Below are 57,425 nucleotides of genomic sequence, written 5' to 3' on the forward strand. Positions count from 1 at the left end.
CTCGGCGGCGCTGGTTTGTTCCTGCTGTACTTCGGCACCGTGTGGCTGAACTGGGGCGGGCACCAGGCGGTTTGGTGGAACTTGCCGGAGCGTAAATTCTTCATTTTTGGCGCGACTTTCTGGCCGCAGGATTTCATTCTGCTGTCGGGCATTCTGATCGTGGCCGCCTTTGGCCTGTTCTTTATCACCGTGTACGCCGGTCGCGTGTGGTGTGGCTATACCTGCCCGCAAAGCGTGTGGACCTGGATCTTCATGTGGTGTGAAAAGGTCACCGAAGGCGACCGCAACCAGCGCATCAAGCTCGACAAAGCGCCGATGGGCGCCAACAAGTTCCTGCGCAAATTCAGCAAGCACACGCTGTGGCTGTTGATCGGCTTTGTCACCGGCATGACTTTTGTTGGCTATTTCTCGCCGATCCGCGAACTGGTGTTCGACTTCTTTACCGGCCAGGCCGATGGCTGGTCGTATTTCTGGGTCGGCTTTTTCACCCTGGCCACCTATGGCAATGCCGGCTGGCTGCGCGAACAGGTGTGCATCTACATGTGCCCGTACGCGCGCTTTCAAAGCGTGATGTTCGACAAGGACACCCTGATCGTTTCCTACGATCCACGCCGTGGCGAAGTGCGTGGCCCGCGCAAAAAAGGCACCGACTACAAGGCCCAGGGCCTGGGCGACTGCATCGATTGCACGATGTGCGTGCAGGTGTGCCCCACCGGCATCGACATCCGCGACGGCCTGCAAATCGAGTGCATCGGCTGCGCTGCGTGTATCGACGCCTGCGACAACATCATGGACAAAATGGAGTACCCGCGCGGCCTGATCAGCTACACCACCGAGCACAACCTGTCGGGACAGAAAACCCATAAATTGCGCCCGCGCCTGATCGGTTACGCGCTGGTATTGCTGGCAATGATCAGCCTGTTGGTCGGTGCATTTTTCATGCGCTCGCTGGTCGGTTTCGACGTCAGCAAAGACCGTGTGCTGTTCCGTGAAAACGCCGAAGGCCGCATCGAAAACGTCTACAGCCTGAAGATCATGAACAAGGACCAGCGCGACCACACCTACGTGCTCGACGCTTCGGGCCTGCCGGACCTCAAGCTGCAGGGTCGACGCGAGATCAAAGTGGCGGCCGGGGAAATCCTCAGCCTGCCGGTCGAGCTGTCCAGCGCACCAGAGCAACTGCCGTCGAGCACCAACGAGGTGACCTTCACCCTCAAGGATGCCGATGACGACAGCGTCCACATTGAAGCCAAGAGCCGATTCATCGGCCCACAAGTTCGTTAACTAGAGAGCACGACAATGCCCGCAGCTACTGCCGCAAGCCCTTGGTACAAGCACCTCTGGCCGTGGATCATCATTGGGATCCTGACCTGTTCGGTGACCTTGACCTTGTCCATGGTGACCATTGCGGTGAAGAACCCGGACAACCTGGTCAACGACAACTACTACGAGGCCGGCAAAGGCATCAACCGCTCCCTGGACCGCGAACTGCTGGCCCAGACTCTGCAACTGCGCGCCGCGGTGCACCTGGACGAACTGACCGGTGAAGTCGACCTGCACCTGACCGGTAACAGCAACCCGACCACGCTGGAGCTGAACCTGATTTCTCCGACCCAGCCGGAGAAGGACCGCAAGATCAATCTGGCCCGCAGCGACAGTGAGCCGGGCCGCTACATTGGCCAGGTCACCGACAAGGTCGAAGGCCGGCGCTTTGTGGAATTGCTCGGTGTCGAAGGCGACAGGACCTGGCGCCTGTTCGAAGAGGAACAGGTCAGCCACGACAAGGACTTGCTGCTCGGTGATGAGCCGTTGCAGGGCGCTGAAGACCTGAAGAAGTAATAAGCCTGCGCTTCGCGCATCGCGGGCAAGCCGCTCCCCCACTGGATCGCGATTCCTTGTGGGGGCCGGGCTTGCCCACGATGAGGCCCTCTCAGCCGACTAAGATCTAAACCCATGAGCACCCCAACCCCCTGCTACCACTGCGCCCTGCCCGTCCCGGCCGGCAGCCGGTTCACCGCCGTGATCCTCGGCGAGCGCCGCGAACTGTGCTGCCCGGGCTGCCAGGCGGTGGCCGAAGCCATTGTGGCCGGCGGGCTGGAAAGCTATTACCAGCACCGCAGCGAAGCCTCGGCCAACCCCGAAGCGCTGCCGGTGCAACTGGTGGACGAGTTGGCCCTGTACGACCGCGCCGACGTGCAAAAACCCTTTGTGCGCCATGACGGTGACCTCGCCGAAACCACCTTGTTGATGGAAGGCATCAGCTGCGCGGCCTGTGGCTGGCTGATCGAAAAACACCTGCGCAGCCTGCCCGCGGTGGCCGAAGCTCGGCTGAACCTGTCCAACCACCGCCTGCACGTGCGCTGGGCCGACGCGCAATTGCCGCTGAGCCAGCTGCTCAGCGAGCTGCGCCACATCGGCTACGCCGCCCACCCTTATCAGGCTGACCGCGCCGCCGAGCAGTTGGCCGGCGAAAACCGTCTGGCCTTGCGCCAATTGGGGGTCGCGGGGTTGCTGTGGTTCCAGGCGATGATGGCGACCATGGCCACTTGGCCCGAATTCAATATCGACCTGAGCCCGGAGCTGCACGTGATCCTGCGCTGGGTGGCGATGTTTCTGACCACGCCCATCGTGTTCTACAGCTGCGCGCCCTTCTTCAAAGGTGCGCTGCGCGACCTGCGCACGCGCCACCTGACGATGGACGTGTCGGTGTCCCTGGCGATAGGCGGCGCGTATCTGGCTGGCATTTGGACCGCCATCACCGGCGCCGGCGAGCTGTATTTCGACGCGGTGGGCATGTTCGCGCTGTTCCTGCTGGCCGGCCGCTACCTGGAGCGCCGAGCGCGGGAACGTACGGCCGCCGCCACCGCTCAACTGGTCAACCTGTTGCCCGCCTCGTGCCTGCGCCTGAAAGCTGACGGCCAGAGCGAACGCATTCTGCTCAGCGAATTGGCCGTGGGTGACCGCGTGCTGGTACACCCCGGCGCGGTGCTGCCGGCAGACGGCGTCATCCTCGACGGCCAGTCAAGCATCGATGAAGCCCTGCTCACCGGCGAATACCTGCCGCAGCCACGCCACGTGGGCGATGTGGTGACTGCCGGCACACTCAACGTCGAAGGAGCGCTGAGCGTTGAGGTCCGCGCCCTGGGCCATGACACGCGCCTGTCCGCCATCGTGCGCCTGCTGGAGCGCGCCCAGGCCGAGAAACCGCGCCTGGCACAAATCGCCGACCGTGCCGCGCAATGGTTTCTGCTGTGCTCGCTGATCGCCGCGGCGTTGATCGGCCTGCTGTGGTGGCAATTGGATCCCTCGCGGGCGTTCTGGATTGTGTTGGCGATGCTGGTAGCGACCTGCCCGTGCGCGCTCTCTTTGGCCACGCCAACCGCCCTTACCGCCGCCACGGGTACGCTGCATAAACTCGGGCTGTTACTGACCCGCGGGCATGTGCTGGAAGGCTTGAACCAGATCGACACGGTGATTTTCGACAAGACCGGCACCCTGACCGAAGGCCGCCTGGCGTTGCGTGCGACCCACCCTTTGAGCGCGCTGAGCAGCGATGATTGCCTGAGCCTCGCCGCAGCCCTGGAAAACCGCTCCGAACACCCGATTGCACGGGCTTTTGGCCGTGCGCCGCTGGCCGCCGAAGAAGTCCTGAGTTTCCCCGGCCTGGGCCTGGAAGGCCGTGTGGGTGAGCGCCAACTGCGTATCGGCCAACCGGGGTTTGTCTGCGAATTGAGCGGCTGCCCGACTCCCGCCTCGCCGGGCGACGCGGGCCAGTGGCTGCTGCTGGGCGATCGTGACGGCGCGCTCGCCTGGTTCGTGCTGGATGACCGTCTGCGCAGCGACGCGCCAGCCCTGTTGGCGGCATGCAAAGCGCGCGGCTGGCGCACGTTGCTGCTGTCAGGTGACAGCTCGCCGATGGTGACCAGCGTTGCCTGTGACCTGGGCATCGACGAAGCCCATGGCGGCCTGCGCCCCGACGACAAACTGCAGATACTGCAACAGCTGCACAAGGAAGGCCGCAAGGTGCTGATGCTCGGCGATGGTGTCAACGATGTGCCGGTGCTCGCTGCGGCCGATATCAGTGTGGCAATGGGCTCGGCCACGGACCTGGCAAAAACCAGCGCCGATGCCGTGCTGTTGTCCAATCGACTCGACGCGTTGGTGCAGGCCTTTACCCTCGCGCGGCGCACCCGTCGGGTAATCCTCGAAAACCTGCTGTGGGCCGGGCTGTACAATGGCCTTATGCTGCCGTTTGCCGCGCTCGGCTGGATCACGCCGATCTGGGCGGCGATCGGCATGTCCCTCAGCTCGTTGACTGTGGTGCTCAACGCCTTGCGCCTGACTCGCCTGCCGAGCGCGCCGACTGCCAGCGCCCCCTTAGTAACCCGCCCGCTGCCGGCTTGAGCCGCGTGGGCATGGAGTGCAGATGCCAGCTCTATACGTGATGATTCCAGCGGCGCTGCTGTTAGTCGGCGTCGCTATCTACATCTTCTTCTGGGCGGTGGACAGCGGCCAGTACGACGACCTCGACGGCCCGGCCCACAGCGTGCTGTTCGATGACCAGGACCCAAACCACCTGGCGGCTGTCGACGAAGCCAACGGGCCCGAGCAACCGCCCAAAGACCCGCCCCATGCTTGAACTGGCGCCGCTGCTGGTCTCCGCGCTCATCCTTGGCCTGCTCGGCGGCGGCCATTGCCTGGGCATGTGCGGCGGGTTGATGGGCGCACTGACGCTGGCGATCCCCAAAGCGCAACGCAGCCGGCGCTTTCGCCTGCTGCTGGCGTACAACCTGGGGCGCATCCTCAGCTATGCCGCCGCCGGCTTATTGATAGGCCTGGCCGGCTGGGCGGTGGCCAACAGCCCGGCGGCGATGTTCATGCGTGTGCTGGCAGGCTTGTTGCTGATCAGCATGGGCCTGTACCTGGCCGGTTGGTGGAGCGGCCTTACGCGCATCGAAAGCCTCGGTCGCGGCCTGTGGCGCTACCTACAGCCCGTCGCCAACCGTTTGCTGCCGGTGTCCAGCCTGCCGCGCGCGTTGCTGTTGGGCGCGCTGTGGGGCTGGCTGCCGTGCGGCTTGGTCTACAGCACGCTGCTGTGGGCGGCGAGCCAGGGCAATGCGGCGGACAGCGCGTTGCTGATGCTGGCGTTCGGGCTCGGCACCTGGCCGGTGTTGCTGGCGACCGGGCTGGCCGCTGAACGCGTCACCGCCGTGCTGCGCAAACGCAGTGTGCGTGTCGCTGGAGGCCTGCTGGTGATTCTATTCGGCCTGTGGACCTTGCCCGGTCCGCATCAGCACTGGCTAATGGGCCATTAAATCGCCATGTGGCATAGCGCCGCTCCCCGTTGATGCAAATCAACATGCCCTGCCCGGCGCGCCCCTAGACTCGGCCCACTAGCCAATCCGGGGGACCGCCCGCATGCTCGACGCCATTCGTTGGGACACAGATCTGATTCACCGTTACGACTTGGCGGGGCCGCGCTACACGTCCTACCCCACCGCCGTACAATTCGACAGCCAGGTCGGCACTTTCGACCTGCTCCACGCCCTGCGCGACAGCCGCAAGGCCGTGCGCCCCTTGTCGCTGTATGTGCATGTGCCGTTCTGCGCGAACATTTGCTACTACTGCGCCTGCAACAAGGTCATCACCAAGGACCGTGGCCGCGCCCAGGCTTACCTGCAACGCCTGGAGCAGGAAATCCAGCTGGTGGCCTGCCACCTCGACCCGAAGCAGCCGGTCGAGCAGTTGCACTTCGGCGGCGGCACACCGACGTTTCTGAGCCACGACGAACTGCGCCAGGTCATGGCACGCCTGCGCCAGCACTTCAATGTGCTCGACGATGATTCTGGCGACTACGGCATTGAAATCGACCCGCGTGAAGCCGACTGGGCAACCATGGGCCTGCTGCGTGAACTGGGTTTCAACCGTGTGAGCATCGGCCTGCAAGACCTCGACCCCGAGGTGCAGCGTGCGGTCAACCGCCTGCAGAGCCTGGAAGAAACCCGCGCTGTGATCGATGCGGCGCGCACCCTGCAATTTCGCTCGATCAATATCGACCTGATCTACGGGCTGCCCAAGCAAACGCCGATCAACTTCGCGCGTACCGTGGAGGAAGTGATCAGCCTGCAACCGGATCGCCTGTCGGTGTTCAACTACGCGCATTTGCCGGAGCGTTTCATGCCGCAACGGAGGATCAACACTGACGAGCTGCCCTCCCCGGCGGAAAAACTGCTGATGCTGCAAACCACCATCGAACAGTTGACCCGCGCGGGCTATCGCTACATCGGCATGGACCACTTCGCCCTGCCGGATGACGAACTGGCCGTCGCCCAGGAAGAAGGGACGTTGCAGCGTAACTTTCAGGGCTACACCACCCATGGGCATTGCGACCTGATCGGGCTGGGCGTATCGGCGATCAGCCAGATCGGCGACCTGTACTGCCAGAACAGCAGTGACCTCAATCACTACCAGAACGCCCTGGCCGGTGCGCAACTGGCTACCAGCCGTGGCTTGGTGTGCACCACGGATGATCGGTTGCGGCGCGAGGTGATTCAGCAGTTGATCTGCACCTTCAGCCTGAAATTCGAGCAGATCGAACAGGCTTTCAACATCGATTTTCGCGGCTATTTCGACGAGCTATGGCCGCAGCTGCAGACGATGGCCGCCGATGGCCTGATCGAGCTTGATGCTCAGGGCATTCGCGTATTGCCCGCCGGGCGCTTGCTGGTGCGCTCGGTGTGCATGGTGTTCGATGCCTATCTGGAGCACCAGAACAGGCAACGATTCTCGCGGGTCATCTAGGCCTGAATTATTTCGACAGCAGCGTCATTGCTTCCATTTGAGCCTCAGGCGATTCATCTTTCAGCGACTTGGCCAGCTGCCCTTGAGCGGTCATCAACCCGGACTGAATTGAAGCAATATCCCCCTGCAAACCGGCGACTTTCGCCTGGCGTGCCTCCGGGCTCAGGGCCGTATCATTCATGGCTGCTGAAAGCTGAGCCATCTTCTCGGCAAGCTGCTTCCTGAGTTCGCGGATCATTTTCAGCAGCTGTTTGATGTTGTCTTTCAGGTTGCTGTCGTCGATGTCCTTATTGGGGTTGCTACCGGCTTGAGAAGCCTTCATCCCTGCCCCGGATATCGTGACCACCACACCTTCACCGGGCGTGGGTGGCGGCGCAGGTTTGTCATCGACCTTTTTGCCCGCAAGCGCATCAGCGGCCGTCAGCACCTGAGGGGCTTTCGTAGTAATGACAGGGTTATTGAAAGGGATTACCGACATGACCTGAGCTCCAGCTCATAGGGATTCACCTGTGTATCGGCATCGATACAAAAACCTTTATCCACGTGCCGCTTTTTTGTACACGCTGGCCTGATCCACCCTCGGTGCGTTACCCTTACGTCTTATGTGTGTTTTCCCACAAGGATTTAAGAAATGTCCGAGCCAGTCAAACTGCGCGCTCACAGCCAGGCTCACTGCAAGGATTGCAGCCTGGCCCCCCTCTGCCTGCCACTTTCGTTGAATCTGGAAGACATGGAAGCGCTGGACGAAATCGTTAAACGCGGCCGCCCGCTGAAAAAGGGCGAGTTTCTGTTTCGCCAAGGCGACAAATTCGATTCCGTTTATGCAGTACGTTCAGGCGCGCTGAAGACGTTCAGCCTCAGCGACAGCGGCGAAGAGCAGATCACCGGCTTCCACCTGCCCAGCGAACTGGTCGGGTTGTCCGGCATGGACACCGAGATTCACCCGGTGTCGGCCCAGGCGCTGGAGACCACATCGGTGTGCGAAATCCCCTTCGAACGCCTGGATGAACTGGCCCTGCAATTGCCGCAGCTGCGTCGCCAATTGATGCGTGTGATGAGCCGCGAGATTCGCGACGACCAGCAGATGATGCTGTTGCTGTCGAAGAAAACCGCCGACGAGCGGATCGCCACGTTCCTGGTCAACCTGTCGGCGCGTTTCCGTGCCCGTGGGTTCTCGGCCAATCAGTTCCGCCTGAGCATGTCTCGCAATGAAATCGGCAACTACCTGGGCCTGGCGGTGGAAACCGTGTCCCGCGTGTTCACGCGCTTCCAGCAAAACGAGCTGATTGCCGCTGAAGGCAAGGAAGTGCATATCCTCGACCCGATCCAGCTGTGCGCGCTGGCCGGCGGCTCCCTGGAAGGTTGATCCAGCCGCTTGCGGCCGCGCCAATCGGCGAGGCCGCAGGTATACTTCGAGTCCGTTTTCCGCTCCCAGGACTCTTCGACGATGACCTTCGATTCGTTCGACATCAAATCCCTGATCCGCCCTGTCATCGACTTCCCCAAGCCTGGGGTTATCTTTCGTGACATCACCCCGCTGTTCCAATCGCCCCGTGCCCTGCGCCTGGTTGCCGACAGCTTTGCCCAGCGTTATGTCGAGGCCGATTTCACCCACATCGGTGCGATGGATGCGCGGGGCTTTCTGATCGGTTCGATCATCGCCTACCAACTGAACAAACCGCTGATTCTGTTCCGCAAACAGGGCAAGCTGCCGGCTGACGTGCTGGCCGAGGGTTATCAAACCGAGTACGGCGAAGCTTTTCTTGAAGTGCACGCAGACAGCCTGTGCGAAGGCGACTCGGTGCTGATGTTCGATGACCTGATCGCCACCGGCGGCACCCTGATCGCGGCGGCCAACCTGGTGCGGCGCATGGGCGCGAGGATTTTCGAAGCGGCGGCGATTATCGACCTGCCGGAACTGGGCGGCTCGCAACGCCTGCAAGACATGGGCATTCCGACATTTTGCCTGACGCAGTTTGGGCTGACGGAGCGTTAAGAGGCGTCTGTTAGGGCCTCATCGCGGGCAAGCCCGGCTCCCACAAGTGACCGCGTTCCAATGTGGGAGCTGGCTTGCCTGCGATGGCGTGCGAAAGACCACCACCAATCAAAGCCCCATTTGCTTGCTGATGATTTCATTCATCACCTCGCGCGTCCCCCCGCCAATCGACAGAATGCGATTGTCGCGGTACAGCCGCTCCACCAAATTGCCACGCATGTAACCCTGGCCGCCCAGGATCTGCACCGCGTCATAAGTCACGCGGTCGGCGGTGTCGGTGGCCAGGTTCTTGGCCATGGAAATCTCCTTGATCACACTTTTGCCGGCCGCCATCTTCGCCGCCTGGCGGTAGGTGAATTCCCGCGAAACCTCCACCGCCGTGGCCATTTCCGCCAGCCGGTGCTTGAGCACCTGGAATTTGCCGATGGGTTTGCCGAACGCTTCGCGCTGGGTGGCCCATTTGAGGCTCTCCTCCAATGCAAGCTGCGCGGTCATATTGGCCATCAGCGCCAGGGCCAGGCGCTCACTTTGAAAGTTGCCCATGATGCAGGCAAACCCCATGTTCTCGACGCCAATCAGGTTGCCCACCGGCACACGGCAATCGTCGAAGAACAACTCAGCCGTGTCTGACGCCCACCAACCCATTTTCTTCAGCGGCTGGCCGACCGTGAAACCGGGCGTGTCTTTCTCGATAAGCAATAAGCTGATGCCGCCAAAGCCGGGCCCACCGGTGCGCACCGCGACCGTGTAAAAGTCGGCACGCACGCCACTGGTGATAAAGGTTTTGCTGCCGCTCACGCGGTAATGCTCGCCATCGCGGATGGCGCGCGTTTGCAGGCTGGCGACATCGGAGCCGCCACCCGGCTCGGTGACCGCCAGCGCGCTAATCTTCTCGCCGGCAAGCACCTGAGGCGCAACACGCTCGCGGACTTCGGGCCGCGCCCATTTGACGACCGGTGGCAGGCCGATATCCAGCGAACCCAGGCCGGCCACCACGCCGCCGGAGCCGCAGCGCATCAGCTCTTCGCTGGCGGCGACCTTGGCGAACAGGTCACCTTCGTGACTGCCGCCCAGGCTTTCGGGGTAACCGATGCCCAGGATTCCTGCCGCGCCGGCCTTGAGGTACAGCTCACGAGGAAAGCTCTGTGCTTCCTCCCATTGCTCAATGCCCGGCAACATCTCGCGCTCGACAAAACGGCGCACGCTGTCGCGGACCAATTGGTGGCTGGGGTCGAAGTAGTCCAGATAGGCAGGCATCGGCAAGCTCCACGGTGGGGTGGAGCGAACTTACCAAGCGCTTGCTTGGTTTTCAAGATCCCACTTACACCACAAAACCACTGTGGGAGCTGGCTTGCCTGCGATGGTGGAGTATCAGGCGACATCAATGTCTCTGATCCACCGCCATCGCAGGCAAGCCAGCTCCCACATTTTGAACGCCGGTTTGGCTTAGAGGGCGATCGGCTTGCGGCCTGCAAACGAATGCGCCAGCGTCCCGCCGTCCACCAATTCCAGCTCACCGCCCAACGGCACGCCATGGGCGATGCGCGAGGTGATCAAGCCTTTATTGGTCAGCAGCTGGGCGATGTAATGCGCGGTGGCTTCGCCTTCCACCGTCGGGTTGGTCGCCAGGATCACCTCGGTGAACGTACCCTGCTCTTCAATGCGCGCCACCAACTGCGGAATGCCGATGGCTTCCGGCCCCAGGCCATCGAGCGGCGACAAATGGCCCTTGAGCACGAAGTAGCGACCGCGATAACCGGTCTGTTCCACCGCGTACACATCCATCGGCCCTTCCACCACGCACAGCAGCGTGTCGTCGCGACGCAGGTCGGCGCATTGCGGGCACAGGTCTTCTTCGGTGAGGGTGCGGCACTGGCGACAATGGCCCACACCGGTCATGGCCTGGCTCAAGGCCTGGGCCAACCGGGTGCCACCGCTGCGATCACGCTCCAGCAGTTGCAGCGCCATACGCTGGGCGGTTTTCTGACCGACACCCGGCAAGGTGCGCAGGGCGTCGATCAGTTGGCGAATCAGGGGGCTGAAGCTCATGAGCGAATGGTCCGACAAAACAACGAGACGCGGTTTATACCCGCGCCCCGGATTAGCGTCAAATGGTCAATCCTGCGCGACGCGTACCACCAACTTGCCGAAGTTGCGTCCCTCAAGCAAACCGATAAAGGCTTCGGGCGCCTGCTCCAGGCCCTCCACCACATCTTCGCGGAACTTGATCTTGCCGTCCCGCACCCACGGTGCCATGGCGCTGAGGAATTCGGGCTGGCGATCGCCATAGTCGTCGAACACGATAAAACCCTGGATGCGCACGCGTTTGGTCAGCAAAGTGCGTTGCAACGCGGGCAGGCGGTCGGGGCCGCTTGGGGCTTCATGGGCGTTGTAGCCGGCAATCAGGCCGCACAAGGGAATGCGCGCCTTGGGATTGAGCAGCGGCAACACCGCGTCGAAGACCTTGCCACCGACGTTTTCATAATAGATGTCCACGCCGTTGAAGCACGCCAGCGCCAGCTCATGGGCAAAGTTGGCGCTCTTGTGATCGATGCAGGCGTCAAAACCCAACTCGTCCACTACGTAGCGACACTTGTCCGCGCCACCGGCGATGCCCACCACGCGCAAGCCCTTGAGCTTGGCCACCTGGCCCACCACTGAGCCGACTGCGCCGGATGCCGCCGCGACGACCAGGGTTTCGCCGGCCTGGGGCTGACCGATATCCATCAACCCCATGTACGCCGTCATGCCCGGCATCCCCAGCACACCCAGTGCCATCGACGGGCTGGCCAGGCCATTGGGCACCGGCATCAGGTTGCTCCCGTCGCAGATGCTGTGGCTCTGCCAGCCCGTGGAACCGACGACCAGGTCGCCCACTTCAAATTTCGGATTACGCGACTGCTCGATACGGCTGACAGCGCCACCGGTCATTACCTCGTCGATTTCCACCGGCGCGGCGTAGGACGGTGCGTCGCTCATGCGGCCGCGCATGTACGGGTCGAGCGACAGGTACAGCGTTTTCAAGAGCACCTGGCCGTCTGCCAGCTCCGGCAGGTTCACGCGCTCCAGGCGAAAGTTTTCCGGGGTTGGCGCACCTTGCGGGCGCGAGACCAGAACGATGCGCTGGTTAAGAATGGGTTCTTGAGGCATGAGGGGGGTCCTTTATCGAATGCGTCGGTATAGGGTGCAGACCATGCTTGCCACGCCAGGGTTCGATTGGATCGGCACAAACAAAAATGCCAGGCACTGGGCCTGGCATTTGATGCTAGCCAAGGCTAGACCATCAGAACGGCATCTTCATGCCCGGTGGCAGCTGCATGCCAGCGGTCACGCCGGACATTTTGTCCTGGCTGTTGGCTTCGATCTTGCGCACGGCGTCGTTGACGGCCGCTGCAAACAGCGCTTCAAGCATTTCCAGATCATCTTCGCTGGTGCCTGGCAATACGCTTGGGTCGATGCTCACGCGCTTGATGTCGTGACGACCGGTCATCACCACGCTAACCATATCGCCACCGGCTTTACCGGTGACTTCGGCGTTGGCCAGTTCTTCCTGCATCTTGGCCATCTTTTCTTGCATCTGCTGTGCCTGCTTCATCAGGCCGGCCATGCCACCTTTCATCATGGGAATCACCTCAAAAGTACGTGGATCAATTAATAGCCCGGTGTCATGACGCTTGGGGCACCGGGGCTTCGACAGGTTCAATAGTATCGTGACGCACGACCGCACCGAACTGTTGCATCATTTGCTGGATGAGCGGATCAGCCTGGATCGAGTGCTCGGCATCACGCTGACGGTTGATGCGTCGGCGTGTCGCGGCCTGGGCCGGGGTTTCCTGCTCGGGCTTGATCAACTCGATGGTGATGGTCAGCGTGCGCTCATGGTACTGGTTCAATGCATCGTTGAGCCGGCGTTGCTGGGTCGCGTTGAACAGCGCGCTGTGCGCCGGGTCCAGGTGCAACAGCCAGTGATCGCCATCGATGGCAATCAAGGTGCAGTTGGCGGCGATGCTGCCGGTCATGCCGGAGATCGGCAACTTCGGAAACAACTCCAGCCATTGCAGCGCCAGGCCGGTGGCCGGGGCCGCAGCGGGTTCCGCCTCGGGCTCGGGTGCAGGCTCAGCGGTGTGTTCGCTGGCCAGGTCATCGAGGTAGCTGTAGGCCGAATCCATGTCCGGCTCGATGTAATCTTCGTCCAGCGGCGGTTCGTCATCGAGGTCGATGCCGGGTGTCGCGGCCTCAACCTGGGCGACGGTCGGCTCTGGAACCGGGGCAGACACCCACTCGGGTGCGTCCGGCACCGCGCTGTCGGGGGTCGGCGTCGGCATCGGCGTCAGTTCGGGCTGCTCACCGCTGGTTTCCAGCACGGGCTCCACGGCAGGTTGCAATTCGACGTCGGGTTCGGCGTCTACCGGGTCATTCCACGGCAGGTCGACCACGGGCTCGGTCACCGGCGCGATGGCCGGCTCAGCCATCACCGGCTCGGGCGCAGCCACTACGGGCTCAGGCGCGGGAGCCACGGGCGCAGGCGCAGCAACTACTGGCGCGACCACTGCCGCGCCAGCCACTGGTTTGGCGGAATCAACTGTGGCCTGGCTGATCCCCACTGGCTTTAGCGGCTGTCTCGGCGCGTCGGCCGAATCCGCCGGTCGGAACGCCAGCATCCGCAGCAGGACCATTTCAAAGCCACCGCGCGGGTCCGGCGCCAGCGGCAGGTCGCGGCGCCCGATCAGGCCCATCTGGTAGTAGAACTGCACATCTTCGGCCGGCAATGCCTGGGCCAGCGCCAATACGCGGTCGCGGTCGCCATGGCCGTTGTCGACACCTTCAGGCAGCGCCTGGGCGATCGCAACGCGGTGCAAGACATTAAGGATTTCCGACAGCACGCCGTTCCAGTCCGGACCTTGTTCCGACAAGTGGCGCACCGCTTCAAGCAACGCCTTGGCGTCGCCCTCGATCAGCGCGTGCAGCACGTCGAACACCTGGCCATGGTCGAGGGTACCGAGCATGGCGCGCACGTCGGCGGCCATCACCTTGCCTTCGCCAAAGGCGATGGCCTGGTCGGTGAGGCTCATGGCATCGCGCATCGAACCATCGGCCGCGCGGCCAAGCAGCCACAGCGCGTCGTCTTCGAACGGTACTTTCTCGACACCCAGCACGTGGGTCAAATGCTCGACCACACGCTCGGGGGTCATGTTTTTCAGGGAAAACTGCAGGCACCGCGACAGGATCGTTGCAGGAAGTTTCTGCGGGTCGGTGGTGGCCAGGATGAATTTGACGTAAGGCGGCGGCTCTTCCAGGGTTTTCAACAGCGCGTTGAAGGAATGGCTGGAAAGCATGTGCACTTCGTCGATCAGGTAGACCTTGAAGCGGCCACGGCTCGGCGCGTACTGCACGTTATCGAGCAACTCGCGGGTGTCTTCGACCTTGGTGCGGCTGGCGGCGTCGATCTCGATCAGGTCGACAAAACGCCCTTCATCGATCTCGCGGCACACCGAACACGTGCCGCAAGGCGTCGAAGTGATACCGGTTTCACAGTTCAGGCATTTGGCGATAATGCGCGCAATGGTGGTCTTGCCCACCCCTCGCGTGCCGGTGAACAGGTAGGCGTGGTGCAGCCGTTGGCTGTCCAAGGCATTGATCAGAGCCTTGAGCACATGGGTCTGGCCGACCATTTCGCGGAACGAGCGCGGACGCCATTTACGTGCAAGAACCTGATAACTCATCGAAAACCGTCGCAACTGGGAAGCGGAATCCGGTAATGCTAGCGGAGCAAGGGGGAAATTGCATCCGGCACGCTCGTCTAATCTGACTAAGCTCTGCTCAATGGCCCCGCAAAGGCCTGAACCCGGAGAGTGTATGCGCGTAGTCCTGGGCGCCTTATGGATGATTTCCCTGGCCAGCCTCGCGGCACCTGCGCCGTTGCGTTTCTCGGTTTCCGACAGCTGGGCGATGCCCATGGCCCAAGTGGAGGACAGCCAGCCCACCCAGGGTATTTTGTATGACTTGATGGTAAGCCTGGCCACCCAGGTCGGGCGCCCGGCCGAGTTTCACGTGCTGGCGCGGGCACGCATCGCCAACGCCATGGCCCATGGCGACATCGATGTGCGCTGTTATGTCGCCCAGACCTGGGTCGACAGCCTGTCCGGCGACTACACCTGGAGCGTGCCGCTGATGGTGCAACGCAATGTGCTGGTAGGCCGCCACACGGCGCCGCAGCCTGCAGACGTGGACACGCTGACGCCTCAGCCGATCGGCACGGTGCTCAACTACCGCTACGCTGTCCTCGACCCACTGTTTGCCACAGGCCAGCTCACCCGTGATGACTCGCGCAGCGAAGCCTTGGTGCTGCAAAAGCTGGTCGCCGGGCGTTTTGAATACGCCGTCATTAACGAATGGATACTCGAGCGTTTCAATTTGAACCTGGCGCCGAACGAGCGGCTGCAAAAGGTCGCAATCATCGACGAGCAAAGCCTGGGTTGCATCGTGCGCAACGACCCGAACGTGCCGGTACAGCGGATCTTGCGTACGCTGCTGCGGATGAAGATGTCGGGGGAAATCGACGACATCATCAGCCTGTACACCGGTGAAGGTGCGCGATCACCGCTCACTCCTGACAAGAACTGACAGGGCATCCCCTTAGACTGGGCGCACTTGACCGCCCATTTCCAAGGAGCCTGCATGCCCACCGTCGCCCATTACTTCCTGCTCTACGTCGACAGCCCGGCCACCAGTGCCAACTTTTATAGCCGCCTGCTGGATAGCCCGCCGCTTGAACTGAACCCCACCTTTGCCCTGTTCATGCTCGACAACGGCGTAAAGCTGGGGCTGTGGTCGCGGCACACGGTGGAGCCAGCGGCCCGGATGACCGGCGGCGGCGGCGAAGTGGGCTTTTGCCTGCCAGACCAGGCCGCCGTAGAGGCCCTGCACGCTCAGTGGGTGGCGCGTGGCGCAACCATCATTCAGTCACCGACCCCTTTGGATTTCGGCTACACCTTTGTCGCTCAGGACCTCGACGGCCACCGGCTGCGCGCGTTCTGCCTGAGCGACTGACCGCCAGCGGCCCTCCAGGCCGATGGCCGCCACGCTGGCCAGTACCATCACACCGCCCAGCATCACCTGCACGGCAATGTGCTCGCCCAGCAGCGTCGCGGCCATCATCATGGCGACCGGCGGGATCAGGTACATCGCCACCGACGCTCGGCTGACCTCGACGTGTTTCAACACATAGGCCCAGGCAAGGTACGCCAGGGCGCTGGGGAAAATGCCAAGTATCAGCACCGCGAGGTTTTCCGGCGCCGGTGCCTGCTGCACGGCATCAGCCAGGCCTGGCAAGTTCACGCACAGCATCAGAGTGCCCGCCCACACCATGTAACACGCCATGGTCAGCGGGCTGTAGCGATGGGCATAGTGCTTCTGGATGGCGAAATACACGCTCCATGACACCGCCGCCAGCACAATCAGCAAACCGCGCGGGTCAATATCGCCCACGCCATGATCGCCCCAGATCACCACCAGCACGCCAAGCAGGCCCAGCAACACACAACCCCAGCGCCAGGCACTGACGCGTTCTTTCAAACACAAACTCGCGATCAGCACGCTGAACAGTGGCGCCGACTGCGCCAGCACGCTCGACGCCGCCGCCGTCACCCATTGCTGCCCATAATTGAGGCTGGTGTGGTGCAAAAACACGCCGAAGAACCCCAGCACCAGTAACCACGGCAGATCGTGCAGACGCGGCCGGCCAATGCCCACCACCCATGCCACACCGCCCATGAACACCGACGCAATCAGAAAGCGCAGCAACGCCAGTTGGCCGGGGCTGTAACTGCGCAACCCCATGTGCACGCCAATCGGCGAATAGGCCCAACAGAGGATGACGCCGGCGATGACTAGCGTAAGCTTTGCGGGTGACGGGGTATTCATCGGCGACGTCCGGCAACTGAGTAGGATGCCGTCAGTCTTGGCCCAGGCAAGGCGCAGGACAATTAAGCGTTTCTGACTTCTGAAATCACTGGAACTGAGCAATGGAACTGGCCCAACTGAAAATGATGCGAGCCGTGGCGCAAACCGGCAGCGTGGCCCAGGCCGCCCTGCAATTGCATTGCGTGCCGTCCAACATCACTACGCGGATCAAGCAGTTGGAAAGCGAGTTGGGCACGCCCTTGTTTATCCGTGCCGGGCGCGGGCTGGCGATCAGTGCCGCCGGGGAAATCTTCCTGGACTACTGCGAACGCATTCTGGCGCTGGTAGACGAATCCAAACGTGCGGTGGATGCCGACGCCATCCCCCGCGGCACCTTGCGCATCGGCGCAGTGGAATCCAGCGCCAGCGGCCGCCTGCCGCCCTTGCTGGCGGAATACCATCGGCGCTACCCGGACGTCTCGCTCGAACTGGTCACCGGCGCCTGGGCGCAGTTGCTGGACGACCTGCAACACCATCGCCTCGACGTGGCGCTGGTGGCCTGTGGTGGCAAACGCGCCAAGCTTGAACACAGCGTGGTCTACAGCGAACGCCTGGTGCTGATCGCCAGCGCGTCCAGCGCCCCGATCACCAGCGCCGAAGACCTGGCCGGTCGTACGCTGCTGGTATGGCCAGCGGGTTGCCCGTATCGGGCGGCGCTGGAGAACTGGGTCAAACCGCATGCTTTCAAACCGAGCATCGCCAGCTATGCCAGCTGGGGCACGATCATCGGCTGTGTCAGTGCGGGAATTGGCGTGGCATTGGCGCCGGAAGGCATCCTGGCCCGTTATGAGCAGGCCAATCAGTTGGCCTCCTACCGGTTTGAAGAGCTGCAGGCCGTGGACAACCTGCTGTTTTGGCACAAGGACACCCAGCGGCACTTGGCGCGGGACGCGTTTGCCGGGCTGCTGCGGGAGACTTTTGGCTGACCCGAGCAGCGAATTTCAGTATTCTTCCGCGAAATTAATTCAAAATGTAAGGGACTACCATGAATTACTTCCGCGTGCTGATGGCGGCGGCTGCGCTGAGCCTGTCTGCCCTACCTGCCTTTGCTGCCCCTGCGCCCACGCCCGCCGAAGCCAGCGCGCCGGCTGAAACGGCTGAACACTTCCTCGCCTCACTCAAGCAGAAGACCGGCACGGTCACGCTGCCCAGTGGCATTGCCACGCTCAAGCTCAACGACGAGTTCTACTACCTCGACCCCGCCGATACCGAGCGCCTGTTGACCGATGGCTGGGGCAACCCACCCGGCTTCAAGACCCTGGGCATGATCGTGCCAAAAGCAGTCAGCCCCTTGTCGGAACGCGGCTGGGGCGTGATCGTCAGCTACAAGGCTGATGGGCACGTTTCCGACGAGGATGCGGCGAAAATCGACTACGCCGAACTCCTCAAGCAGATGCAGGAAGAAGATGAGGAAGACAACCAGCAACGCCAGAAACAAGGCTACGCCGGCCTGCACCTGCTGGGCTGGGCCGAACCGCCGCGCTACGACGATACCACTCACAAAATGTACTGGGCCCGCGAGCTGAAAGCCGACGACGCCCAGCAGACCACCCTCAACTACAGCATCCGCGTGCTGGGCCGTGAAGGCGTACTGGAACTCAACGCCGTCGCCGCCATGGCCGACCTGCCCACCATCAAGCAGGAAATGCCCAAGGTGTTGGCCTTTACCAACTTTACCGACGGCAACCTGTACACCGACTTCAACCCCAAGACCGACAAGCTGGCCACTTACGGCCTGGCGGCCCTGGTGGCCGGCGGGATAGCGGCCAAGGCCGGGTTGTTTGCCAAGATCGGCATCTTCCTGCTGGCGGCGAAGAAGTTCCTGGTGGTCGGCGTTGTGGCGCTGTTCGCTGTGATCCGCAAGCTGTTCAACCGCAACAAGGCCTGAACCCCGGGCATAAAAATGCCGCAACGTGCATGACACGTTGCGGCGCAGGGGTTGGCTCAGTGCTGCGCAGCAGGCTCTGGCTGCTGCGCGCCCGAGCAAGGGTTGACGATCGCAAACTCATCCACAGCCGCCATCCCTGGTTTGTAGCCCGGCACCGTTACATAACGCAGCGCCCTGGATACCGGTGAACACCTTCTGCTGATGGCTCAACAGGTAATCGAATACCTTGCCTTTCATCGGGACGTTGAGTGCGCCACGCGGCGTGATCGGGGCAAGCATGAAGGCATCATCGTGGGTAAACACGTAGAAGGTTTCGGGTTTGCCGCGGCCCTGCGTCACTTTTGCGCACATCACCTCATCGACGCGCAGGGTTCTGACCGGCAGGTAGGACTTTCCCTGGTAGAGGGTCGCGGTTCAGCTTTTGGGCGCAGTCAGGCGGCTGTATTGATCCTGGCGGATCCAGCCGGTGAACGAGCGGTCCTTGGCATTGGTGAATTCAACCTGGGCCCAGCCATCCTTGTAAGCCAGTACGCCGACCACATCGTCCTTGACGATATACGGATGCTTGCCCGCGTTGTCGCCAGGGGTTTTGAGCAGGTAAGCCTTGTCGGCAGTGACCGTCACCAGGCCGATCCACTGTTTGCGGGCGGTTTGGGTCAGGTCCAGCCCGGTGGCGATTTCCGGCATCAGCACGCTGAGACAACCGGGGTGCTGGCGGCCTTGTTCCACGGTCAGCGTCACGCCGTCGGACGAGGCCGTCACGCTGCCAGGGTAGGCGTCATCGACCCAGGTCGTCAGCGCGTCGGGCGCGCCTTGCAGGTAAAACGTACAGGTGCGGGTTACGCCCTCACCCAACTCCTCCGAGTAGAAACCTTCGACTTGATGCTCAGGGGTGACCGCCAGCATCAGCCCTTCGTACTTGCCTGAGTGCAAGGCTGTTTCGTCTGCACATGCAGGCGCGATAGCGCACAACGACAAAACACCCACTGCCAGAAAACGCATCATCTTATTTCTTCCCTTCCAGTGCTTCGTAGGCCTTCTTGATACGGCGGTCATAGTCGCCGTAATCCTCGCCGTTATAGTTGCGCGCCATGGCCACGTAGTCTTTGTCTTTCATGGCTTTGATCAACGCCGGGCTTTTGCTGCAAAAACCGAGGAACGCCTTTAATTGGTTGCCGGCATTGATCTTTAATGCCGCGGCGAATTCAAACACGGTCTTGTAACCACAGGAGGCATAGTTGAACCCCATGATCTGGAACATGCCCCAGGACGCCGACATCAAGGCCGCTTCCTGATCCAACGCAAAGGCGGTGGCCATGGTTTCCCAGGCCTTGGCCTGGTCCTTGTTGTTGACTTGCCACTGTGGCCCGGCCTTCCTCACGTAGATATACGACAGCAGTGGGTGTGCCTGGTCATAGATGTGCTTGGTGTACTTGCGAAACAGGTGCCCTTCAAAAGCGATCACCGGCAACTTGGCCGGCCCGAAACCGGAACGCCCGCCGGACTCCACAGTGGCGAACGCCTTGATGATATTCACCGAAATACCGCTGCCCAACTGCGTGGCGGCGTTCTGGAAGTCGGTTTCGGTGAGCGTCATGCCGCCGTCGCACGTGGGCTGGAGCATCAATTGCCGGTTGCGGCGCTCGGCCTCGACCATCGCACGCATGCGGTCCAGGTAGACATTGACGGTGGCCTGCACCGCATCGGCGTTGTTATTGCCGAACGCGTTGAGAAAGCTTGGAATGCGCATCGTCGGAGACGCCTTCACCGGCACTTTCACCGCTTCTTCGATCAGGCTGTTGAACGTACGGCCGGTGGGGTCGATCACCCCATCAGGATGCGCGTATTTAAGGTGGCGAAACTGATACTGACTGATGCACTGCACCAACTGGCCGTCACACTTGCCGTTTTCGGCCAGCGGAAAACCCATCTTGGGAATGATCAAATTGAATAAATACTGGATGCACTGAACATCGGCAGGCAAGTTGCGCGCTTTACCCGGCGCGCCCACCGAAGCACTGATAAGACGGGGCAACCCTTGCAGGCTTTTCATCACTGACATCCTTGTAAGTTAAAGAAGTGGTGGCACTTCAATATCAATGCAGCGCTCTTGTTACACCTTGAAACAAGCGGCTGGCGGAAACTAACAAGATGGTTTTGGGTTGTCCAGTGGGCGCTTTGCACGTTGTGAAACAACCGTCATGCACGGCTACTTTTTCCTCTCCAGCGCCTCAAAGGCCTTCTGGATTCGCTTGTCGTAATCGCCATAATCCGCCCCATTGTATTGGGCGGCCATGCCCGCGAAGTCCTTGTTCTTCATGGCCTTGAACAACGTCGGGTTCTTGCGGCAAAAGCCGACGAACGCCATCAGTTGCTGGCCGGCGTTGAGTTTCATCGCGCTGACAAAATCGAAGACGCTCTTGTAACCGCAGGCGGCGAAGTTGAAGCCCATGATCTGAAACATGCCGTACGACGCCGACATCAACGCCGCCTCCTGATTTAACTTGAACGCATCGGCCAGGGTCTGCCACGCCACCGCCTGGGTTTTGTTGTTGGCTTTCCATTGCGGGCCGGCTTTCTCCCGGTAGGCGTATGACAGCAGGGGATAGGCCTTGTCGTACTTCTGCTGGGTGTATTTGCGAAAGATGTGGCCTTCATACGCGATCACCGGCATCTGGGCCGGGCCGAAGCCGGATCGCCCACCCGATTCCACAGTGGCGAAGGCCTTGATGATGTTCACCGAAATACCGCTGCCCAGTGCTGTCGCGGCGCTTTGAAAGTCAGCGTCGGTCAGCGTCACACGTCCATCACAGCTGGCTTTTGTAACCAACTGCAGTGTGTCTGCTGGGGCGGGAGCAGGCGCCGGAGGGCGTGGCGGGGTTGGGGCGGCAGCGGCACCGGCCGAGTCGTTGGCCGGGGTCACGGGAGTTGCCTTGCGCGCGTCTTCGAGCAGGGTGCTGAACGTTCGGCCTGCCGGGTCAATCACGCCGTCGGGGGTGGCGACCTTCAGACGACTGGATTGGTAGTCCTTGATGCGCTGGACCAGCAGCGGGCCGCACTTGCCATCCACCAGCAAAGGCGACGTGGGTTTGGGGATGATCAGGTTGAATAGATTCTGAATGGATCGAACATCATCAGAATCATTGCGGGCCTTGCCGGGGGTGCCGACGGAACCGCTGATACGACTGGGTAAACCTTGGAGGCTGTGCATGGCAATCATCCTTTCTGATTGAAGGAGTGCCATCACTTCTTTACTACTCCAGCACCACGGTCATTTTTTGAAAAAAACGCATGATTGACGCTAGCAGACGGTCGAAGGTTGTCCAGCAAAAAGCCGTCATCGCTGCACACTACAGATGGGCAGATGACTGAAGAGACATTTTTTGATTTGAAACAGAGGGCGTTGCGGGAGAGCGTTATGGAGGCAACCCCACCAGCCACACCCCGGCACACAATGTTCCCGCTGTGGCTGCTGCCTTCCGGCTCTGACCAGATGGCATGCAAGCATGCTCGGGTATCGTTGAAAGCCATATGGGATAAGGGTGTCAGGCATTTGAGGTTGTCTCTAATCTTCCGTGCCAACACCCGGTACGGACAGTCAGAAATCGGGGTGTAGCCAGCACTGTCACACACAGCTGTCACACATCGGTGTCACACATATGGCCTACATAATCCGTCGCGGAGCTTTCTACTATCTGAATCTGCGACTGCCTAAGCATCTCTTCCCGAGCTGTCACACATTGCGCTTAAGCTTGAATATCAGCACCCGACAACCGGCAACCTTCCTTGCGTCCTCGCTGGCCCAACGAGTCCATCACTACCTGACAGAACATCCCACAGCCGACCTTGAGATGCTTCGCTTGCTCTGTTCTCAGTGGCGTGACACTAGCCCTACACCTTCAATTCCTGAGCGCCCAAGCGGCTCCACAGAGCCTCAAAAGCTTCGCAGAAAAGGTGGGCCGACTCTCGCTGAGCTCGCGAAGAAGTACATCAAGGAAGGCAAGGCTGGGGGGACATGGCGAGAGGTCAGCACTCACGAAGTTGAGCGCGCATTGCGGGACCTGTTCGAGCTGATGGGCGACATGTCCGTTTCCGCGTTCGACGCGCAGCAAGCTCGCCTACTGAAAGATCGTCTAAGCCTTTGCCCTCAGTATTTCGCCCTCCTCCCTCAGTTCAAGGGCAAGACGTTAGCTGAAGTCATTGAAGCAGGCGGCACGTACAAAACCATCACCGCCGTGACCGTGAATAACCGTCTACGCAAGCTCTCGGCATTCATGAATTGGTGCAAGTCGAATGGTTACGTTACCGAGAATCCATTGATGGGACTCAAGGTGATGACGGGATCAGCCAAGGAAGCACGTCTGTCTTTTGAACAACATGACCTAAGAACCCTGCTCAATCTGGAAGCACTCAAGACTGAAGCCCTCAAACATCCTTGGCGGTACTGGTTGCCGCTCCTCGGAAGGTTCACAGGTGCCAGATTGGAAGAACTCTGTCAGTTACACGTTGCTGACTTCATCAAGTTGCATGGAGTCGATTGCATTCGGATCGATGATGGTCACGAGTCTCAGAAGCTAAAGAACAGTAGCAGTCGGCGAACCCTACCAATCCACCCCGCATTGATTCAACTCGGACTGCTCGACTACGTGGACAATCAGCGAAATCAAAACTCAGATCGTTTATTCCCAGAGCTGGAACCTGTACGTGGAAAACTGGGGCACGCACCGTCAAAATGGTTTAGCCGGTATCGGGCCAAAATGGGGATCATCGACCCCAAGAAAACCTTTCACAGTTTCCGTCACACAATGATTGATGACCTACGTGATGCGGGCGTACAAGACTCACTGATCAAGCGCATCGCTGGTCACGAAGACGCCGCCGTAACATTCGGTGTCTATGGCAGCCGCACTCCTATCAAAGCGATGGTCGAAGCAATCAAAAACCTCAATTTTTAGTTAAGAAATAATTTAAGAAAGTGCTTGACTAACCGACCAACAGTATTGACAAAAAGCACTAATTAGTGTATGATTATAAAACTTAGGAGAAAAACTAATTCTGCGCATGCTCAGTATTCTCGAATGTCCTTTGCCCCCCCACTGACGATAGATTTTTCTTCTAGATATCAGTGGCTGTATTAGTTTTTATCCACCAAATTCAAAAGGTCTTACTTCACGGCTAGACCTTTTTTATTGTCTAAAAAATGATTTAACAACCGCAAAAATTTATTACCACCAACTCAATGGAGGATTAACTATGCCTGAAACAAAGAAATGTTCCAGTTGTGGAACCAGCTTAGCTAACAAAAGAAGTCACACACGAACTTGTTCAAATACTTGCCGCTGGCGAGTGTGGCAAGCTAAGCAATCATTTAGAGTGCAAGTTAAGCTGATGTTTAGCAAAGCCAGCTATGAGCTTATTAGAGGTAGCGCCGAAGCTGTTGGCGAGTCTGTCACTGACTATCTACAGGCTCAAACAATTGCAGGCTTTAAATAATGCGAATTCAATTGAATGATGAGGCAATCAATCAGCTTGGCTTTATTATGGATCGTGCTGGTTATTCAAATCAGCAACACTGTCTTCAGGTTATGATCAGTTCGGTGGCGAACAACTTAAGGCGTGCCGAATGCAAGAAAAAAAACAAGAGGATTCAACGCAATGAGTAATATAGATTACTTTATGGCGGGTCTATCACGAGCTGTCGTGCGAGTAAATGAGCGGAGAGATAAAAAGGCGCAACATACGCAGAAAATAGAGAGCAAAGGCGAGTTTAGTGGTGACGCCGCCTTTAGTAAGACTAAGATAAAGCCATCTGTCTTCAAACTGACTGACGAGCAATACAAAACAATCATTACCTCAAAAATGATTTCACATATTAAAAAGAAAGGAGCTATGAATGACTATTCGTATCACGGGCGCCCCTCGCCAATTTAATCAAGCCGAGCTTGAACAGCGCCAAGCTGGATACCACCATGCATACAAGGCCACTAATCAGTGTTGTGAGTCTGTGCGTGACGATATCGCGCTTGGGTTCATCAACAAAATCATTGAGTTAAATTCGCAGGGTTATGTGCTTTCAATTAAGTACCCGATCACGACAGATCCTCTGTCATACCATGCTGCAATGATCAAGCCTGAACACGTACAAGCTCTAGACCTTGAGGTAATAAATGAACGTGTAAAGCAAGAATACATCGCTGAACTGCAAGCTGAGCATGCCCAATATAAAGAGCTCTTAGAACGACAGCTGCTTGAGAAGGCAGAGAAGGCAGAGCAAAAGAAAGTAGCAGACAAGCAAGCCAAGTTGATTGAGTCGATCCGGAAAGAGGTTAATGAAGCCTACGGAGGAGAATTGATCATTCCCTAATGATGATTGTTAATCCTTAAGGCGCTGAAAGCCTCTGTGAGCGATTTAAAATGACGAGCAATACCGCATGGCCTCGGCAGCGTATCAACGCTGTGCGGGGCTTTTATGCGCTCTCAAGAAAGGCATGAGGTCGGCACGAGCAACATCTCGTTCTTAGTTGGTTGCTCATTGTTTAATGACTAAGCAACCAACGCGCAAGTCGAGAAAGCAAACAAGAAACTTCTCGACAAATGCGAATCATTCGCGTATAAAGCCACCCTTACAGATAGCACGCAAAAGTATCAAATCAAGCCTCATGCACTCGTTTGGCTCATCCCAGACTAGGATCGCATGGGTTTTTGTGCGTCTGTGATTTACCAAAACCAATGGCAGCTACCCCGAGAGGAATGCCTATGAACTAAACAAAGGAGACTAATCCATGCATCATGCCGTCCCGTGCCAGCACCACAACGCTGCTTCGCCACTTACGTTGGCAGAGCTTCGTCAAGTCCGCGATGAAAACCAATCTATTCGCTGCGGCGATTCGATAATTGATAAGAGAACGGGCGAGATTATTGGTTGCTATACCCGCAAAAAGCTACTACACGAGCCACACATTCACCCCACTAAAATAGGGAAGAAGGTTGCTCAAGGGTCACGCTATACGATCAGTGATGACGGCACGCCAGTTAGGGTTGACTCGACGCCAGAGATTGCACCACAAGGCTCAGCAGAAATTATCGAGTTTCCCTCACAATCGACCTCAAAAAAATCCAATGCTGGGGCGAAGCCAAGTGTACTTACAAATCCTATTTCGGGATTCTTGCAGTTTTTCAGATTTGACGGCCATGCCACCCATTGGATTGATGATTACATCACAGGGGCGTGCGGCTCACAGGTAGAGCATGAAGGTAGTGACTCGCTGACTACTGGTCGATTCAACGTGGCTCCTAGTGATGTCAGAAGAGTTCTATACCTACCCAAAATTTCCACCGAAGCGGCTGCCGAGGTTCTTTGCAATCATAACTTAATGCCTATGGGTGTCCGTCAGGTTGAACGTGTCGTACAGGCTGCAAGAATAGCACTTGGAGGTTTAATGTTTCACCTCGACAGACATCCGAGCCTGCTAGAGCAGTTTGACTGCAAGATCGATTTTGACCAGTTCTGGTTTGAGCGCAAGGCGCAACTCTCGGGTATATCCATTGAGCAGATCGAGGCAATGAGCCTGTTCAAGCAAAACAAAACCATGTCGATCCAAGATGTGGCTAGGCGGTTTGGAGTGAATAGAAATACGGCAAGCAGATGGAAGAAGGTTGCGATGCACAATTAACGACAGATTATATAAGAGAGCAAAGCGAACGATGCTTTGACTCTCGGGAGATTGTCCCGATGAATGCTCAGTTTTCAGGGAGGTCATCCCCGAAGCTGTGTCCTTGAGAAAGTTAAAAGAAAGATGGGATAAAACCCATCAAAATAAAAAGGAGGATGACCATGTCGTTACCACGACATAGATGTATATTTCTTAGTATATAATCACTATCGTAGTTACGATAGAAGTAAAATTCTGAGTAAACTCAGGAGAAAATCAAGAGCCGAGAGGGCTTGCGCTCACCCTCTCCTCTGAAAGCATTCGCCTTCGGCTCACTTGCTGACACTTATTGTATTGGAAAGTTAAAACTCTATAAGCAATTTCTGATTTGCAATCAGACATGTAAGCAATCACCTCTGTGTACACACAGAACAATTAGATATCACTGTGCATTGCACAGAAGAAGATCAAGAGCTAAGAGGGCTACGCTCATCCTTTCCTCTAAAAGCATTCGCTTCGCTCACCTGCTAACACTGGTTGTATTGACGACCTACAAATCTCTAGAGCTCACTTCTGATTGTCAACCAGAATATGTAAGCAATCTCCTCTATGTACACACAGACAATTAGATGTTGCTGTGCGTCGCACAGAAGACGAAACTACGGATTCCTAGCTTTTAAACAAGTCTTAATAGCTAAGCATCGAGCTCCAATTTACTACCACAATGCTTGCACTTAATCGCCTCCGCTCTTACAGGCTCAGCACAGAACTGGCACTTCTTCATGCCTCCGAAGCTTCCAATATCAGCAGCCATTTGCTCTTTGTTTTTAGCCATTATTGCCCAAAAAAAACCAACAACTGGGCAGAGGAAAGCAACAACCCACATTGCAAATGGCTTAGCTTCCATGTTATTTCCTAGAGAAAATGAAGCTATCATCATCAGCGGCACCGCAGGGGCAACCATAGAGAAAAATAGAAGTAAACCAGAGCGTCCTTTTTTGTTTGCAATAAACGAGATAAGAACGCATAGAATGATAAATACAATAAGCCAGTGTATAGGTTCCATTTGAATTTCCCTAAATCTAAAAATATTCTGTTTGTCGCGTTACGCTTTGTTTTACTGAACTAAGAATCCCTATGTTTGCTGAGGGCTTATTTTCGCTTTTTAATAGTGTGCTGCCTGCATCATTTTATTTCGCCTATGTATGACTGTAGGGAGCGTCCCGCACATCACCATCTGCGATTGACCCTTACTTGCCATCAAGTATGCAGATACTGGGCAACGGTGAACAACGTGATCATCCAAGGCTTTATCAGGTGCTTTATCAGGGGTAATAACTGAGCCAATACACCGATATTCTTGAGACAGAGCGGCTGTGCACCTGATTGTACGCAGCCTTTAGCCAATCCTGACTAAGCAGCGGTCATGTCCTCTACGAAATCTTAAAATTTAAACAACTCAGCACAGGCTTTCAAAGTTTTGAAGCATTTTCGTTTACTTTTCCACGCTCACCTCTCAAAGCTTCTACAGCGACAGATTTATTTATTACTGATATGGAGCTAGTATCAATATTATCGCTATACTTTCTCAGGATAATTTGTACTTTCTTACCTTCCCAATATGATTTTTCATTTTGGAACGTGGCACCAACCTTCGTCTTCACCATCTCCGTCTTTTGACTTTGTGGACCCCCGTATTTTTGAGTGAGTAAAACGACCACCGCATCGTAATCATCTATCTTCGTGTTGAGTACAATTTCTCGGATCAAGGAGTCATACGTCAACACGCCAGCTGTATAGCCATGCAAACCTAGAGAAGGCACGGCAAACAGAGGGTAGTAACCTTGAAATGGACGTTGATAACAAATTTCGGCAGGAACACTGTAGTCCGCTGGGCACTGCTTCATCTGATAAATCAGTTTCTCATCAAACTTAATGCCTAAAAATGTGGTGGGCTCTTGAACCCATGGCGTAGGTTCAGCATTTTTCTTAGCCCCATACGCCGAAGCTGCCAAACAAAGAATTGCCAATGCCGTTGATAGCTTTGCGTTCATTACAAACGTCCCCTTGCAAGCCTTCATAAACTGCCCTCATGTATCATTTAGTGTGTCAACATTTGGTGTGTTCACGATTAGAGCACAGACGCCCATCATTCGGGAATGCAGACAAACCAAAATCTCAGAAAGACCTTCGGGCAACGTGTGCGTGAGCTACGCAGCAGTCAGGGCTTCAGCCAAGAAGCATTTGCTGATAGGTGCGGCTTTGTACGAACGTACATGTCGCGAATCGAGACAGGCACAGCGAACCCCAGCCTTGAGGCCGCCAAAGTGCTTGCCGACGGTCTGGGTCTCTCCCTCTCGGAGCTGCTACAAGGGCTCTGACGCCCATCTCCCATGGTTCACGGATGACAAACATGCAAGACAACATAGCCACAGCAGATGTACTAACCCTTCTGTGGGAAGGGCAACTGGCCTGTGCGGCAGCCATTGAAGAATTGGCATTGTGGGCGAGGACGACAGGCTCACCTGATGCTCATGAAAAAGCACTACACGCACTCGAAACTCTAGATGCGAACGCTTCCGCCATTTGCGCCGGTATTCTCAAGCTTCGGGCATAGAAAATAGCCGAAGAATAAATATTACAAACCTAGAACGACCTATCACGATATGTTATATTCAATGCCAGAGATATCCTCAAGAGCCAATTCATGACCAGCCACGCAGCCAACACAATCAAAGTAGTGAGCTACTACCGTGTGTCGAGCTCATCACAAGGGGAGAGTGGATTAGGTCTTGAGGCTCAACGTGAGTACATCCAACGTGCTGCCCAGCAAAACGGCTGGAACATTGTCGGTGAGTTTGTTGACGTGGCGTCGGGCAAGCTGGCAATCGAGGATCGTCCCGAAGGTGCCAAGGCTCTGATCCTGTGCAAACAGGCGAAGGCTCAGTTGGCAGTAGCCAAGTTGGATCGTCTATCTCGCTCCGTCCATCACATCGCCCGTCTGATGGAACAGACAGAGTTCAAAGTGGCAACCATGCCTCACGCTAAACCTTTTGAACTTCACTTGTTTGCAGCACTGGCTGAGCAGGAGCGATCCTTCATCGCCAGTCGTACGAAAGAAGCTCTAGCTGCCCTACAGGCTCGTGCTGATAATGGTGACCCACAGTCGGTTGAGAAGATTGCACGCCGTACTGCGGCACTGGAGAAAGGTCGTACCGCTACTAACCGGGCTAAGGCTAGCGAGGCAATTCAAGAGCGCGTGATCCACTGGCAAGAATCTGTGCGTGATCCGATTGATCTGTGCATCCGCAAGGGCGGTCGTACACTTCAACAGGTTGCTGATTGCTTGAATGGTAAAGGGATAACCACTAGCCGGGGCGGTGAATGGTCTTCGATCCAAGTAAGTCGAGTAATGAAGAACCTTGAACTTCAATTCTAGCCGAAGTAAATCACCTACCCCTCCTAAGACAAAGATAAGCGCTTAGAGCGCATGACACTAGCATTCATCTAACACCTCCTAAACGCGATCCTGCGCGGGCTCACAGCTATTTACTTCACCCCCACCCACTCTCGGATTCTGATATTCATGAGGCGCCCCCCACCGTATATGCCAGCTATGGTCGAACACTATCCCCCAATATCCATCGGATTCCAGCACCACTATTGAGCAGTCGCAGTTCGGGTTGCCGACTCTGATTTTCAGGGGGGTTTAACGAGCAGGTCGGTGAGTTTGAACGATATTTGGAAGATAATTGAAGGAGTGGCTATCGCCACTGGCTGAAGCTGGGCTTTCGTAGCGTGCACTACTGAAAAATACGTGCCATTTGCACTCAAGAAAAACCACTTTGCTCGAGCCTTCTAAGCAACAGTGAAGCAAACGCAAGATGATCCAAGCAGGTGTCAGGATCGTCACTGAGGTTTATCTCGTGACCTCGGGGGTTCCGAATGGCCATGACCGCCCCACTGAAAAGGAAGCTGTAACCTTTCTGCTCGTCTCGGCCGCTAGTGGTTGATAAGTCAGCAAGAGTGAGCATCGGTTTGGTTTCGTTGAAGGCATTCATCATAAGCTTAAAACCCGACTCATCCACTTGGCATAGCCGCTGCACAAGCTTGTCAATTAGCTTAAATGCTTCGAAGGTAGATTCTGCACAGTGACCGTTGTCAAAAAGTTTTTTGACCTTACCATAAAAACTTTGATGAATATTTCTTAGCTCAAATGGATGCAGGGCAATGTTTTTGGCATCACTTCCGCCATCAACTACCTCTTTTGTCCTGCGGACTATCTCTTCGAAGAGATTAAGAGACATTGCCATTCAGGAGGTTCTCTCTGATGCTCTTAAAGATACGGTCGTAAGTCTCTTGATCGCCACCAGCAGGTAGGTTGATCTCTACCCTAACAGTGAGCGCCATAGCAGAAGATTGAGATGCAGGCTGAGCCGAATAAATAGGCAATATAGCTTCGACTTTCGGTTGCTGCGGAGTAGCTTTGGAACGTGAAGCGCGCGGAGGAGCGGATGTATCTGTTGCCTTAGACTTGAGTGAAGGCGATCGCACTGTACCGTCTACTTTTCCAGAAAGCATGCCAAGCGCTTGAAAAGTCGCGGCCTGCTTCTTACCTACGACGTCGCTCGTATTGTCGGTATGCCTGAAGTAAGCAATGAGTTTAGTTGTCGGAAGCGTCCAAGCATCTTCCCCATACAACCCAAAGAGCTCGCTATATGCTGAAGAAACTATGTCAGCAAAGCCTCGCTGGAACTCGTTATCATCATGCTGGCTAAAGACTGAACCGACTTTTTGACCTTTTTTACCATCTTCACCTAACACGCCAAGAAATCGCAGCGTGCTCAACACATAGCTTTCGTTATTAGGTGCTATTCCGAGCTTTTTCATCGTGTCCGCCCCGAACTGAGGAGGGAAAGACTTTCGAAGCTGAGAAACGGTCTGTGTTAGCCCTGAAATTCCGGAGTACGGGTGCTTATCTGCCATGATTTTGTCCCTATCATTTAGACCCAGCGTCTGAAGCTACCGTTAACTACAGCGGGTGTCTAGTGGATTCAAGAGACCGCTCCATCAGCCCAGCCTGATCGATACCCCCCCAGGCCGCCAGTTAAGCGAAAGGAGTTCGACTAGTTGTAAATGACCTACCTACCAAGCACATTCTGGTTGAAGCCAAAGAACCAATCAGATCGATCATAGATGAGACCAACAACATCTCGACACCTCTCAAAATTAGAAGCTAACTCACCCGCCCTAAATCAGTGTGGAACTCACCTAAGTCACATTCGAGCGAACGAAGTGACTGATTAGGTCACTTCTGAGCTACACTCCCTTCTTCAAGTCTGTCGAGTGTGGACTCATCATTGCCAGGCTCATCACCCTCCTCCCAGTCTTTGTATTCCCCTTTTTGAATCGCTCGAAGCTGCACAAGCATGGAATCCCCAAAAGGTGTAAGACTCCAATAAGTTCGAGTATCCTTTACACTACGAGCTTTTTTGCTCTGCTCAATAATCCCAAGGGCACGAAGTTGAATTTTTATAGTTTGCACATCACGCGGCTCTACCACAAAATTTCGAAAATTTTTGTACTCCGCCAAATCCTCATGAAGATTAAGATTCTCAAGGAGCTGAGACTTCACAAGTTGACAAACCTCCACCCGAAATTGGTCATCATCAATCTCGTCCAGCATAAACGGGCCAAGCCCTTCTAGCAGTTCGTTCCAAGATAAAACGGTTTGACGGTTAAAACTCCACACTTCCCCATCAGCATCGCGCGCTTCAAACTTGAAATCAATTGGATATACTTCCTCCCCCTGGGCCAACCCCTCACTTCCTTTAGGTGCAGAAAAACGGCTTTCAGCAAGTTTGGCTTGAAGATCTTCAATAGTTTTACGAAGTCGCAGAACTTCAGTCGCTGCTACAGCATCCGCTGCCTTATCAGCTCTTATCCATCCAGGCATTGGATGAGTGCCAATCAACCGAACCAAGCTACGACTCACAGCAGAGCCAAGATCAGATGGACTCTCCCAGTACTTACAGACCTTCTTTTGAGCTAACTCTCTGAAGCTCTTCAGCAACTCAACAGATGCTGGAATTGACTCAGACTTACCAACCGAAATATTTACTGGCGCCTTATGCAAAAATGCGATCACCGGCTTTCCAGACTCGACTGCATATCGATATTCTTGCTCAGTGTAACTGATCCCCTTAGGGCCAATTGAACCGTATCGCCCAGCAATTATGACAATATAGTAATCACACTCATCGATCACTCGCTTTATAAGCGTCCATTGATCATCATCAGTCGCAGGAAACAACTCCATTCCAGCAGGAATACAATCCAACTCCAAAAGAGCTTGCATTATTTCCTGCCGTTCCTCTCTAAGATCCTCATAAGTCGAACTGACAAAAACTTGATAACGGCGATCATTAGACATAAATACTTCCGTGTTGATTTTTTGCATTCATTGGGGTAACTGAGCAGAAGCATAAAACCGCAAAACAATTATGAGCACTCACTCCAAGCACTCTGACTATTCACTCCTGATCGCCTGTATTCCCGCAAGGAGCATATCATCAACAGACGTGTAAATAAAAAATGGTTTCTTCTATCATTACAGCAAACTATTTTGGTGAGTCAATGGCTTGTTACTTTGCTCATCAGCTTTATCCTCTTCTGAGCTTTTATCATCCCTACCGGAAGGAGCCACATTATCGATATCGAGAATCTCCGAATCTTTAGTTTGCGCCCCGTGCCCCACTTCCACTGGCGGCGTTACCGTTTTATTCGAGGAAGTTTCTAGCGAGCCCAACAATGGCTGCAAAAGCATGCTTGGATAATCATTTTTCGTACGCAACACTATTATATTATTCAAATGCTCTCGCTTGCACTTCAGCAAGTTAGCCTTATCAACCCACTCACCTTCAGCAATGAGTAAATTTGCCATAATTTTTGACTCTTTGTTGTTCCTGTCAATAGATGTCGGCAGTGGGATGGCGAGCCAACGCTCATAATCAAGAGCAGCACGCGAAGCATGCAAACTACCTCCCTTTACATCAGACTGGATCATCACTACACCTTGAGCCATTCCAGCCTGAGTTCGATCACGCTTTACATACTGTTGTGAAAAAACTTTTCGGCCAAAAGGATACTCCGAAATCAACGCCCCTCCACCTTCAAGAATATCTTCGGCAAGCTTTCTATGTTGACTTGGAGCAATCATTTGCAGGCCATGCGCCAATACGGCAACGGTATGGCCACCAGAATCGAGAGCGGCCTTATGCGCTAAGCCATCACATCCTAGAGCCAAGCCACTTACTACACTCCATTGATTCTCAACAAAATATTCCGTTACTCGTCGTGTAATTACCTCGCCATGAGGCGTAGGCTCTCTTGTACCTATGATAGCAACTGACCGCAGAGGGCAAGCATAAAGCTCCCCGCGAACATATATAATAAACGGATCATCTTTAGTTGCCGCAAGCAAATGTGGATAATCATCATCTAGAGCACTTATAATCTTAGATTCGTACTTGCTTGCCAAACTAACCTGAGCATCAGCCTGCTCATACGCAAGCTCCCAAGCCTCAGATGAAGCAAGTACTTTTCTCAATGGAACACATACATTCGCAATTTCATCAACCGACAAAAACTCAAAATTTGGCACGCTCGCAACCTTCTTCAAAGCCGCAGGTCCGATACCGGCAAGCATTGAGAGCGCTAAAAGCTTTTTAGTTGCGACAGAAACCTTCATCCATTACCTACATTTTTGGTCAAAGCGAGTAGTGTGACACTAGCTGCACCTGCCGCTCGCAAATAAATATCTGAGTAAATTAAAGAGGCACCAGAAGTAACTACATCATCAATAACCACGACATGCTTACCAGCAACCCCTGACGCCGGACTTGCTCTTAGAAAATCGCGAACATTCTCAAACCTTTCAACTCGATTTAACCCATTACCATGATGGGACTGTGCCCCTGGCAGATACATTAAGAGGTTCGGATTGAACTCTATGTTTTCGATACCCATTGAAACCGCAGCATGAGAATTAGCGATCTGAGCTACCATTGCCTCCAAACGCTGCACACGCCCAGGCTTAGCTGGCACCACGGTTATCACTAAGGTCCCTATACCACAAGCTAGCAGAGGGATATTTTTCAATATAATGCTTCGAATAAATGATCGGACTGCCTCTATCCAGTAATCGGGAACCGCCATCACGTTTTTCATATGATGGATATCATTCGTCACAGCATGCCAAATCACCCTCTGCTGTGCGTCTTTGGAAAAGTGCCGGCCCAACGAGTAAATTTGCGTTGCTTGTCCATCTTTCAATAGGGCATTGAAATGCCCCGTTTTTCCAAATCTATGAGCTCTCTCACCGTCAAGCTGACCATTGAGCGCTTGCAATCGCTCTGCGACAAGGAGGTAATCAAATGGCCTTACAAGAACCTCCATCAACTCGTCAGCGGAGTGAATAATAGCGTCGGGAAAACGTTCCAGCGCGTACCAATCGTCTTTTCGGCGTGGGTTTGGCCATGTGCTTTGATCAAGCACGCACCAACAACCCGCATCGTAAGCTGCCTGTATATCGGACTTACCATCCCCAATCAGCCATACGTTTTGTGATGCAGCTACCCCAGCTACGCGCATAGCGAGTAGTACGCCCTCACCGCTCGGCTTGGTACGCGTTACACATTCGTGCGCAACTAAAGTCGTCCAATGAGTATTCGGGTATGCCAATGCCAAAAGGGTTTCCGCGTAATGCCTAGGAGACCTTGTAAATACACCAAGACAAGCTCCAGGAAAACGCTGCTGTAGCGCCAGCAGGTGCTGCTCACTGTAAATTGCCCGACCGGGCAGCATTCGAAATTGAGCGCTGAGCCTCTGAACATACTCCGGGGATTGCCTATTCAGAAATTCACGCCCTCGATAAGGCTCAAGATCACCTGTACGAAGGAGGGTGTCGTCAAGATCAAACAGAATCAGCTCGACTGGCATCATTCATCCTTGATAAATGCTAAGAAAAGCAGAAGCTATCAAAAAGCCATCGATACCAGCAAGAAACATTGGCGACGTGATGCATTTAGCACCGTAATGCAAAAGAAAAAGATTATGAAATTTAAGAGTCTTCGAATACGCTTGCACATGAATGCACCACTACGGTGTACATATACGCTGTCACGCTTCGGCTTTTTTGACTGAGAATTCCTTGAGAATTCAAGGACTTACGTTATGGAGGCAACCCCACCAGCCACACCCCGGCACACAATGTTCCCGCTGTGGCTGCTGCCTTCCGGCTCTGACCAGGTTCACGGGTAATCGTTGCGGGGGGACCGATGGGGTCACCATAACGACGCTCGCCTCTCGGCAAGCCGCGCCATTGTACCGATCTCATCGGAAGTTACAACCGTTGGTTCAGGATTAAAAAATCAAGGGGCTCAAGCACTTGTGCCGTTACAGAATCACGGCTTCATCTGCCTTGCCGCCCTCTTCCTGGATGACCAGGTGAATAAAGTGCAGCTTGGCGATCACTGCCGGCGGCAGCACAAAGGGATAAAAATCCGGCTGGCCCATGCTGCGCGACAGTTCGTTGAGCATGCCGGCCAGTTCGATCCAGGCGTTGACGAACGACAGGAACGCCGCACCGCCTGGGTGCTCAGGGTCGTAAAGGGTGCTGAGGGGAAACGGCTGGTAATCCAGGTCCATCTCACGGGCACTCATGCCAAAGCCCAGGGCGGTGTCGACCGCGTCCATCATGTGCAGGTAGTGGGCCCAGGTTTCGGCCCAGTCTTCCCAGGGGTGCATGGTGGCGTAGGCGCTGACGCAGGTTTGCTGCCAGTCGGGGCGCGGGCCGTTCTGGTAATGATGGTCGAGGGCATCGGCGTAGCTGGCGCGTTCGTCGCCGAACAAGGCGCGAAAAGGTTCGAGCCAGTGGGTATCGGCGATCAGGCGGTCCCAGTAGTAGTGGCCGACCTCATGGCGAAAGTGCCCAAGCAGCGTGCGGTAAGGCTCGCGCATTTGTACGCGGACTTTCTCACGGTGGGCGTCGTCGGCTTCCTTGATGTCGAGGGTAATCAGACCGTTGGCGTGGCCTGTCATTGGAGCATTGCCTTCCAGGTCGACGCCGACAAAGTCAAAGGCCAGGCCGTTGTCTTCATCGACGCTCTTGGGCACCACTTGCAGGCCGAGGCTGATCAATTGCGCGACCAAGCGGCGCTTGGCGTTTTCGACTTTGCGCCAGCGCTCATGATTTTGCGCAATAGAAAGGTCGGGAATGGTGCGGTTCAGACTGCACGCCACGCACAGCGGCGCCGTACTGTGCGCCGGGATCAGCCAGTTGCAGGCGGCGGGAGTGTCGAGGTTGGCACAGCGACGGAAGGCGCCGGCGTCAAGGTTGTCGTCTTGCAGCCAGGTCCCGACAACCGGGCCCGGCCGTAAAGACGATAGGCGGCTTTGCTGCGGCTGATAACCGAGCAGCGCCTGGCACGCCAGGCACTGGCTGTTGCGAAAGAACAGGGACTGGCCACAGCGGCACTGCCAGACTTTGCTGTTACGAGATGCGCCCGCCGTGAAGGGTGCTGCGATGCGTGAACTGAGTTGCTCAAAATAGCGGAACATGGCGATCTCTCCCTGGGTGACCAAGACTAGATCATTTCCCGTGAGAGATCGTTCCACAGGCGAGGCGGCGGCTGCGCAGCCCGACGCGGGGCAAGCCCGCTCGCCACAACAAGAAGCTCACTCCCCACACGCGCCATCAGACCGTGATGTTGTGCTTGGCCAGGAATGCCACGAACGCTTCTTCGTCCAACACCTTCAAGCCCAGCTCGCTGGCCTTGGCCAATTTCGAGCCGGCGCCCGGCCCGGCCACCACGCAGTGGGTTTTCGCCGAGACCGAACCGGCCACCTTGGCGCCCAGACTTTCGAGTTTGTCCTTGGCCACATCGCGGCTCATCAGCTCCAGAGAGCCGGTGAGTACCCAGGTGTGCCCTGCTTCGGGCAAGCCTTCGACGACCTTCTTCTCGCTCTGCCAGTGCATGCCGAAGTCCTTGAGCTGCTGCTCAATGGCCAGGGCATGGTTGGCATTGTCCTGGTTATCAAAAAACTCGCGCACGGCCTTGGCCTGCTTTTCAGGCAGTGCCTGACGCATGTCCAGCCAGTCAGCCTTGATCACGCCTTCCAGAGAGCCGAATTTATCCGCCAGTTTCTGCGCAGCGCCCGGCCCAACGCTGGGCACGTGCAGTTTGTCGAGCAAGCCGCCCAAGGTGGTGCTGGCGGCGAATTCGGCACTCAGGTCGCCCTGATCCTGCAATTGCAGGCCGCATTGCTCCGGCGACAGCAGCGCGCCAATCACCTCCTGGTTATGGCTGTCTTCAAAGAAGCTGTGAATCTCGTGCGCCACTTCCAGGCCCACGTCCGGCAAGTACGTCAGCACTTCCGGCAAGGCCTTCTGCACACGCTCCAGAGACGCCAGGGAGCGCGCCAGCACCTTGGCAGTCTCCTCGCCCACATCCGGGATGCCCAAGGCGTAGATAAAGCGCGCCAGGGTCGGGGTCTTGCTGTTTTCGATGGCCGTGATCAGCTTCTTGCTGGAAATATCGGCAAAGCCTTCCAGGTCGATGATCTGCTCGTACTTGAGTGTGTAGAGGTCGGCCGGCGAACCGATGAGTTTTTCGTCCACCAGCTGCTCGATGGTCTTGTCGCCCAGGCCGTCGATGTCCATGGCACGGCGCGAGACGAAATGGATAATCGCCTGCTTGAGCTGCGCGCCACAGGCCAGACGCCCGACGCAGCGGTACACCGCGCCTTCGCTGACGGTTTCCTTGCCCTTGCTGCGCTTGATCAGTTGCGTGCGCTCCACGTGGGAACCACACACCGGGCAGCTTTCGGGGACCTGCACCGCGCGGGCGTTTTCCGGGCGGCGTTCGGTGACCACCGAGACGACTTGCGGGATCACGTCACCGGCGCGGCGGATGATCACCGTATCGCCGATCATCAGGCCCAGGCGCGCGACTTCATCCATGTTGTGCAAGGTGGCGTTGGACACGGTCACACCCGCGACCTTGACCGGTTTGAGGCGTGCAACGGGGGTGACGGCGCCGGTACGACCGACTTGAAATTCGACGTCGAGCAGTTCAGTCAGCTCTTCCATGGCCGGGAATTTATGCGCGATGGCCCAGCGCGGTTCACGCGCGCGAAAACCCAGTTCACGTTGGGCCGCAATGCTGTTGACCTTGAACACCACGCCGTCGATCTCATAAGCCAGGCTGTTACGCCGCTCGCCGATATCGCGGTAGTAGTCCAGACATTCCTGGATACCCGTGGCCAGCTTCAGTTCGTGGCTGATCGGCATGCCCCACTTCTGCAACTGCTTCAAGTTGCCGATATGGGTGTCACTGATGTCTGCGGTGACCTGGCCAATGCCGTAGCAGCAGAACTCCAGCGGGCGGCTGGCGGTAATCTTCGAGTCCAGCTGGCGCAGGCTGCCAGCCGCCGCGTTGCGCGGGTTGGCGAAGGTCTTGCCGCCGACTTCCAGCTGCGAGGCATTCAGGCGCTCGAAACCGGCCTTGGACATGAACACCTCGCCGCGCACTTCCAGGGTCGCCGGCCAGCCGCTGCCGTGCAGCTTCAGCGGGATATTGCGCACAGTGCGCACGTTGACGCTGATGTCTTCGCCCGTCGTGCCATCGCCACGCGTGGCGCCGCGCACCAGTTCGCCCTCCTGATACAGCAGGCTGACCGCCAGGCCATCCAGTTTGGGCTCACAGCTGTATTCCACCGCCGCGCCACCGCCAAACAGATCGCCCACCGGCAGGTCGAGGCCTTCGGTGACCCGGCGATCAAACTCGAGCATGGTGGTTTCGTCAAAAGCGTTACCGAGGCTGAGCATCGGTATTTCGTGCTTGACCTGAGTGAACGCCGACAACGCCGCACTGCCGACCCGCTGCGTCGGTGAATCACGCGTTACCAAATCCGGATGCTCGGCTTCCAGGGCTTTGAGCTCGTGGAACAGCCGGTCGTACTCGGCGTCCGGAATGCTCGGCTCGTCGAGCACGTGGTAACGGTAGTTGTGCTGATCCAGTTCAGCGCGCAATTGGAGGATGCGGGTATGGGCGGCGGTCATGGGTGTTCTCTCAGAAAGCAAAAGAGCAGCCGAAGCTGCTCAATATGTTAGTGCGCTTATTCTACTGACAACGCTGAAGACCAATCCTCAGCGTTTCTGTGTCAGGGCGCGACGCTCGAACTCGACGATGCGCTGACGGTAGTGTTCGATGGTCTGGGCGGTCAGGACGCTGCGTTGGTCGTCCTTGAGCTCGCCGTTGAGTTCCTGAGACAGCTTGCGGGCCGCGGCCACCATCACGTCGAACGCTTGTTTGGGGTGACGCGGGCCTGGCAGGCCGAGGAAGAAGCTCACCGCCGGGGTGCTGAACAGGTCGATATCGTCCAGATCGAAAGTGCCCGGCTTGACCGCGTTGGCCATGGAGAACAGCACTTCGCCGTTACCGGCCATGCTTTCGTGACGGTGGAAAATATCCATCTCGCCAAAACGCAAGCCGCTTTCCAGGATGTTCTGCAACAGCGCCGGGCCTTTGAAACCGGCGGCGTCGCGGCAGATCACGCTGATCACCAAGACCTCTTCCGCGGCCGGCTGGTCATTGACTGACTGGCGTGGCGCGCTTTTGGTTGGGGTCTCGTCGGGGAAATCATCATCACGGCTGCTGAAGCTCGGGCCATCATCGACGTCAAGGTTCAGGTCGCCCTGATGCGGCTCGGCAACTGCGGCGCTGCCGCGTTTGCCGCGCTTGGAAGACGGTTCACGGGCTTCACGCACCGGCGCGCTCATCGACGGCAAGTCGTGTTCGTCCAGTTGCGGCTCTTTATGGGTATCCAGCACGCGAGGCGGCCCCAGCAGTTCGGCGCTGCCATCATCGTCAGGCAAGTTGGACAGGTTGCGGTCCAGACGGAACTTAAGCTTGCCCTTGCCACCGCGCATGCGGCGCCAGCCATCAAAAAGAATACCGGCAATGACAATAATGCCGATGACGATCAGCCACTCGCGCAGACCGATTTCCATGTAATCCCGTGCCTCTAATAAAAAATGCTGAAAAATAAGGGGTTTAGCAACATCCAAACCGCTTTAAAACGTGGCGCCAACTCTATGTTCTGACTGACGTTTTGCCCACGCATACGAGGAATTGACAATAAACTAGCACGACCTTCGATAACTTTACACAGTTGGCGCGAAATGTGTCGATTTGCCATGTTTCGGCCACCTGGAAGAACTCTTGCGCCAGCCGTCAACTGTGAGCCTCAAGCTGCAAGCTTTAAGCCTCAAGCACTTGTAACTAGCAACTCGCCGTTAGGCGTCCACCAGCGCCATCGCCTCTTCCACATCCACCGCCACCAAACGCGAACAGCCGGGTTCGTGCATCGTTACACCCATCAATTGATCGGCCATTTCCATGGCGATCTTATTGTGGGTGATATAGATGAACTGCACGGTCTGGGACATCTCTTTAACCAACCGAGCGTAGCGTCCAACGTTAGCGTCATCCAGCGGGGCGTCAACTTCGTCGAGCATGCAAAACGGCGCCGGGTTCAACTTGAAGATCGCAAATACCAGTGCCAATGCGGTCAGTGCCTTTTCGCCACCGGACAACAAATGGATGGTGCTGTTCTTCTTGCCCGGAGGCCGCGCCATGATCGTTACCCCTGTATCGAGTAGATCTTCGCCCGTCAGTTCCAAGTAGGCGCTGCCTCCACCGAAAACTTTCGGGAATAACGCCTGTAAACCGCCATTAATCTGATCAAAGGTATCTTTGAAGCGATTACGGGTTTCCTTGTCGATCTTGCGGATCACGTTTTCCAGGGTGTCCAGGGCTTCCACCAGATCGGCGTCCTGGGCATCCAGATAACGTTTGCGCTCGGACTGCTGCTGGTACTCGTCGATGGCCGCAAGGTTGATCGCGCCGAGTCGCTGAATACGCGCGGCAATCCGTTCAAGTTCTTCTTCGGCTTCTTTCTCATTGGCCTGGGCGGTCAACGTATTAAGCACGCCGTGCAGGTCGTAGCCGTCTTCCAGCAACTGGTCCTGCAGGGTCTTGCGGCGAACCGTCAGGGCCTGCCATTCCATGCGCTGCTGTTCGAGCTGGCCGCGAATCAACTGGGATTGCTGTTCGGCCTGGGTCCGGCGTTTTTCCGCATCGCGCAGTTCGCGGTCGGCGTCTTCCAGGGCGATTTGCGCAGTCTTGAGTTCCTCGTCGACGGTCATGCGCTTGTCGAGCAATTCTTCGAGCTTAAGGCGCAACTCTTCCAGCGGCGCTTCGCCCTCCTCCAGGTTGAGGCTCAGTTGCTCGCGCTTTTCGGTGAGGCGTTCGGATTGCATTTCCAGGCGCTCAAGGGCCTGACGCGTGGACGCGTGCTGAGCCTGCAATGAACCGAGGCGCACCGCCAATTGGTGAGCGTGATCTTTGTGCTGGCGCGCTTCCTGGCGCACGCGGTCAAGGCGTTCGCGCAGGCTGTCGCGCTGGGCCAGCAGCAGTTCGCGCTGCTCGGTGTCCAGCGCCATGCTATCGAGGGCTTCCTGCAGTTGCAGGCGCGCCTCACCGATCTGTTCGTGCTCGAGGGCGCGTTGCTCGCCCATCTCCGCCACTTCTTCGTCAAGACGGGTGCGGCGCAGGGTCAATTGCTCGACCTTGGCCTTGCTCGCCGACAGCTGGGCCTTGAGTTCACCTTGCTGGCGCGCTTCGTCCTGCAACAGGCGGCGCAGGTGTTCGCGGCCGGTCTCTTGCTGGCGCTGGGTGGCGCGCAGGGTTTGCAGTTCGGTTTCCAGGCGTTCGAGGGTGGCTTCGCGTTCTTCGCGCTCGGCGCTCAGGTTGACGATTTCCTGTCCACGGGCCAATACGCCGCTTTCCGCTTCGCTGGCACGGCGCACACGCAGGAAGTGCCGGCCGACCCAGTAGCCGTCGCGGCTGATCAGGCTTTCGCCCGCGCCCAGTTGGCTGCGCTGCGCCAGGGCTTGCTCCAGGGAATCCACCGGTTTGACCTGCCCCAGCCAGGGCGACAGGTCAATCGCCGCCTCGACCTTGTCCAGCAGACTGCCCGGCACGCGCGTGCCATCGGCCGCCGGGCTGAGCAAACGCAGGTCGCCCTGAGTAAAGCCGGCCAGGTCAAAGCCACCAAAATCGTCGACCAGCACAGCCTGCAGGTCGGCGCCTAAAACGGTCTCTACCGCCAGCTCCCAACCCGCTTCAACTTTTAACCCTTCAGCCAGGCGCGGCCGCTCGGCCAGATGCTGGTCGCGCAGCCACTCGGCGGTGCCGGTGCCGGGGTCCAGCGCGGCTTGCTGCAAGGCCTCCAGCGACGCCAATCGGCCGTTCAGCCGCTGCAAATCGCCCTGGGCCTGCTGCTGCGATTGGGTCGCCTGTTGCAGTTGCTGACGCAATTGCTCCAGGCGCTCCACTTGTTGTTCTTCGCTGGCTTCCAGCTCTTCCAGCGTCATCTCGCTTTCGGCCAGTTGCTCGCTCAACGCCATGATCGCCGCGTCTTCCGGGTCGGCGGCGAGCAACACGCGCTCTTCCTGCAGACGCCGTTGACGCTCGGCCAAACGCTCCATGCTGGTTTCCAACTGCTGGATGCGCGACTGCTGCACCTCAGCCTGGCGGCGCGGCTCGGCGGATTGCAGGTTGAAAGCGTCCCACTGCTCCTGCCAGCCGTGCATGGTGGTTTCGGCTTCTTCCAGGGCGGCGGCGGCTTCTTCGGCGGCGGCGCTGGTGATTTCCTGCTCGGGGGTGAGCATGTCCAGCTCTTCGCCGAGGGTCAGCAGCAAGGTGCGGTCATGGCCCAGGTGCGATTCGGTCTCCAGGCGGGCGCGCTCGGCTTCCTTCAGATCATCTTGCAACTGGCGCAGACGCTGCTGGCCATGCTGAATGCTCTGCTCGACACGGGCAATGTCGCCGCCCACCGAATAGAAGCGCCCCTGCACCAGATTGAAGCGCTCGGACAGGTCATGGTGACCGTCACGCAGGCGCTCGATGCTGGCGTCGGCATTGCGCTGTTCGGCCACCAGCGCTTCAAAGCTGATTTCCTGGGTGCCGATGATCGCTTCGCGCTGGCCGACCTGATCGTTCAGCGCCTGCCAGCGCAGGGCCGAGAGTTGAGCCTTGAGCTGGCGTTCTTCGCCCTTGTATTCCTGATACTTCTCGGCAGCCTGGGCCTGGCGGTGCAGGCGCTCCAACTGGCGCTCCAGCTCTTCGCGCAGGTCGGTCAGGCGGGCGAGGTTCTCGTGGGTGCGGCGGATACGGTTTTCGGTCTCGCGGCGGCGCTCCTTGTACTTGGAGATGCCGGCCGCTTCTTCAATGAAATTACGCAGGTCTTCGGGCTTGGCTTCGATCAGCTTGGAGATCATGCCCTGCTCGATGATCGAGTAGCTGCGCGGGCCTAAGCCCGTGCCGAGGAAGATGTCGGTGATGTCCCGGCGCCGGCACTTGGTGCCGTTGAGGAAATAGCTGTTCTGGCTGTCGCGCGTCACTTTGCGGCGAATGGAAATTTCCGCGTACGCCGCGTATTCGCCGATCAGGGTGCCGTCGGAGTTGTCGAACACCAGCTCGATGCTGGCCTGGCTCACCGGTTTACGGCTGGTGGAGCCATTGAAGATGACGTCGGTCATCGACTCGCCGCGCAGGTTTTTTGCCGAACTCTCGCCCATCACCCAGCGAACGGCGTCGATGATGTTCGACTTGCCGCACCCATTGGGCCCCACCACCGCCGCCATGTTACTGGGGAAGTTCACCGTGGTCGGGTCGACGAAGGATTTGAACCCCGCCAGTTTGATGCACTTGAGCCGCACGTTTAGGCGTCCGCCAACGCAGCGATGACCAATGAACAACTGCGCTGGCCGTAGGCGGACAGCACCAGGCGAATCTGCGCCAGGTCACGCGCCAGCACGGCAGCGAGCAGTTGCTCGAACAGCGCCAGGTACTCGCTCATAGACGCTTTGCGTTGATCCAGCGCCAGGTAATAGGCGCGGTTCATCGCCGGCTGCAGGTTCTCGACGGTTTCCTGCAAATACGGGTTGTTGGCAAAAGGGTACGCGGCGCGCATCACGTTGAAGCTTTCTTCGACGAAGGCGCGGATGTCCTGACGCTCAAAACTATTCACCAGACGCTGCTGGATCTGCAGGAACGGCGCCATGTCGGCCTGCACCTTCCAGCCCTCGGCCACCGCATTGCCGAGCAGAATGTACAACTCGCCCATCAGCGTGCACAGGCTCTGCACCTTGTGCGCGGTGAGCTCGGTGACGTGGGCGCCACGGCGCGGCAGGATCGCGATCAGGTGACGGCGCTCGAGGATCAATAAGGCTTCACGCACGGAACCACGGCTGACATTGAGCGCCAGCGTGACTTTCTGTTCCTGGATCCGCTCCCCAGGCTTGAGATCGCCGCGAATGATACGTTCGGCGAGGTGGTGAGCAATTTGCTCGGCGAGACTGTCCGGCGCCTTGAACGTCATGTTTTCCCTTCAGAATCTTCTATCAGTACAAGCGCGGCAGTGTAGCGCATTGGCCCGCTGATGGCGCTACGCCCACAGTGGCGAATTTGGCATGAAATAAGCAGCGATGAAAAGCCAGAAGCCGCCAAAAACAACGGTTCCAGAAGACTGGACCATAATTGAAAGTGTTGTGACCGCAATTTCTTGACCTTCTGGTCAGAAAATCGTTGACCGAAAAGTCAGACATGACTAGATTCGGCGCAAAGCGGTTAACAACAATAATGAGTCTGCGAGGCCTTCCGTGATCCAGTTTTTACTCAACCAGGAACTCCGTAGTGAGCACGCCCTGGACCCCAACTTGACCGTGCTCAACTATCTGCGTGAGCACCTGGGCAAATCCGGTACCAAGGAAGGCTGCGCCAGCGGCGATTGCGGGGCGTGCACCGTGGTGGTCGGCGAATTGCACCACGATGAACAAGGCGCCGAGCAGATTCGTTATCGCAGCCTCAACTCGTGCCTGACCTTTGTGTCGTCGCTGCACGGTAAACAGCTGATCAGCGTTGAAGACCTCAAGCACCAAGGCCAATTGCACAGCGTGCAAAAAGCCATGGTCGAGTGCCACGGCTCGCAATGTGGCTTTTGCACACCGGGCTTTGTGATGTCGTTGTTTGCCCTGCAAAAGAACAGCGACGCGCCCGACAGCCAAAAAGCCCACGAAGCGCTGGCCGGCAATTTGTGCCGTTGCACCGGCTACCGCCCGATCCTGGCCGCCGCCGAACAGGCCTGCTGCAACAAACCCGTAGACCAGTTCGACAGCCGCCAGGCCGAGACCATCGCCCGCCTCAAAGCCATCGCGCCAACGCAGACCGGCGAACTCAACAGTGGCGACAAACGCTGCCTGGTGCCGCTGACCGTCGCCGACCTCGCCGACCTCTACGACGCGTACCCGCAAGCCCGGCTACTGGCCGGCGGCACTGACCTGGCGCTGGAAGTCACGCAGTTTCATCGCACACTGCCGGTGATGATCTACGTCGGCAATATCGACGAAATGAAGCGCATCGAACGCTTCGATGACCGCCTGGAAATCGGCGCCGCCACCGCCCTCTCCGACTGCTACACCGCGCTGCACCATGAATACCCGGACTTCGGCGACTTGCTGCACCGCTTCGCCTCCCTGCAAATCCGCAACCAGGGCACCTTGGGCGGCAACATCGGCAACGCCTCGCCGATTGGCGATTCACCGCCGCTGCTGATCGCCCTGGGTGCACAGATCGTGCTGTGCAAAGGCAACGTGCGCCGCACCCTGGCGCTGGAAGACTACTTCATCGACTACCGCGTCACCGCGCGTCAGGACAGCGAGTTCATCGAGAAAATCATCGTGCCCAAGGGCCACACACTGTTCCGTGCCTACAAGGTGTCCAAGCGCCTGGACGATGATATTTCTGCGGTGTGCGCCGCCTTCAACCTGAAGATCGAGAACGGCGTGATCAACGAGGCGCGCGTCGCCTTCGGGGGCATGGCCGCCACGCCCAAACGCGCGAAAAGCTGCGAAGCCGTGCTGGTTGGCGCCACCTGGAACGCCGCCACGGTGGAGAAAGCCTGCGCCGCCCTGGCCGCGGATTTCACCCCGCTGTCGGACTTTCGCGCCAGCAAGGAATACCGCCTGCTCAGCGCGCAAAACCTGCTGCGCAAATACTTCATCGAACTGCAAACGCCGCACATCGAGACTCGGGTGACCGCTTATGTCTAACCATCACGCCGTCGTTAAAACCCAGGCCGAACTCGCCGAGCTGTTCGCCCAGGACCTGACCTGCGGGGTCGGCCGCAGCGTCAAGCACGACAGCGCCGCCAAGCATGTGTCCGGCGAGGCGCAGTACATCGATGACCGCCTGGAATTCCCCAACCAACTGCACCTGTATGCGCGCATGTCCGACCGCGCCCACGCCCGCATCCTCAGCATCGACACCGCGCCTTGCTACGCCTTTGACGGCGTGCGCATCGCGATCACCCACGAAGACGTGCCGGGCCTGAAAGACATCGGCCCACTGATGCCCGGCGACCCGCTGCTGGCCATCGACACCGTGCAGTTTGTCGGCCAGGTGGTGTTGGCCGTCGCCGCCCGCGACCTGGAAACCGCACGCAAAGCGGCCATGGCGGCGGTGATCGAATACGAAGACCTGGAGCCGGTGCTGGACGTGGTCGAGGCCTTTCGCAACAAGCATTTCGTGCTCGACAGCCACACTCACCAGCGCGGCGACTCGGCGGGCGCGCTGGCCACGGCGAAACACCGTATCCAGGGCACGCTGCACATCGGCGGCCAGGAGCACTTCTACCTGGAAACCCAGATCTCGTCGGTGATGCCCACCGAAGACGGCGGCATGATTGTCTACTGCTCCACGCAAAACCCCACCGAAGTGCAGAAGCTGGTGGCTGAAGTGCTGGACGTGTCGATGAACAAAATCGTCGTCGACATGCGCCGCATGGGCGGTGGTTTCGGCGGCAAGGAAACCCAGGCCGCCAGCCCCGCGTGCCTGTGCGCGGTGGTTGCGCGCCTCACCGGCCAGCCGACCAAAATGCGCCTGCCACGCGTCGAAGACATGCTGATGACCGGCAAGCGCCACCCCTTCTATATCGAATACGACGTAGGCTTTGACGACACGGGTCGCCTGCACGGGATCAATCTGGAACTGGCGGGTAACTGTGGCTGCTCGCCGGACTTGTCGAACTCGATTGTCGACCGCGCGATGTTCCACGCCGACAATTCGTATTACCTGGGCGACGCCACCGTTAATGGCCATCGTTGCAAGACCAACACAGCCTCCAACACCGCGTATCGCGGCTTCGGTGGGCCACAAGGCATGGTCGCCATCGAGGAAGTGATGGACGCCATCGCTCGGCACCTGGGTCTGGACCCATTGGCGGTGCGCAAGGTCAATTACTACGGCAAGACCGAGCGCAACGTCACGCACTACTACCAGACCGTCGAGCACAACATGCTCGAAGAGATGACCGCCGAGCTTGAAGCCAGCAGCCAATACGCCGAGCGCCGCGAAGCCATCCGCCTGTACAACGCCCACAGCCCAATCCTGAAAAAAGGCCTGGCGCTGACGCCGGTGAAGTTCGGTATTTCATTTACCGCCAGCTTCCTGAACCAGGCCGGTGCGCTGATCCACATCTACACCGACGGCAGCATCCATTTGAACCACGGCGGCACCGAGATGGGCCAGGGCTTGAACACCAAGGTCGCGCAAGTGGTGGCCGAAGTGTTCCAGGTCGACATCGACCGTGTGCAGATCACCGCCACCAACACCGATAAAGTGCCCAACACCTCGCCCACCGCCGCGTCCAGCGGTGCCGACCTGAACGGCAAGGCTGCGCAGAACGCCGCCGAAACCATCAAGCAGCGCCTGGTGGAATTTGCTTCACGCAAATACGACGTGAGTGAAGCCGATGTGGAATTTCACAATGGTCACGTACGGGTACGCGACCAGATCCTGACCTTTGAGAGCCTGATCCAGCAGGCGTATTTCGCCCAGGTCTCGCTGTCGAGCACCGGTTTCTACAAGACCCCGAAAATCTTCTACGACCGCAGCCAGGCAAGGGGCCGGCCGTTCTATTACTTCGCGTTCGGCGCGGCCTGCTGCGAAGTGATCGTCGACACCCTCACTGGCGAATACAAAATGTTGCGCACCGACATCCTGCACGACGTGGGCGCCTCGCTGAACCCGGCCATCGACATCGGCCAGGTGGAAGGCGGCTTTATCCAGGGCATGGGCTGGCTGACGATGGAAGAGCTGGTGTGGAACAACAAAGGCAAGCTGATGACCAACGGCCCGGCCAGTTACAAGATCCCGGCCGTGGCTGACATGCCCCTGGACTTACGCGTGAAGCTGGTGGAAAACCGCAAGAACCCGGAGGACACGGTGTTCCATTCCAAGGCCGTGGGCGAGCCGCCGTTCATGCTCGGGATTGCCTCGTGGTGCGCGATCAAGGATGCCGTGGCAAGTGTGGGTGAGTATCGCCATCAGCCCAGGATTGATGCACCGGCCACACCCGAGCGGGTGTTGTGGGGGTGCGAGCAGATGCGCCAGTTGCAGGCGGCAAAGGCTGTTGAAGCTGAAACCGAGATGGCTTCGCTCTAGGAACGAGGTGCTGCCATCGCAGGCAAGCCAGCTCCCACATTTGATGGTGTTCACACATCAAAATGTGCGAGAGGGCTTGCCCCCGATAGCGGCCTGACAGACGCCACAAGAGGTGACTATGAACAACTGGATCAGCGCCCTCGCCGACCTGCAGAACCAGGGTGAACCCTGCGTGCTGGTGACCATCATCGAAGAGCTCGGCTCCACGCCGCGCAATGCCGGCTCGAAGATGGTGATCAGCGCCGCGCAGACCTTCGACACCATTGGTGGCGGGCACCTGGAATACAAGGCGATGCAGATCGCCCGCGACATGCTCGTGCGCGGCCAGCAAAACACCCATCTGGAGCGCTTCAGCCTTGGTGCAAGCCTGGGCCAGTGCTGCGGCGGTGTGACGGTGCTGCTGTTCGAACCCATGGGCCAGGTGCAGGCGCACATTGCAGTGTTTGGCGCCGGCCATGTCGGCCGCGCCTTGGTGCCGCTGTTGGCGAACCTGCCATGCCGGGTGCGCTGGATCGATTCCCGCGACCAGGAGTTTCCGGAACACATTCCCCAGGGCGTGCGTAAAATCGTCAGCGAGGAGCCAGTCGACGAAATTGCCGACCTGCCAGTGGGCAGTTACTGCATCGTCATGACACACAATCACGCGCTGGACCTGGAACTGACCGCCGCGCTGCTCAAACGCAACGACTTTGCCTACTTCGGCCTGATCGGCTCGAAAACCAAACGGGTCAAGTTCGAACACCGCCTGCGTGATCGCGGCTTCGACACCGCGCAACTGCAACGCATGCGCTGCCCGATGGGCCTCACCGAGGTGAAGGGCAAACTGCCGGTGGAGATCGCCATCTCCATCGCCGGCGAAATCATCGCCACCTATAACGCCAATTTCGGCCAGCACACCGCGAGCGCCGAACCCATTGCCAAACTGCTGCCGGCCTCGCGCCGCAGCCAAGCTATCAATTGAGATGAACATGCCTTTGACTCGCAAAGCCTACCGTGCCGCCATCCTGCACAGCATCGCCGACCCTGCTGAAGTGGGGATCGAAGCTTCCTATGAGTATTTCGAAGACGGCCTGCTGGTGATCGATAACGGCCAGATCAGCGCCCTGGGCCACGCCAGTGATTTGCTCCCGACACTGCCCGCCGATATCGACATTACTCATTATCAGGATGCGCTGATCACGCCAGGCCTGATCGACACCCATATCCACCTGCCGCAAACCGGCATGGTCGGCGCCTATGGCGAGCAGTTACTGGATTGGCTCAACACCTACACCTTCCCGTGCGAAAGCCAGTTCGCCGACAAGGCGCACGCCGAAGAAGTCGCGGATATCTTCATCAAGGAACTGCTGCGCAACGGCACGACCACGGCGCTGGTGTTCGGCAGCGTGCACCCGCAATCAGTCAATTCATTCTTTGAAGCGGCCGAAAAACTCGACCTGCGCATGATCGCCGGCAAGGTGATGATGGACCGCAACGCGCCGGACTATCTGACCGACACCGCCGAATCCGGCTACCAGGAAAGCAAGGCGCTGATCGAACGCTGGCACGGCAAGGGCCGTTTGCACTATGCGGTCACGCCACGTTTTGCCCCGACCAGCACCCCGGAGCAACTGACGCTGGCCGGGCAACTGCTGGGCGAATACCCAGACCTGTACATGCAGACGCACATCAGTGAAAACCTGCAGGAAGTGGCATGGGTGAAAGAGCTGTTCCCGGAGCGCAAGGGCTACCTGGACGTGTATGACCATTACAAATTGCTGGGTGAGCGCTCGGTGTTTGCCCACGGCGTGCACCTGTGTGATAACGAGTGCGCACGGTTGGCGGAGACGGGTTCGGCGGTGGCGTTCTGCCCGACGTCGAACTTCTTCCTCGGCAGTGGGTTGTTCAACTTGCCGATGGCCGAGAAGCACAAGTTGAATGTCGGCCTGGGCACCGACGTGGGCGGCGGCACCAGCTTCTCGCTGCTGCAAACCCTGAACGAAGCCTACAAAGTCATGCAACTGCAGGGCGCGCGGTTGAGCCCGTTCAAGTCGCTGTACCTGGCCACTTTGGGCGGCGCGCGGGCGCTGCGTCTGGAAGACAAGATCGGCACGTTGCAGCCGGGTACCGATCCGGACTTTTTGGTGCTGGATTACAACGCCACGCCGCTGCTCAGCTATCGCTTGAAGCAGGCCAATAACATTGCCGAAACGCTGTTTGTGTTGATGACGCTGGGGGATGACCGGACGATTCTGCAGACCTACGCAGCCGGCAATCTCGTGCACCAACGCTGATCTAACAAACGCCACAAAACAAATGTGGGAGCGGGCTTGCTCGCGAATGCGGTGTGTCAGTCAACAGATACTTAGACTGAACCACCGCCTTCGCGAGCAAGCCCGCTCCCACATTTTTGATCGGGTTTACAGTTTTACGGACGAGCGACCCGGCTTTTTCGTCTGCAACAAATGCGAGAACACCGCATGCAAATCATCCGACGCGCTTTCCTCATCGAGGTTGAGCTTGCTGTCGATGTGATCCATGTGGTGCATCATCAGATTCACCGCCAACGTTGCATCGCGTGCTTCGATCGCATCGATCAGCTGCGTGTGCTCATCGTAGGAACAGTGCGAGCGGTTGCCGCTTTCGTACTGGGCGATGATCAACGAGGTCTGCGACACCAGGCTGCGCTGGAAGCTGATCAGCGGCGCGTTCTTCGCCGCCTCCGCCAGCTTGAGGTGGAATTCGCCGGAGAGGCGGATACCGGCACCGCGGTCGCCGCGGGAGAAACTGTCACGCTCGTCGTTGACCATCTGGCGCAACTCGGCCAGCTGTTCGGCCGTGGCGTGCTGCACTGCCAATTCCGTGATCGCCCGTTCGACCAGACGCCGGGCCAGGAACACCTGGCGCGCTTCTTCTACACTCGGGCTCGCCACCACCGCACCACGATTGGGCCGCAGCAGTACCACACCTTCATGGGCCAAACGCGAGAGCGCGCGGCGAATGATGGTGCGGCTGACGCCGAAGATTTCGCCCAGTGCCTCTTCACTCAACTTGGTTCCGGGCGCCAGGCGTTGTTCAAGGATGGCCTCGAAGATATGCGCGTAGACAATATCGTCCTGGGTTCCGCTGCGACCGGCCTTGCCGGCTCGCGGTTGTTTCTTGAGAGGTTGCAACTGTTCGTTCATGGGCACTCGGGTTTGGAGAACGGCGGCGAATTAACGGTAATACGGCAAGCGCGGGTTGCTGGCAAGTATCACCTAAAAACAGGGCACATTGTACACAACCCAATGCGCCAACACACTGTACGGCTGTTTGCTGCGTTGGCTGTATTGCAACGAGTAGTTCCGTTTGAGTTTAGGCTTGAATCTGCGCCTTCACCGGCAAATACCCAGGTAAAAGGAACGCCTCTCCATGAACGACGCCACCCAAGCGCCTTTGCGCCCGTTGGCCGACACTTCTGCGTCGGCCGTCGTCGCCGGCTTCATTGCCATGATGACCGGCTACACCAGCTCGCTGGTCCTGATGTTCCAGGCCGGACAAGCCGCCGGGTTGACCACGGCGCAGATTTCTTCGTGGATCTGGGCCATCTCCATCGGCATGGCGGTGTGCAGCATCGGCCTGTCCTTGCGCTATCGCACGCCCATCACCATTGCTTGGTCCACACCCGGCGCGGCGTTGTTGATCACCAGCCTGGGCGGCGTAAGTTACGGCGAGGCCATTGGTGCCTACATCACCTGCGCCGTACTGGTGACGCTGTGCGGGCTGACCGGCAGCTTCGAGAAACTGGTCAAGCGCATCCCGGCGTCGCTGGCGGCGGCCTTGCTGGCGGGGATTCTGTTCAAGATCGGCAGCGAGATTTTCGTCGCCGCGCAGCATCGCACCGGCCTGGTCCTGGGAATGTTTTTCACATACCTGATCATCAAGCGCCTGTCGCCCCGCTATGCGGTACTCGCCGCGCTGGTGCTCGGCACTGTGCTGTCGGGGCTGATGGGGTTGCTGGATTTCAGTGGCTTTCACCTGGAAGTGGCAACGCCGGTATGGACCACGCCGCATTTCTCGCTGGCGGCGACCATCAGTATCGGCATCCCGCTGTTCGTGGTGGCGATGACCTCGCAGAACATGCCCGGCGTCGCCGTGTTGCGCGCCGACGGCTACACCGTGCCCGCCTCGCCTTTGATCACCGCAACCGGCCTGGCCTCGCTGGTGCTCGCGCCCTTCGGCTCCCACGGCATCAACCTGGCGGCCATCAGCGCGGCCATCTGCACCGGGCCGCATGCCCATGAAGACCGCAACAAGCGCTATACCGCTGCGGTGTGGTGCGGCGTGTTCTACGGGATTGCCGGGGTATTTGGCGCGACCTTGGCGGCACTCTTCGCAGCATTGCCAAAGGAACTGGTGCTGTCGATTGCAGCGTTGGCGTTGTTTGGCTCGATCATCAATGGCTTGAGCATCGCCATGAATGAGCCGAAGGAACGCGAAGCGGCGCTGATCACCTTTATGGTCACCGCGTCAGGCTTGACGTTGTTTTCCATCGGTTCGGCGTTCTGGGGGATTGTGGCGGGGGTGTTGACGCTGCTGATTCTGAACGGGCGCAAGGCATAAAAAAACGGCGACCCGAAGGTCGCCGTTTTTTCAGTATCACTTAGCCGCGTTGATCGGCTTTTCCGGATACCACACGTCCAGCAACGGGCTGACTTCAGCCTTGGTCAGCTCGGAACGGGTTTTCAGCCAGGCTTCAACGGCAGCACGCTGCTCTTCGGAGACCGAGCCACGCTTCTGCAGGCAAACCAGACCGTAGTCATCGCCGCCGACATAGCCCAGACCGTTGGCTTCCATGGCTTCTTTGATGAATGCTTCGAGGAAAGCGTCGATAGCTTCTTCACTCAGGCCTTCGTTGAAGTCCAGGTTCAGTTCGAAACCCAGCTCTTGAAATTCATCAACGCACAGTTTTTTGCGCAGACGCTGGGAACGGTTAGTCGCCATTGGAACAATCCTCATAAGTAATAACGGGCGGCACTTTAGCAGTTTAAGGCAAGGATTGCCCGACTCTCTGGGACAGGCGGCTATCTGTCTGCAAAAAAACGCGCAATACCAGCTATCGTTCAGCTACAACTGGATCCACCTTGGGGCATAATGCCGACACTTTCGTGACCAATGAGGGATTTTCTTCCATACCCCTCGCCTTTTTCACCCTTCTCAGCAGTAGGGTTTTATTCCTTATGATCAAATCTTTTCGTTGCGTGTTATTGGCCGGCTTTCTTCTTCCACTGGCCTTCTCCGCCGCTGCCGCCCCAATCAACAACACCCTGCCACCCAACGTTGCGCAGGCCCTGCAGAAAGCCAAGCTACAAAATACCGCGCTGTCGCTGGTGATGCTGCCCCTCACCGGCCCCGGTACCCCTACCGTGTTCAACGCCGACGTCTCGGTGAACCCGGCCTCCACCATGAAGCTGGTCACCACTTACGCTGCCCTGGAAATGCTCGGCCCCAACCATCAGTGGAAGACCGAGTTCTACACCGATGGCACGCTCAGCGGTGGCGTCCTGCACGGCAACCTCTACCTCAAGGGCGGCGGCGACCCCAAGCTGAACATGGAAAAACTCTGGCTGCTGATGCGCGACCTGCGTGCCAATGGCGTGCAGCAAGTGACCGGCGACCTGGTGCTCGACCGCAGCTTCTTCAACCAGCCGCAATTGCCCGAATTCAATGACGACGGCAATGACGAGAACAAGCCGTTCCTGGTCAAGCCCGACGCCCTGCTGGTCAACCTCAAGGCCCTGCGCTTCGTGACCCGCAACGATTCGGGCCGCGTGATCGTATCGGTCGAACCGCCGATTGCCAGCATTCGCATCGACAACCAGGTGAAAGTCTCCAACGCCAAGCAATGCACCGGCGACGTGCGCTACAGCCCGGTCACCGCCGCCGACGGCAGTGTCACCGTGACGGTCAGCGGCCAACTGGGCGATGGCTGCAGTTCGCAGACTTACCTGTCGCTGCTCGACCACGCCACCTACACCGCCGGCGCTGTGCGCGCGATCTGGCAGGAATTGGGCGGTACCATCCAGGGCCGCGATATCCAGGCGCCCGTGCCCAAGGATGCCAAAGTACTCGCCCGTGCCTTCTCGCCGGACCTGGCGGAAATCATCCGCGACATCAACAAATACAGTAACAACACCATGGCCCAGCAGCTGTTCCTGAGCCTGGGCGCGCAATTTCGCAACGATGCCGACGGCGACGACGCCAAGGCTGCGCAACGTGTGGTCCGTCAGTGGCTGGCGAAGAAGGGCATCACCGCGCCGCACCTCGTCATGGAGAACGGCTCCGGCCTGTCGCGCGCCGAACGTGTCAGCGCCCGCGAGATGGCGGCCATGCTGCAAGCCGCCTGGAAGAGCCCGTACGCGGCGGAATACATCAGCTCGCTGCCGATTGCCGGCACCGACGGCACCATGCGTAAACGCCTGAAGACCACCGCCATGCGCGGCGAAGCCCACGTCAAGACTGGGACCCTGAACACCGTGCGTGCCATCGCCGGGTTCAGCCGCGACAACAATGGCAACACCTGGGTGGTGGTGGCGATCCTCAACGATTCGAAACCGTGGGGCGCCTCATCAGTGCTGGACCAGGTGCTGCTGGACCTGTATCGCCAGCCGAAGCTGGCGGCGGCTGCGCCGGTGCTCTAAAAGGCAACACAGATCAAATGTGGGAGCGGGCTTGCCTGCGATAGCGATGTATCAGTCTGCGATTCGCTGACTGACACGCTGCAATCGCAGGCAAGCCCGCTCCCACATGAATGCGCAACGTCTGGAAAAACCTGTCAATCAAGCCCTAAGTCGCTCGGCCTCCACCCGGTCCCTGCCCGCCTGCTTGGCCACATACACCGCCGAGTCCGCCCGCAGCAGCAGCCCATCAATGCCTTCGTCGATCCGCCAGCTGGCCACACCGAAGCTGGCAGTCACGATGCCCACCGTGTCCATCGGCGCACTGCGCAACGACTGCCACAACGCCATCGCCAGGCTGTACGCTTGCTCGCAATCAGTGTGCGGGCACAGCACCACGAACTCTTCGCCGCCCAGTCGGCAAAAAACATCCGTGCGCCGCAGGCGCTGACTGATGCGCTTGCACACCTCCTGCAAAACCCCATCGCCTACCGCGTGACCGTACTGGTCGTTGATGCGCTTGAAGTGGTCGATATCCAGCATGATCAACGACAGCGCCCCACAGGCGCGGTTGAGCCTGAGCATCTCGGCCTTGAGGCGATCCTGGAAATAACGCCGGTTATGAATGCCCGTCAGCGAATCGGTGATGGACAGCGCGCGCAGCTCTTCCTCTACCCGCTTGAGGTCGGAAATATCCGACACGTAGCCATGCCACAGCGTACCGCCGCCCGGCAGTTCTTCAGGCGTGGCTTCGCCGCGAATCCAGCGCAGCCCGCGTTGTGGCAACAGCACGCGGTACTCTTCACGCCAATGGCTCAGCTGCAACGCCGACAAGCGTATCGACAGGCGGACCCGCTCGACGTCCTGGGGATGAATGCGTTCGAAGACCTTGCCCGCGTCCTGGTGCAACACGCCGGTTTCGATTTCATAAATGTCGCGCATGCCATCGCTGGCATAGATGAAACGCCCGTTGCCCTTGGGCTCCAGGGTGAACTGGAAGATCCCGCCGGGCACATGGGCACTGAGTTTTTTCAGCAAACGATCGCGCGCCGCCAACGCCTCGTAGGCGCGTTTCTGCTCGGTGACATCCAGGTAAATCGCCAGATGCCCGATCCACAGGCCATGGTCATCCAGCAATACGGTGCCGAGCATGTTCACCGTCAAGGGGCTGCCATTTTCGCGTAACAGGGTCCACTCGCGCGCCTGGTGCAGGTGGTCCGGGCTCTCCACCAGCATCGCCTGGCTTGGCGGGATGCGCTTGCCCATGGCCGCGCTCAAACGGGTGGCGCGCGCCTCGAGTTCAGCGGCCAGGTGCAGGCTTTCCAGGGTCATGCGCCCCAGCACCTGGTCGGATGTGTACCCCAGCATTTGCTCGGCCCCGGCATTGAACGTGTTGATCACCCCGCGCAGGTCAGTGGCGATGATCGCGACTTGGGTGGCCGCATTCAGCACGCTGCGCAATTGCCCGTGCGCACCGCGCAATTCCTGTTCACGCAGGCGCAACTGCACGGTGCGCTGCTCCACCAGTTTCAGCGCGCGCTGGCGTTGGCTGACCACCACATACAACAAGGCACTGAGCAGCAGGCTGAGCAAACCGCCCATGGTCAGGATGGTGCTCATCGAGGAATGGTTGGCCTGATCGAAGACCTGGCTGGCACGCAACGTGAGGGCATACACATGGTCGCCCAGGGTCAGACGGCGCGCGGCGCTGAGGTCGCTGGCGCCCACCGCATTGCTGGAGGCATACAGCACGCGCTGCTGGGTGTCGGAGGTATCGACGATCTGCATCACCAGGTTGTCGCGGTTCGGCTTGGGCAAACCGTCGGCCACCAGCTGTCGCATGCTGATCACCGCCATCAC

At 58.0% G+C, this 57,425-nt stretch carries 51 protein-coding genes and 1 other RNA gene (2 of these 52 cut by a window edge); 25 read left to right on the plus strand and 27 right to left on the minus strand.

Features of this window, described 5'->3' with window-relative positions; all coding sequences use genetic code 11:
• The 6 genes from ccoG to hemN form a co-directional block, all read left to right on the plus strand.
• Positions 1–1,284 carry the 3' portion of a cytochrome c oxidase accessory protein CcoG gene (ccoG, locus tag AACW30_RS12980; RefSeq protein WP_200622729.1) on the plus strand. It extends 132 nt beyond the left edge of the window, so only the last 1,284 of its 1,416 coding nucleotides appear in the window; the start codon falls outside the window, past its left edge; the stop codon is at positions 1,282–1,284.
• Between the two features lie 15 nt (positions 1,285–1,299).
• Positions 1,300–1,839, plus strand: coding sequence for a FixH family protein (locus AACW30_RS12985; RefSeq protein ID WP_106576345.1), 540 nt, complete (start codon positions 1,300–1,302; stop codon positions 1,837–1,839).
• A gap of 114 nt (positions 1,840–1,953) precedes the next feature.
• Positions 1,954–4,404, plus strand: a complete 2,451-nt coding sequence (locus AACW30_RS12990; protein WP_200622730.1) for a heavy metal translocating P-type ATPase — start codon at positions 1,954–1,956, stop codon at positions 4,402–4,404.
• Positions 4,405–4,426: 22 nt separating this feature from the next.
• Positions 4,427–4,639: a cbb3-type cytochrome oxidase assembly protein CcoS gene (gene ccoS / locus AACW30_RS12995; protein ID WP_017735332.1), complete on the plus strand. Its 213-nt coding sequence runs from the start codon at positions 4,427–4,429 to the stop codon at positions 4,637–4,639.
• The gene (locus AACW30_RS13000) at positions 4,632–5,315 is read left to right on the plus strand and encodes a sulfite exporter TauE/SafE family protein (RefSeq protein WP_169367386.1); all 684 of its coding nucleotides are present in this window, start codon (positions 4,632–4,634) and stop codon (positions 5,313–5,315) included. The genes ccoS and AACW30_RS13000 overlap by 8 nt, the downstream gene beginning before the upstream one ends.
• A gap of 103 nt (positions 5,316–5,418) precedes the next feature.
• Complete coding sequence (gene hemN, locus AACW30_RS13005; protein WP_106576342.1) at positions 5,419–6,801, plus strand: oxygen-independent coproporphyrinogen III oxidase; 1,383 nt, start codon at positions 5,419–5,421, stop codon at positions 6,799–6,801.
• 7 nt (positions 6,802–6,808) lie between these two features.
• Here the strand turns inward: hemN and AACW30_RS13010 are convergent, their stop codons facing one another.
• On the minus strand, positions 6,809–7,279 hold the full coding sequence (locus AACW30_RS13010) for a hypothetical protein (RefSeq protein ID WP_119742147.1): 471 nt from the start codon (positions 7,277–7,279) through the stop codon (positions 6,809–6,811).
• Positions 7,280–7,432: 153 nt separating this feature from the next.
• Between AACW30_RS13010 and fnr the strand changes: the two genes are divergently transcribed.
• Positions 7,433–8,167, plus strand: coding sequence for a fumarate/nitrate reduction transcriptional regulator Fnr (fnr, locus tag AACW30_RS13015; protein WP_106576340.1), 735 nt, complete (start codon positions 7,433–7,435; stop codon positions 8,165–8,167).
• Between the two features lie 81 nt (positions 8,168–8,248).
• Positions 8,249–8,797: an adenine phosphoribosyltransferase gene (locus AACW30_RS13020; RefSeq protein WP_106576339.1), complete on the plus strand. Its 549-nt coding sequence runs from the start codon at positions 8,249–8,251 to the stop codon at positions 8,795–8,797.
• Positions 8,798–8,905: 108 nt separating this feature from the next.
• Here the strand turns inward: AACW30_RS13020 and AACW30_RS13025 are convergent, their stop codons facing one another.
• The 5 genes from AACW30_RS13025 to dnaX form a co-directional block, all read right to left on the minus strand.
• Entirely contained in the window at positions 8,906–10,054 is a 1,149-nt protein-coding gene (locus AACW30_RS13025) for an acyl-CoA dehydrogenase family protein (protein ID WP_200622734.1), read from the minus strand.
• A 189-nt stretch (positions 10,055–10,243) separates the two neighbouring features.
• Positions 10,244–10,846 carry a recombination mediator RecR gene (gene recR / locus AACW30_RS13030; protein WP_106576337.1) on the minus strand — a complete coding sequence of 201 codons (603 nt, stop codon included), beginning with the start codon at positions 10,844–10,846 and terminating at the stop codon, positions 10,244–10,246.
• A 66-nt stretch (positions 10,847–10,912) separates the two neighbouring features.
• A complete protein-coding gene (locus tag AACW30_RS13035; protein WP_119742143.1) occupies positions 10,913–11,947 on the minus strand; it encodes an NADP-dependent oxidoreductase in 1,035 nt (344 codons plus the stop codon).
• Between the two features lie 133 nt (positions 11,948–12,080).
• Positions 12,081–12,419, minus strand: a complete 339-nt coding sequence (locus AACW30_RS13040; RefSeq protein WP_083357362.1) for a YbaB/EbfC family nucleoid-associated protein — start codon at positions 12,417–12,419, stop codon at positions 12,081–12,083.
• A 43-nt stretch (positions 12,420–12,462) separates the two neighbouring features.
• The gene (gene dnaX, locus AACW30_RS13045) at positions 12,463–14,520 is read right to left on the minus strand and encodes a DNA polymerase III subunit gamma/tau (RefSeq protein WP_200622739.1); all 2,058 of its coding nucleotides are present in this window, start codon (positions 14,518–14,520) and stop codon (positions 12,463–12,465) included.
• Between the two features lie 133 nt (positions 14,521–14,653).
• Here dnaX and AACW30_RS13050 point away from each other — a divergent pair, with 133 nt between their 5' ends.
• On the plus strand, positions 14,654–15,421 hold the full coding sequence (locus AACW30_RS13050; protein ID WP_200622741.1) for a substrate-binding periplasmic protein: 768 nt from the start codon (positions 14,654–14,656) through the stop codon (positions 15,419–15,421).
• A 54-nt stretch (positions 15,422–15,475) separates the two neighbouring features.
• Complete coding sequence (locus AACW30_RS13055; protein ID WP_119742137.1) at positions 15,476–15,847, plus strand: VOC family protein; 372 nt, start codon at positions 15,476–15,478, stop codon at positions 15,845–15,847.
• On the opposite strand, the gene AACW30_RS13060 is transcribed toward AACW30_RS13055, so the two are convergent.
• Positions 15,761–16,720 (minus strand): DMT family transporter, encoded by a 960-nt coding sequence (locus AACW30_RS13060; protein ID WP_200622743.1) that lies wholly within the window; start codon positions 16,718–16,720, stop codon positions 15,761–15,763. The genes AACW30_RS13055 and AACW30_RS13060 overlap by 87 nt on opposite strands.
• A gap of 101 nt (positions 16,721–16,821) precedes the next feature.
• Between AACW30_RS13060 and AACW30_RS13065 the strand changes: the two genes are divergently transcribed.
• On the plus strand, positions 16,822–17,685 hold the full coding sequence (locus tag AACW30_RS13065; RefSeq protein ID WP_200622744.1) for a LysR family transcriptional regulator: 864 nt from the start codon (positions 16,822–16,824) through the stop codon (positions 17,683–17,685).
• Positions 17,686–17,744: 59 nt separating this feature from the next.
• Positions 17,745–18,647, plus strand: coding sequence for a DUF2167 domain-containing protein (locus AACW30_RS13070; protein WP_200622745.1), 903 nt, complete (start codon positions 17,745–17,747; stop codon positions 18,645–18,647).
• A 117-nt stretch (positions 18,648–18,764) separates the two neighbouring features.
• On the opposite strand, the gene AACW30_RS13075 is transcribed toward AACW30_RS13070, so the two are convergent.
• The 4 genes from AACW30_RS13075 to AACW30_RS13090 form a co-directional block, all read right to left on the minus strand.
• Positions 18,765–18,986 (minus strand): hypothetical protein, encoded by a 222-nt coding sequence (locus AACW30_RS13075; RefSeq protein WP_200622748.1) that lies wholly within the window; start codon positions 18,984–18,986, stop codon positions 18,765–18,767.
• Positions 18,987–19,061: 75 nt separating this feature from the next.
• Entirely contained in the window at positions 19,062–19,652 is a 591-nt protein-coding gene (locus tag AACW30_RS13080) for a hypothetical protein (RefSeq protein WP_200622750.1), read from the minus strand.
• 1 nt (position 19,653) lies between these two features.
• Positions 19,654–20,700 (minus strand): N-acetylmuramidase family protein, encoded by a 1,047-nt coding sequence (locus AACW30_RS13085; RefSeq protein WP_200622752.1) that lies wholly within the window; start codon positions 20,698–20,700, stop codon positions 19,654–19,656.
• Between the two features lie 156 nt (positions 20,701–20,856).
• A complete protein-coding gene (locus AACW30_RS13090) occupies positions 20,857–21,858 on the minus strand; it encodes an N-acetylmuramidase family protein (protein WP_200622754.1) in 1,002 nt (333 codons plus the stop codon).
• Between the two features lie 448 nt (positions 21,859–22,306).
• Between AACW30_RS13090 and AACW30_RS13095 the strand changes: the two genes are divergently transcribed.
• The 4 genes from AACW30_RS13095 to AACW30_RS13110 all read left to right on the plus strand — a co-directional run bounded on the left by AACW30_RS13095 (position 22,307) and on the right by AACW30_RS13110 (position 26,320).
• Positions 22,307–23,602, plus strand: a complete 1,296-nt coding sequence (locus AACW30_RS13095; RefSeq protein ID WP_200622756.1) for a site-specific integrase — start codon at positions 22,307–22,309, stop codon at positions 23,600–23,602.
• 700 nt (positions 23,603–24,302) lie between these two features.
• Positions 24,303–24,578, plus strand: a complete 276-nt coding sequence (locus AACW30_RS13100; protein ID WP_200622757.1) for a hypothetical protein — start codon at positions 24,303–24,305, stop codon at positions 24,576–24,578.
• Positions 24,541–25,011: a hypothetical protein gene (locus tag AACW30_RS13105; RefSeq protein ID WP_200622758.1), complete on the plus strand. Its 471-nt coding sequence runs from the start codon at positions 24,541–24,543 to the stop codon at positions 25,009–25,011. The genes AACW30_RS13100 and AACW30_RS13105 overlap by 38 nt, the downstream gene beginning before the upstream one ends.
• Positions 25,012–25,429: 418 nt before the next feature.
• Positions 25,430–26,320, plus strand: coding sequence for a helix-turn-helix domain-containing protein (locus tag AACW30_RS13110; RefSeq protein ID WP_200622759.1), 891 nt, complete (start codon positions 25,430–25,432; stop codon positions 26,318–26,320).
• Between the two features lie 673 nt (positions 26,321–26,993).
• Here AACW30_RS13110 and AACW30_RS13115 read toward each other — a convergent pair.
• Positions 26,994–27,365, minus strand: coding sequence for a hypothetical protein (locus AACW30_RS13115; protein WP_200622760.1), 372 nt, complete (start codon positions 27,363–27,365; stop codon positions 26,994–26,996).
• Between the two features lie 406 nt (positions 27,366–27,771).
• On the minus strand, positions 27,772–28,353 hold the full coding sequence (locus tag AACW30_RS13120; RefSeq protein ID WP_200622761.1) for a hypothetical protein: 582 nt from the start codon (positions 28,351–28,353) through the stop codon (positions 27,772–27,774).
• A 105-nt stretch (positions 28,354–28,458) separates the two neighbouring features.
• Here AACW30_RS13120 and AACW30_RS13125 point away from each other — a divergent pair, with 105 nt between their 5' ends.
• From AACW30_RS13125 to AACW30_RS13135, 3 genes are all read left to right on the plus strand, one after another.
• A complete protein-coding gene (locus tag AACW30_RS13125; protein ID WP_200622762.1) occupies positions 28,459–28,680 on the plus strand; it encodes a helix-turn-helix domain-containing protein in 222 nt (73 codons plus the stop codon).
• 32 nt (positions 28,681–28,712) lie between these two features.
• A complete protein-coding gene (locus AACW30_RS13130) occupies positions 28,713–28,916 on the plus strand; it encodes a hypothetical protein (protein ID WP_200622764.1) in 204 nt (67 codons plus the stop codon).
• A 90-nt stretch (positions 28,917–29,006) separates the two neighbouring features.
• Positions 29,007–29,738, plus strand: a complete 732-nt coding sequence (locus tag AACW30_RS13135; protein WP_234452454.1) for a recombinase family protein — start codon at positions 29,007–29,009, stop codon at positions 29,736–29,738.
• A gap of 391 nt (positions 29,739–30,129) precedes the next feature.
• Here AACW30_RS13135 and AACW30_RS13140 read toward each other — a convergent pair whose 3' ends face one another.
• The 11 genes from AACW30_RS13140 to AACW30_RS13190 form a co-directional block, all read right to left on the minus strand.
• Positions 30,130–30,606, minus strand: coding sequence for a TIGR02391 family protein (locus tag AACW30_RS13140; RefSeq protein ID WP_234452455.1), 477 nt, complete (start codon positions 30,604–30,606; stop codon positions 30,130–30,132).
• Positions 30,596–31,285: a DUF5343 domain-containing protein gene (locus tag AACW30_RS13145; protein ID WP_200622772.1), complete on the minus strand. Its 690-nt coding sequence runs from the start codon at positions 31,283–31,285 to the stop codon at positions 30,596–30,598. Before AACW30_RS13145 ends, AACW30_RS13140 begins: the two co-directional genes overlap by 11 nt.
• A gap of 322 nt (positions 31,286–31,607) precedes the next feature.
• On the minus strand, positions 31,608–32,732 hold the full coding sequence (locus AACW30_RS13150; RefSeq protein WP_200622773.1) for a DUF4062 domain-containing protein: 1,125 nt from the start codon (positions 32,730–32,732) through the stop codon (positions 31,608–31,610).
• A gap of 177 nt (positions 32,733–32,909) precedes the next feature.
• Positions 32,910–34,049: a DNA-processing protein DprA gene (locus AACW30_RS13155; protein WP_234452456.1), complete on the minus strand. Its 1,140-nt coding sequence runs from the start codon at positions 34,047–34,049 to the stop codon at positions 32,910–32,912.
• Positions 34,046–35,299, minus strand: coding sequence for an HAD hydrolase-like protein (locus AACW30_RS13160; protein WP_200622775.1), 1,254 nt, complete (start codon positions 35,297–35,299; stop codon positions 34,046–34,048). Before AACW30_RS13160 ends, AACW30_RS13155 begins: the two co-directional genes overlap by 4 nt.
• Before the next feature lie 244 nt (positions 35,300–35,543).
• Positions 35,544–35,640: signal recognition particle sRNA small type (gene ffs, locus AACW30_RS13165), an RNA gene on the minus strand.
• Positions 35,641–35,755: 115 nt separating this feature from the next.
• Positions 35,756–36,919 (minus strand): zinc-binding metallopeptidase family protein, encoded by a 1,164-nt coding sequence (locus AACW30_RS13170; protein WP_200622777.1) that lies wholly within the window; start codon positions 36,917–36,919, stop codon positions 35,756–35,758.
• Between the two features lie 136 nt (positions 36,920–37,055).
• Positions 37,056–39,422: an NAD-dependent DNA ligase LigA gene (gene ligA, locus AACW30_RS13175; protein WP_200622779.1), complete on the minus strand. Its 2,367-nt coding sequence runs from the start codon at positions 39,420–39,422 to the stop codon at positions 37,056–37,058.
• Between the two features lie 87 nt (positions 39,423–39,509).
• A complete protein-coding gene (zipA, locus tag AACW30_RS13180; RefSeq protein WP_034119293.1) occupies positions 39,510–40,373 on the minus strand; it encodes a cell division protein ZipA in 864 nt (287 codons plus the stop codon).
• Between the two features lie 285 nt (positions 40,374–40,658).
• Positions 40,659–44,147 (minus strand): chromosome segregation protein SMC, encoded by a 3,489-nt coding sequence (gene smc, locus AACW30_RS13185; protein ID WP_200622781.1) that lies wholly within the window; start codon positions 44,145–44,147, stop codon positions 40,659–40,661.
• Between the two features lie 2 nt (positions 44,148–44,149).
• Positions 44,150–44,809 (minus strand): GntR family transcriptional regulator, encoded by a 660-nt coding sequence (locus tag AACW30_RS13190; RefSeq protein WP_106576322.1) that lies wholly within the window; start codon positions 44,807–44,809, stop codon positions 44,150–44,152.
• 280 nt (positions 44,810–45,089) lie between these two features.
• Between AACW30_RS13190 and xdhA the strand changes: the two genes are divergently transcribed.
• The 4 genes from xdhA to guaD all read left to right on the plus strand — a co-directional run bounded on the left by xdhA (position 45,090) and on the right by guaD (position 51,203).
• Positions 45,090–46,538: a xanthine dehydrogenase small subunit gene (gene xdhA, locus AACW30_RS13195; protein WP_106576321.1), complete on the plus strand. Its 1,449-nt coding sequence runs from the start codon at positions 45,090–45,092 to the stop codon at positions 46,536–46,538.
• On the plus strand, positions 46,531–48,930 hold the full coding sequence (gene xdhB / locus AACW30_RS13200; protein ID WP_200622783.1) for a xanthine dehydrogenase molybdopterin binding subunit: 2,400 nt from the start codon (positions 46,531–46,533) through the stop codon (positions 48,928–48,930). Before xdhA ends, xdhB begins: the two co-directional genes overlap by 8 nt.
• 118 nt (positions 48,931–49,048) lie before the next feature.
• Positions 49,049–49,891, plus strand: a complete 843-nt coding sequence (gene xdhC / locus AACW30_RS13205) for a xanthine dehydrogenase accessory protein XdhC (protein ID WP_200622785.1) — start codon at positions 49,049–49,051, stop codon at positions 49,889–49,891.
• A gap of 7 nt (positions 49,892–49,898) precedes the next feature.
• Positions 49,899–51,203, plus strand: a complete 1,305-nt coding sequence (gene guaD, locus AACW30_RS13210; RefSeq protein WP_200622786.1) for a guanine deaminase — start codon at positions 49,899–49,901, stop codon at positions 51,201–51,203.
• Positions 51,204–51,329: 126 nt separating this feature from the next.
• Here the strand turns inward: guaD and AACW30_RS13215 are convergent, their stop codons facing one another.
• Positions 51,330–52,094 carry a GntR family transcriptional regulator gene (locus AACW30_RS13215; RefSeq protein WP_017134778.1) on the minus strand — a complete coding sequence of 255 codons (765 nt, stop codon included), beginning with the start codon at positions 52,092–52,094 and terminating at the stop codon, positions 51,330–51,332.
• 226 nt (positions 52,095–52,320) lie between these two features.
• Here AACW30_RS13215 and AACW30_RS13220 point away from each other — a divergent pair, with 226 nt between their 5' ends.
• On the plus strand, positions 52,321–53,511 hold the full coding sequence (locus tag AACW30_RS13220) for a benzoate/H(+) symporter BenE family transporter (RefSeq protein WP_106576318.1): 1,191 nt from the start codon (positions 52,321–52,323) through the stop codon (positions 53,509–53,511).
• Positions 53,512–53,547: 36 nt separating this feature from the next.
• On the opposite strand, the gene AACW30_RS13225 is transcribed toward AACW30_RS13220, so the two are convergent.
• On the minus strand, positions 53,548–53,892 hold the full coding sequence (locus AACW30_RS13225; RefSeq protein WP_003193255.1) for a YggL family protein: 345 nt from the start codon (positions 53,890–53,892) through the stop codon (positions 53,548–53,550).
• A 236-nt stretch (positions 53,893–54,128) separates the two neighbouring features.
• On the opposite strand from AACW30_RS13225, the gene dacB reads away from it, so the two are divergent.
• Positions 54,129–55,589, plus strand: a complete 1,461-nt coding sequence (gene dacB, locus AACW30_RS13230) for a D-alanyl-D-alanine carboxypeptidase/D-alanyl-D-alanine endopeptidase (protein WP_106576317.1) — start codon at positions 54,129–54,131, stop codon at positions 55,587–55,589.
• A 138-nt stretch (positions 55,590–55,727) separates the two neighbouring features.
• On the opposite strand, the gene AACW30_RS13235 is transcribed toward dacB, so the two are convergent.
• A protein-coding gene (locus tag AACW30_RS13235; protein WP_200622789.1) for a sensor domain-containing diguanylate cyclase crosses the window boundary here: on the minus strand, positions 55,728–57,425 show its 3' portion. The gene runs 687 nt beyond the window's last position; only the last 1,698 of its 2,385 coding nucleotides appear in the window; its start codon lies beyond the right edge, outside the window; it ends in the stop codon at positions 55,728–55,730.

The sequence above is a fragment of the Pseudomonas sp. MF6747 genome (genome assembly GCF_963890955.1).
Classification (GTDB): Bacteria; Pseudomonadota; Gammaproteobacteria; order Pseudomonadales; family Pseudomonadaceae; genus Aquipseudomonas.

Bases quoted from the DNA above. Each gene is read 5' to 3' on its own strand.
- xdhC (WP_200622785.1), top strand. From the start codon at position 49,049: ATGAACAACTGGATCAGCGCCCTCGCCGACCTGCAGAACCAGGGTGAA.
- AACW30_RS13145 (WP_200622772.1), bottom strand. From the start codon at position 31,285: ATGGCAGATAAGCACCCGTACTCCGGAATTTCAGGGCTAACACAGACC.
- AACW30_RS13140 (WP_234452455.1), bottom strand. From the start codon at position 30,606: ATGTCTCTTAATCTCTTCGAAGAGATAGTCCGCAGGACAAAAGAGGTA.
- AACW30_RS13190 (WP_106576322.1), bottom strand. From the start codon at position 44,809: ATGACGTTCAAGGCGCCGGACAGTCTCGCCGAGCAAATTGCTCACCAC.
- AACW30_RS12985 (WP_106576345.1), top strand. From the start codon at position 1,300: ATGCCCGCAGCTACTGCCGCAAGCCCTTGGTACAAGCACCTCTGGCCG.
- AACW30_RS12990 (WP_200622730.1), top strand. From the start codon at position 1,954: ATGAGCACCCCAACCCCCTGCTACCACTGCGCCCTGCCCGTCCCGGCC.
- xdhB (WP_200622783.1), top strand. From the start codon at position 46,531: ATGTCTAACCATCACGCCGTCGTTAAAACCCAGGCCGAACTCGCCGAG.
- recR (WP_106576337.1), bottom strand. From the start codon at position 10,846: ATGAGCTTCAGCCCCCTGATTCGCCAACTGATCGACGCCCTGCGCACC.
- AACW30_RS13070 (WP_200622745.1), top strand. From the start codon at position 17,745: ATGAATTACTTCCGCGTGCTGATGGCGGCGGCTGCGCTGAGCCTGTCT.
- AACW30_RS13080 (WP_200622750.1), bottom strand. From the start codon at position 19,652: ATGATGCGTTTTCTGGCAGTGGGTGTTTTGTCGTTGTGCGCTATCGCG.
- ccoS (WP_017735332.1), top strand. From the start codon at position 4,427: ATGCCAGCTCTATACGTGATGATTCCAGCGGCGCTGCTGTTAGTCGGC.
- AACW30_RS13155 (WP_234452456.1), bottom strand. From the start codon at position 34,049: ATGAAGGTTTCTGTCGCAACTAAAAAGCTTTTAGCGCTCTCAATGCTT.
- AACW30_RS13105 (WP_200622758.1), top strand. From the start codon at position 24,541: ATGACTATTCGTATCACGGGCGCCCCTCGCCAATTTAATCAAGCCGAG.
- AACW30_RS13225 (WP_003193255.1), bottom strand. From the start codon at position 53,892: ATGGCGACTAACCGTTCCCAGCGTCTGCGCAAAAAACTGTGCGTTGAT.
- dnaX (WP_200622739.1), bottom strand. From the start codon at position 14,520: ATGAGTTATCAGGTTCTTGCACGTAAATGGCGTCCGCGCTCGTTCCGC.
- dacB (WP_106576317.1), top strand. From the start codon at position 54,129: ATGATCAAATCTTTTCGTTGCGTGTTATTGGCCGGCTTTCTTCTTCCA.
- AACW30_RS13150 (WP_200622773.1), bottom strand. From the start codon at position 32,732: ATGTCTAATGATCGCCGTTATCAAGTTTTTGTCAGTTCGACTTATGAG.
- AACW30_RS13020 (WP_106576339.1), top strand. From the start codon at position 8,249: ATGACCTTCGATTCGTTCGACATCAAATCCCTGATCCGCCCTGTCATC.
- guaD (WP_200622786.1), top strand. From the start codon at position 49,899: ATGCCTTTGACTCGCAAAGCCTACCGTGCCGCCATCCTGCACAGCATC.
- AACW30_RS13095 (WP_200622756.1), top strand. From the start codon at position 22,307: ATGGCCTACATAATCCGTCGCGGAGCTTTCTACTATCTGAATCTGCGA.
- ligA (WP_200622779.1), bottom strand. From the start codon at position 39,422: ATGACCGCCGCCCATACCCGCATCCTCCAATTGCGCGCTGAACTGGAT.
- AACW30_RS13215 (WP_017134778.1), bottom strand. From the start codon at position 52,094: ATGAACGAACAGTTGCAACCTCTCAAGAAACAACCGCGAGCCGGCAAG.
- AACW30_RS13010 (WP_119742147.1), bottom strand. From the start codon at position 7,279: ATGTCGGTAATCCCTTTCAATAACCCTGTCATTACTACGAAAGCCCCT.
- AACW30_RS13035 (WP_119742143.1), bottom strand. From the start codon at position 11,947: ATGCCTCAAGAACCCATTCTTAACCAGCGCATCGTTCTGGTCTCGCGC.
- AACW30_RS13085 (WP_200622752.1), bottom strand. From the start codon at position 20,700: ATGAAAAGCCTGCAAGGGTTGCCCCGTCTTATCAGTGCTTCGGTGGGC.
- AACW30_RS13120 (WP_200622761.1), bottom strand. From the start codon at position 28,353: ATGAACGCAAAGCTATCAACGGCATTGGCAATTCTTTGTTTGGCAGCT.
- AACW30_RS13125 (WP_200622762.1), top strand. From the start codon at position 28,459: ATGCAGACAAACCAAAATCTCAGAAAGACCTTCGGGCAACGTGTGCGT.
- AACW30_RS13115 (WP_200622760.1), bottom strand. From the start codon at position 27,365: ATGGAACCTATACACTGGCTTATTGTATTTATCATTCTATGCGTTCTT.
- AACW30_RS13090 (WP_200622754.1), bottom strand. From the start codon at position 21,858: ATGCACAGCCTCCAAGGTTTACCCAGTCGTATCAGCGGTTCCGTCGGC.
- AACW30_RS13065 (WP_200622744.1), top strand. From the start codon at position 16,822: ATGGAACTGGCCCAACTGAAAATGATGCGAGCCGTGGCGCAAACCGGC.
- AACW30_RS13135 (WP_234452454.1), top strand. From the start codon at position 29,007: ATGACCAGCCACGCAGCCAACACAATCAAAGTAGTGAGCTACTACCGT.
- AACW30_RS13130 (WP_200622764.1), top strand. From the start codon at position 28,713: ATGCAAGACAACATAGCCACAGCAGATGTACTAACCCTTCTGTGGGAA.
- AACW30_RS13160 (WP_200622775.1), bottom strand. From the start codon at position 35,299: ATGCCAGTCGAGCTGATTCTGTTTGATCTTGACGACACCCTCCTTCGT.
- zipA (WP_034119293.1), bottom strand. From the start codon at position 40,373: ATGGAAATCGGTCTGCGCGAGTGGCTGATCGTCATCGGCATTATTGTC.
- AACW30_RS13000 (WP_169367386.1), top strand. From the start codon at position 4,632: ATGCTTGAACTGGCGCCGCTGCTGGTCTCCGCGCTCATCCTTGGCCTG.
- AACW30_RS13040 (WP_083357362.1), bottom strand. From the start codon at position 12,419: ATGATGAAAGGTGGCATGGCCGGCCTGATGAAGCAGGCACAGCAGATG.
- fnr (WP_106576340.1), top strand. From the start codon at position 7,433: ATGTCCGAGCCAGTCAAACTGCGCGCTCACAGCCAGGCTCACTGCAAG.
- AACW30_RS13060 (WP_200622743.1), bottom strand. From the start codon at position 16,720: ATGAATACCCCGTCACCCGCAAAGCTTACGCTAGTCATCGCCGGCGTC.
- AACW30_RS13110 (WP_200622759.1), top strand. From the start codon at position 25,430: ATGCATCATGCCGTCCCGTGCCAGCACCACAACGCTGCTTCGCCACTT.
- AACW30_RS13050 (WP_200622741.1), top strand. From the start codon at position 14,654: ATGCGCGTAGTCCTGGGCGCCTTATGGATGATTTCCCTGGCCAGCCTC.
- AACW30_RS13100 (WP_200622757.1), top strand. From the start codon at position 24,303: ATGAGTAATATAGATTACTTTATGGCGGGTCTATCACGAGCTGTCGTG.
- AACW30_RS13170 (WP_200622777.1), bottom strand. From the start codon at position 36,919: ATGTTCCGCTATTTTGAGCAACTCAGTTCACGCATCGCAGCACCCTTC.
- hemN (WP_106576342.1), top strand. From the start codon at position 5,419: ATGCTCGACGCCATTCGTTGGGACACAGATCTGATTCACCGTTACGAC.
- AACW30_RS13025 (WP_200622734.1), bottom strand. From the start codon at position 10,054: ATGCCTGCCTATCTGGACTACTTCGACCCCAGCCACCAATTGGTCCGC.
- AACW30_RS13220 (WP_106576318.1), top strand. From the start codon at position 52,321: ATGAACGACGCCACCCAAGCGCCTTTGCGCCCGTTGGCCGACACTTCT.
- AACW30_RS13055 (WP_119742137.1), top strand. From the start codon at position 15,476: ATGCCCACCGTCGCCCATTACTTCCTGCTCTACGTCGACAGCCCGGCC.